The organism is Nocardia sp. NPDC046473 (genome assembly GCF_040645995.1).
Taxonomy (GTDB): domain Bacteria; phylum Actinomycetota; class Actinomycetes; order Mycobacteriales; family Mycobacteriaceae; genus Nocardia.
In genome coordinates, this window is the sequence record NZ_JBEYZJ010000007.1 from 458,339 (window position 1) to 516,009 (window position 57,671).

46 protein-coding genes and 1 tRNA gene (1 of these 47 cut by a window edge) are annotated in these 57,671 nt (G+C 67.7%); 24 read left to right on the top strand and 23 right to left on the bottom strand.

The window, feature by feature from the left end:
* Both ABZ942_RS26885 and ABZ942_RS26890 read right to left on the bottom strand, forming a co-directional pair.
* Positions 1-963, bottom strand: partial view of a phospho-sugar mutase gene (locus tag ABZ942_RS26885; protein WP_357386564.1) — the 5' portion only. Its footprint begins 534 nt before the window's first position; 963 of the gene's 1,497 nt are visible here — the first part of the coding sequence; its start codon is at positions 961-963; its stop codon lies off the left edge, out of view.
* Positions 964-1,743, bottom strand: coding sequence for a purine-nucleoside phosphorylase (locus tag ABZ942_RS26890; RefSeq protein ID WP_357386566.1), 780 nt, complete (start codon positions 1,741-1,743; stop codon positions 964-966).
* Between the two features lie 231 nt (positions 1,744-1,974).
* Here ABZ942_RS26890 and ABZ942_RS26895 point away from each other — a divergent pair, with 231 nt between their 5' ends.
* From ABZ942_RS26895 to ABZ942_RS26905, 3 genes are all read left to right on the top strand, one after another.
* Positions 1,975-2,679 (top strand): enoyl-CoA hydratase-related protein, encoded by a 705-nt coding sequence (locus tag ABZ942_RS26895; RefSeq protein ID WP_357386568.1) that lies wholly within the window; start codon positions 1,975-1,977, stop codon positions 2,677-2,679.
* Positions 2,680-2,892: 213 nt separating this feature from the next.
* Entirely contained in the window at positions 2,893-4,146 is a 1,254-nt protein-coding gene (locus ABZ942_RS26900) for a M20 family metallopeptidase (RefSeq protein WP_357386858.1), read from the top strand.
* On the top strand, positions 4,143-5,402 hold the full coding sequence (locus tag ABZ942_RS26905; protein WP_357386570.1) for a M20 family metallopeptidase: 1,260 nt from the start codon (positions 4,143-4,145) through the stop codon (positions 5,400-5,402). The genes ABZ942_RS26900 and ABZ942_RS26905 overlap by 4 nt, the downstream gene beginning before the upstream one ends.
* Before the next feature lie 70 nt (positions 5,403-5,472).
* On the opposite strand, the gene ABZ942_RS26910 is transcribed toward ABZ942_RS26905, so the two are convergent.
* Positions 5,473-5,946 (bottom strand): gamma-glutamylcyclotransferase, encoded by a 474-nt coding sequence (locus ABZ942_RS26910; protein WP_150404309.1) that lies wholly within the window; start codon positions 5,944-5,946, stop codon positions 5,473-5,475.
* Positions 5,947-6,159: 213 nt separating this feature from the next.
* Here ABZ942_RS26910 and ABZ942_RS26915 point away from each other — a divergent pair, with 213 nt between their 5' ends.
* The 4 genes from ABZ942_RS26915 (at position 6,160) to ABZ942_RS26930 (ending at position 11,332) form a co-directional block, all read left to right on the top strand.
* Complete coding sequence (locus ABZ942_RS26915; RefSeq protein ID WP_357386572.1) at positions 6,160-7,563, top strand: NAD(P)H-quinone dehydrogenase; 1,404 nt, start codon at positions 6,160-6,162, stop codon at positions 7,561-7,563.
* A 321-nt stretch (positions 7,564-7,884) separates the two neighbouring features.
* Complete coding sequence (locus ABZ942_RS26920; RefSeq protein ID WP_357386574.1) at positions 7,885-8,946, top strand: hypothetical protein; 1,062 nt, start codon at positions 7,885-7,887, stop codon at positions 8,944-8,946.
* 78 nt (positions 8,947-9,024) lie between these two features.
* Complete coding sequence (locus ABZ942_RS26925; protein WP_357386576.1) at positions 9,025-10,062, top strand: hypothetical protein; 1,038 nt, start codon at positions 9,025-9,027, stop codon at positions 10,060-10,062.
* A 94-nt stretch (positions 10,063-10,156) separates the two neighbouring features.
* Positions 10,157-11,332: a PLP-dependent aminotransferase family protein gene (locus tag ABZ942_RS26930; RefSeq protein WP_357386578.1), complete on the top strand. Its 1,176-nt coding sequence runs from the start codon at positions 10,157-10,159 to the stop codon at positions 11,330-11,332.
* Between the two features lie 24 nt (positions 11,333-11,356).
* Here ABZ942_RS26930 and glpK read toward each other — a convergent pair whose 3' ends face one another.
* Entirely contained in the window at positions 11,357-12,856 is a 1,500-nt protein-coding gene (gene glpK / locus ABZ942_RS26935; RefSeq protein ID WP_357386580.1) for a glycerol kinase GlpK, read from the bottom strand.
* A 255-nt stretch (positions 12,857-13,111) separates the two neighbouring features.
* Between glpK and glpD the strand changes: the two genes are divergently transcribed.
* Complete coding sequence (gene glpD, locus ABZ942_RS26940; protein ID WP_357386581.1) at positions 13,112-14,878, top strand: glycerol-3-phosphate dehydrogenase; 1,767 nt, start codon at positions 13,112-13,114, stop codon at positions 14,876-14,878.
* Positions 14,879-14,886: 8 nt separating this feature from the next.
* On the opposite strand, the gene ABZ942_RS26945 is transcribed toward glpD, so the two are convergent.
* The 8 genes from ABZ942_RS26945 to ABZ942_RS26980 form a co-directional block, all read right to left on the bottom strand.
* Complete coding sequence (locus ABZ942_RS26945) at positions 14,887-16,173, bottom strand: HAMP domain-containing sensor histidine kinase (RefSeq protein WP_357386583.1); 1,287 nt, start codon at positions 16,171-16,173, stop codon at positions 14,887-14,889.
* Positions 16,174-16,190: 17 nt separating this feature from the next.
* A complete protein-coding gene (locus ABZ942_RS26950; RefSeq protein WP_357386585.1) occupies positions 16,191-16,856 on the bottom strand; it encodes a response regulator transcription factor in 666 nt (221 codons plus the stop codon).
* 108 nt (positions 16,857-16,964) lie between these two features.
* Positions 16,965-17,186 (bottom strand): hypothetical protein, encoded by a 222-nt coding sequence (locus ABZ942_RS26955; RefSeq protein ID WP_357386587.1) that lies wholly within the window; start codon positions 17,184-17,186, stop codon positions 16,965-16,967.
* A 92-nt stretch (positions 17,187-17,278) separates the two neighbouring features.
* Positions 17,279-17,848 carry a TetR family transcriptional regulator gene (locus ABZ942_RS26960; RefSeq protein ID WP_357386860.1) on the bottom strand — a complete coding sequence of 190 codons (570 nt, stop codon included), beginning with the start codon at positions 17,846-17,848 and terminating at the stop codon, positions 17,279-17,281.
* An 86-nt stretch (positions 17,849-17,934) separates the two neighbouring features.
* A complete protein-coding gene (gene hpnE / locus ABZ942_RS26965; protein WP_357386589.1) occupies positions 17,935-19,296 on the bottom strand; it encodes a hydroxysqualene dehydroxylase HpnE in 1,362 nt (453 codons plus the stop codon).
* A 54-nt stretch (positions 19,297-19,350) separates the two neighbouring features.
* Entirely contained in the window at positions 19,351-19,533 is a 183-nt protein-coding gene (locus ABZ942_RS26970; RefSeq protein WP_357386591.1) for a hypothetical protein, read from the bottom strand.
* Positions 19,534-19,835: 302 nt separating this feature from the next.
* Positions 19,836-20,618 (bottom strand): DNA-formamidopyrimidine glycosylase family protein, encoded by a 783-nt coding sequence (locus ABZ942_RS26975; protein ID WP_357386593.1) that lies wholly within the window; start codon positions 20,616-20,618, stop codon positions 19,836-19,838.
* Positions 20,619-20,660: 42 nt separating this feature from the next.
* Positions 20,661-25,211, bottom strand: coding sequence for an ATP-dependent helicase (locus ABZ942_RS26980; protein ID WP_357386595.1), 4,551 nt, complete (start codon positions 25,209-25,211; stop codon positions 20,661-20,663).
* Positions 25,212-25,453: 242 nt separating this feature from the next.
* Between ABZ942_RS26980 and ABZ942_RS26985 the strand changes: the two genes are divergently transcribed.
* Positions 25,454-25,999, top strand: a complete 546-nt coding sequence (locus ABZ942_RS26985; RefSeq protein ID WP_150404323.1) for a histidine phosphatase family protein — start codon at positions 25,454-25,456, stop codon at positions 25,997-25,999.
* Here ABZ942_RS26985 and ABZ942_RS26990 read toward each other — a convergent pair.
* Positions 25,989-26,615, bottom strand: a complete 627-nt coding sequence (locus ABZ942_RS26990; protein WP_357386597.1) for a TetR/AcrR family transcriptional regulator — start codon at positions 26,613-26,615, stop codon at positions 25,989-25,991. The two genes, ABZ942_RS26985 and ABZ942_RS26990, sit on opposite strands and share 11 nt — an antisense overlap.
* A 69-nt stretch (positions 26,616-26,684) precedes the next feature.
* On the opposite strand from ABZ942_RS26990, the gene ABZ942_RS26995 reads away from it, so the two are divergent.
* Together ABZ942_RS26995 and ABZ942_RS27000 are read left to right on the top strand one after the other, a co-directional pair.
* Positions 26,685-27,632: a patatin-like phospholipase family protein gene (locus tag ABZ942_RS26995; RefSeq protein WP_357386599.1), complete on the top strand. Its 948-nt coding sequence runs from the start codon at positions 26,685-26,687 to the stop codon at positions 27,630-27,632.
* On the top strand, positions 27,629-28,465 hold the full coding sequence (locus ABZ942_RS27000) for an SDR family oxidoreductase (protein ID WP_357386600.1): 837 nt from the start codon (positions 27,629-27,631) through the stop codon (positions 28,463-28,465). The genes ABZ942_RS26995 and ABZ942_RS27000 overlap by 4 nt, the downstream gene beginning before the upstream one ends.
* A gap of 52 nt (positions 28,466-28,517) precedes the next feature.
* On the opposite strand, the gene ABZ942_RS27005 is transcribed toward ABZ942_RS27000, so the two are convergent.
* Positions 28,518-29,675: a lipase family protein gene (locus ABZ942_RS27005; protein WP_357386862.1), complete on the bottom strand. Its 1,158-nt coding sequence runs from the start codon at positions 29,673-29,675 to the stop codon at positions 28,518-28,520.
* A gap of 696 nt (positions 29,676-30,371) precedes the next feature.
* Between ABZ942_RS27005 and ABZ942_RS27010 the strand changes: the two genes are divergently transcribed.
* From ABZ942_RS27010 to ABZ942_RS27020, 3 genes are all read left to right on the top strand, one after another.
* Positions 30,372-33,869 (top strand): indolepyruvate ferredoxin oxidoreductase family protein, encoded by a 3,498-nt coding sequence (locus tag ABZ942_RS27010; protein WP_357386602.1) that lies wholly within the window; start codon positions 30,372-30,374, stop codon positions 33,867-33,869.
* A gap of 41 nt (positions 33,870-33,910) precedes the next feature.
* Positions 33,911-34,117, top strand: coding sequence for a hypothetical protein (locus ABZ942_RS27015; protein ID WP_357386604.1), 207 nt, complete (start codon positions 33,911-33,913; stop codon positions 34,115-34,117).
* Positions 34,118-34,220: 103 nt separating this feature from the next.
* Positions 34,221-34,958, top strand: a complete 738-nt coding sequence (locus tag ABZ942_RS27020; protein ID WP_357386606.1) for a helix-turn-helix domain-containing protein — start codon at positions 34,221-34,223, stop codon at positions 34,956-34,958.
* 87 nt (positions 34,959-35,045) lie between these two features.
* On the opposite strand, the gene ABZ942_RS27025 is transcribed toward ABZ942_RS27020, so the two are convergent.
* Entirely contained in the window at positions 35,046-35,735 is a 690-nt protein-coding gene (locus ABZ942_RS27025) for a cupin domain-containing protein (protein ID WP_357386608.1), read from the bottom strand.
* Positions 35,736-35,991: 256 nt separating this feature from the next.
* A tRNA-Met gene (locus ABZ942_RS27030) sits at positions 35,992-36,065 on the bottom strand.
* 291 nt (positions 36,066-36,356) lie between these two features.
* Here ABZ942_RS27030 and ABZ942_RS27035 point away from each other — a divergent pair.
* The 4 genes from ABZ942_RS27035 to ABZ942_RS27050 all read left to right on the top strand — a co-directional run bounded on the left by ABZ942_RS27035 (position 36,357) and on the right by ABZ942_RS27050 (position 42,035).
* Positions 36,357-38,033 (top strand): MDR family MFS transporter, encoded by a 1,677-nt coding sequence (locus ABZ942_RS27035; protein ID WP_357386610.1) that lies wholly within the window; start codon positions 36,357-36,359, stop codon positions 38,031-38,033.
* 527 nt (positions 38,034-38,560) lie between these two features.
* On the top strand, positions 38,561-39,394 hold the full coding sequence (locus ABZ942_RS27040; protein WP_357386612.1) for an acyl-CoA thioesterase domain-containing protein: 834 nt from the start codon (positions 38,561-38,563) through the stop codon (positions 39,392-39,394).
* A complete protein-coding gene (locus ABZ942_RS27045) occupies positions 39,394-40,785 on the top strand; it encodes a hypothetical protein (protein WP_357386614.1) in 1,392 nt (463 codons plus the stop codon). Before ABZ942_RS27040 ends, ABZ942_RS27045 begins: the two co-directional genes overlap by 1 nt.
* Positions 40,782-42,035, top strand: coding sequence for a cytochrome P450 (locus ABZ942_RS27050; RefSeq protein WP_357386616.1), 1,254 nt, complete (start codon positions 40,782-40,784; stop codon positions 42,033-42,035). The genes ABZ942_RS27045 and ABZ942_RS27050 overlap by 4 nt, the downstream gene beginning before the upstream one ends.
* A 47-nt stretch (positions 42,036-42,082) precedes the next feature.
* On the opposite strand, the gene ABZ942_RS27055 is transcribed toward ABZ942_RS27050, so the two are convergent.
* Positions 42,083-43,612: an aldehyde dehydrogenase family protein gene (locus ABZ942_RS27055; RefSeq protein ID WP_357386618.1), complete on the bottom strand. Its 1,530-nt coding sequence runs from the start codon at positions 43,610-43,612 to the stop codon at positions 42,083-42,085.
* Positions 43,613-43,724: 112 nt separating this feature from the next.
* On the opposite strand from ABZ942_RS27055, the gene ABZ942_RS27060 reads away from it, so the two are divergent.
* The 3 genes from ABZ942_RS27060 (at position 43,725) to ABZ942_RS27070 (ending at position 46,968) form a co-directional block, all read left to right on the top strand.
* The gene (locus ABZ942_RS27060; protein WP_150404358.1) at positions 43,725-44,177 is read left to right on the top strand and encodes an Lrp/AsnC family transcriptional regulator; all 453 of its coding nucleotides are present in this window, start codon (positions 43,725-43,727) and stop codon (positions 44,175-44,177) included.
* Between the two features lie 63 nt (positions 44,178-44,240).
* Positions 44,241-45,575 carry an L-lysine 6-transaminase gene (gene lat, locus ABZ942_RS27065; RefSeq protein WP_357386620.1) on the top strand — a complete coding sequence of 445 codons (1,335 nt, stop codon included), beginning with the start codon at positions 44,241-44,243 and terminating at the stop codon, positions 45,573-45,575.
* Positions 45,576-45,702: 127 nt separating this feature from the next.
* Positions 45,703-46,968: a beta-propeller fold lactonase family protein gene (locus tag ABZ942_RS27070; RefSeq protein ID WP_357386621.1), complete on the top strand. Its 1,266-nt coding sequence runs from the start codon at positions 45,703-45,705 to the stop codon at positions 46,966-46,968.
* Positions 46,969-47,321: 353 nt separating this feature from the next.
* Here the strand turns inward: ABZ942_RS27070 and ABZ942_RS27075 are convergent, their stop codons facing one another.
* Complete coding sequence (locus ABZ942_RS27075) at positions 47,322-47,666, bottom strand: hypothetical protein (RefSeq protein ID WP_357386622.1); 345 nt, start codon at positions 47,664-47,666, stop codon at positions 47,322-47,324.
* A gap of 123 nt (positions 47,667-47,789) precedes the next feature.
* Positions 47,790-48,233, bottom strand: a complete 444-nt coding sequence (locus ABZ942_RS27080; protein ID WP_357386623.1) for a DUF1707 domain-containing protein — start codon at positions 48,231-48,233, stop codon at positions 47,790-47,792.
* A 30-nt stretch (positions 48,234-48,263) separates the two neighbouring features.
* On the opposite strand from ABZ942_RS27080, the gene ABZ942_RS27085 reads away from it, so the two are divergent.
* Together ABZ942_RS27085 and ABZ942_RS27090 are read left to right on the top strand one after the other, a co-directional pair.
* Positions 48,264-49,667 (top strand): protein kinase, encoded by a 1,404-nt coding sequence (locus ABZ942_RS27085; RefSeq protein WP_357386624.1) that lies wholly within the window; start codon positions 48,264-48,266, stop codon positions 49,665-49,667.
* Between the two features lie 211 nt (positions 49,668-49,878).
* Complete coding sequence (locus ABZ942_RS27090) at positions 49,879-51,972, top strand: protein kinase (protein ID WP_357386626.1); 2,094 nt, start codon at positions 49,879-49,881, stop codon at positions 51,970-51,972.
* A 120-nt stretch (positions 51,973-52,092) separates the two neighbouring features.
* Here the strand turns inward: ABZ942_RS27090 and ABZ942_RS27095 are convergent, their stop codons facing one another.
* From ABZ942_RS27095 to ABZ942_RS27105, 3 genes are all read right to left on the bottom strand, one after another.
* Positions 52,093-53,031 carry a patatin family protein gene (locus ABZ942_RS27095; RefSeq protein WP_357386627.1) on the bottom strand — a complete coding sequence of 313 codons (939 nt, stop codon included), beginning with the start codon at positions 53,029-53,031 and terminating at the stop codon, positions 52,093-52,095.
* Between the two features lie 136 nt (positions 53,032-53,167).
* Positions 53,168-54,970: an acetyl/propionyl/methylcrotonyl-CoA carboxylase subunit alpha gene (locus ABZ942_RS27100; protein WP_357386628.1), complete on the bottom strand. Its 1,803-nt coding sequence runs from the start codon at positions 54,968-54,970 to the stop codon at positions 53,168-53,170.
* A gap of 159 nt (positions 54,971-55,129) precedes the next feature.
* Positions 55,130-56,095, bottom strand: coding sequence for a sulfurtransferase (locus ABZ942_RS27105; RefSeq protein ID WP_357386629.1), 966 nt, complete (start codon positions 56,093-56,095; stop codon positions 55,130-55,132).
* 166 nt (positions 56,096-56,261) lie between these two features.
* Here ABZ942_RS27105 and ABZ942_RS27110 point away from each other — a divergent pair, with 166 nt between their 5' ends.
* Positions 56,262-57,068, top strand: coding sequence for a transcriptional regulator (locus ABZ942_RS27110; protein WP_357386631.1), 807 nt, complete (start codon positions 56,262-56,264; stop codon positions 57,066-57,068).
* Here ABZ942_RS27110 and ABZ942_RS27115 read toward each other — a convergent pair.
* Positions 56,994-57,629, bottom strand: coding sequence for a Maf family nucleotide pyrophosphatase (locus ABZ942_RS27115; protein WP_357386632.1), 636 nt, complete (start codon positions 57,627-57,629; stop codon positions 56,994-56,996). The two genes, ABZ942_RS27110 and ABZ942_RS27115, sit on opposite strands and share 75 nt — an antisense overlap.
* Between the last annotated feature and the right edge of the window lie 42 nt (positions 57,630-57,671).

Consider the following 57,671-nt stretch of genomic DNA (forward strand, 5'->3'; position numbering starts at 1 on the left):
GCCGGTGAGGGTCTCCGCGTAGCGGGCGCCGCGGGCCGGGGCGAGCTTGGACAGCAGCCGCGACGACACGATCGTGGTCGCGACCAGCGCGTCCTGCGGTGCGGTGCGCAGCACGCAGTCGCCGAGCAGCACGCCGGTCTCGTCACCGCGCAGCATTCGCCAGGTGTTGTCCGGCAACGGGATTCCCACCGCGCAGCGGTCGGCGTCGGGGTCGACGGCGATCGCCAAGTCCGCGCCGATCCGGCCGGCCAGGGCGAGCAGCAGATCGGTGGCGCCCGGCTCCTCCGGGTTCGGGAACGCGACGGTGGGGAAGTCCGGATCGGGCGCGAACTGCTCCTCGACCACGTGCACGTCGGTGAATCCCGCTGCGACAAGCGCCTGCACGACCAGGTCGCCGCCGACGCCGTGCAGCGGCGTGAACGCAATCCGGATCGGCGCACGCGCGCCGTCACCGCCGATCACCGCGGGCAGCGATGACACCCGGTGCAGATACCGCCGCACGATGTCGTCGTCCACCGGTTCGACCGGAGTAAGGGCGACGGGCTCGGTGACCGCGTCGATGCACCGCTCGATCTCGGTATCGGCGGGCGCGAGCAGCTGCGAGCCGCCGTCGAGATAGACCTTGTAGCCGTTGTCGGTGGCCGGATTGTGCGAGGCGGTGATCTGCACGCCCGCGACCGCGCCGAGCTCACGAACCGCGTACGCGACCACCGGAGTCGGCAGCGGCCGCGGCAGCAACGTCACCGGAAAGCCCGCCGCGGCAAAGATTTCCGCCGTCGCGGTGGCGAATTCGGCGGACCCGTGCCGCGCGTCGCGGCCGACGATCACCGCGCCGCCGCCGAGGCAGCGCCCGCGCAGCCATTCGACCAGGCCGGCGGTGGCCCTGGTCACCGTCGTGACGTTCATGCCGTCCGGACCGTCCTGCAGCGGTCCACGCAGACCGGCGGTGCCGAAGCGCAGCATCTACACCCGTTCCAGCACGCCGCGCAGCAGCTTGCCCAATCGCGGTGCGGCGGCGTGGCCCTCGGCGAGCACCTCGGCGTGCGAGAGATGTCCGCCGGTGACGCCCGCGGCCAGGTTGGTGACCAGCGAGATGCCGAGCACCCGGGCGCCGAGCGCGCGGCAGGCAATGGCCTCCAGCACGGTCGACATGCCGACCAGGTCGGCGCCCATGGTGCGCAGCATCCGGATCTCGGCCGGGGTCTCGTACTGCGGCCCGGTCAGGCCCGCGTACACGCCCTCGGTCAGGCTCGGGTCGATTTCCGTTGCCAGGGCCCGCAATTCGGGATCCCAGGCGTCGACGAGGTCGACGAAGGTGGCCCCGGTCAGCGGGGTGCGGCCGGTGAGATTCAGGTGATCGTTGATCAGCACCGGCTCGCCGACGCGCAGCCCTTCGCGGATTCCGCCTGCGGCGTTGGTGAGCAGCACGATCTCGACGCCCGCCGCGATGGCCGCGGTGACCGGGTGCACCACGTCGGCGGGTTGGTAGCCCTCGTACAGGTGCTGGCGGCCCATCAGCAGCAGCGTGGGCGTCGCGCCGACGGTGACCGAGTGGACCATCCCGCCGTGGCCCTGCGCGCTCGGCTTCCCGAACCCGGGCAGCTCCGCCATCGGCACCGACGCGACCGGCGTGCCGATCTCCGCGGCCGCCTCCTGCCAGCCCGAGCCGAGCACCACCGCAACCCGGTGACGCGGCACTCCAGTACGTTCGGCGATCGCCTCGGCGGCCTGTTCGGCAAGCATGTAGATCACTGTATTGGATTGCCGCGCTTGCGGCGCCGAGTGTGCGCGGCCTTCGTGCGCGCGTGGCGGAGCGGTCGACGCGCGTGTCGGTGGGCGGCGAGCCACGCCGGAACGATCCGAGCGTGGTGGTTGCGGGAGGCGCGCATGGTGGTTACGTGCCAGGTAGGCGCCTCGGTACACGAATGCTACCCACGAGTAGGGGAGTCGCCGTGCGCCGGATATTCTGCACCCATGCCGTATCTGGAACGTGATGGTGATGTCTTCGTCGTCTACCTCGGGAACGAGGGACAGACCGACAGCGAGAACCGCTTCCACCCCGACTGGATCGATGAGTTCCACGGTGTACTCGACAAGGTCGAGGACTCCGAGGGCCCGGCCGCACTGGTCACCGTGGCGACCGGCAAGTTCTACAGCAATGGCCTCGACACCGACTGGCTGTTCGGCAACCTGGGCAAGTCGCACGGCTACCTGGACCGCGTGCACTCGCTCTACACCCGGCTGCTGCAGTTCCCGATGCCGACGATCGCCGCGATCAACGGCCACGCCTTCGGGGCCGGCGCCATGCTGGCCACCTCGCACGACTTCCGGGTGATGCGCGCCGATCGCGGCTTCTACTGCCTGCCCGAGGTGCACCTCGGCATGCCGTTCACCGTCGGGATGAACGCCCTGCTCACCGAGCGGCTGTCCAATCAGGTCTGCGTGCAGGCGATGACCACCGGTTACCGCTACCCGGCCGACGAGGCGATCGCCGCGGGCATCGTCGACGGCAAGGCCGACGCGGAGTCGTTGCTGGCGACCGCCGTGGCCAGGGCCGCGGCACTGGCGAGCAATCGTAAGCCGAATCTGCCGGTGATCAAGCGCGCGCTGCACGCCAACGCGCTGGCCGGCCTCGCCGTGCCGACCACGCCGGAGAACCTCGTCTTCGCGACGGGATAACGCCGCGGCTGTCCGGTCGGCACACTCTGCGGCTCCGCCGAACGCAACGCCCTGAACTGCGATGATGCCGGGGAATTCGGCTCAGTGTGACCGGCCGGACAAATATGGGATGCGCTCGGTTTGCGGCCGAGTGCAACACTGTGTGCCATGCCACCACCGCGCAGCGGGCACCAGGAATCGCGCAGCGACTATGACGTCGCGCGCACCGATGCCATGCAGCAGTCGGACACGGCGATCAAGGCCGTCGTCGACCAGCTGATCGATCTTTCGCACTCGATTCACGCCGAGCCGGAGCTCGCGTTCGAGGAGACCAGAAGCGTCGCCAAGATCATCGCGCCGCTGGCCGAGCGCGGCTTCGAGGTCGCCGCCGGCGTCGCCGATCTGCCGACCGCGTTTCGCGCGAGCTTCGGCAGCGGCCCGCTCACCGTGGGCATCTGCGCGGAGTACGACGCGCTGCCCGGGATGGGACATGCCTGCGGGCACAACATCATTGCCGCCTCGGCGGTCGGCGCCGCGCTCGGCCTCGCCGAGGTCGCCGACGCGCTCGGACTCACCGTGCTCGTGCTCGGCACCCCCGCCGAGGAGAGTGGCGGCGGCAAGGTGCTGATGCTGGAGCGCGGCGTCTTCGATGACGTAGCGATGGCGATGATGGTGCATCCCGGTCCGTTCGACATCGTCGGCGCGCGTTCGCTGGCGATGGCCGACCTGTCCATCGTGTTCCACGGCCGCGAGGCGCACGCGAGCGCGGCGCCGGAACTGGGTCGCAACGCGGGCGACGCGGTCACCGTCACCCAGGTAGCTCTCGGCTTGCTGCGGCAGCATCTCCAGCCTGGCCAGCAACTTCACGGTATAGTCGGCGATGGTGGCGTGGCCCCCAACATCGTGCCCGGACGTGCGGAACTGCTGTATTACCTACGTGCAGTCGACTCCGCATCTCTCGACAATCTGATGCGACGAGCGTCGGCGTGTTTCGAGGCGGGTGCCCTTGCGACCGGCTGCACCCAGGAAATCCGGACTGTCGCGCCGACATATACCGAGCTGACACCCGATCCGGCGTTACTGTTTGCCTACCGCGAGCAGATAACCGGTTTGGGACGAGTGCCGATCGCACCCGAGCTCGAGGCACAGCGGCCGCTCGGAAGCACGGACATGGGCAACGTCACCAACGTCATTCCGGGCATCCACCCGGTCATCGGCATTGATGCCGGTGGCGCGGTGACGCACCAGCCCGGCTTCGCCGCGGCGAGCGTCAACGCTTCGGCGGATCGTGCGGTTGTCGATGGTGCGCTCGCACTCGCGCGTACCGCTATCGCCGCTGCCAGCGATGAAGAACAAAGAGACAGGTTGTTGCAACGGCTCGTTCAACGACAGGAGGACATTCAGGTGAGGGAGCGCAGCGAGCGCACCGGGGGCACAGCGCGCCCAGTGCGCACGGCGGAGCCGAGCGACAGCGAGGCGAAGGCGTGAGCACTACCGGCCGTTCGGCGGAACGGGCGACGGGCATGGATGCGGGTGCCTGCGCACTCGCGGAAGACCTGGCGGACATCGTATTGCCGAACACCGTAGGAACAGGTTTGGGATCAGTAGAAGGTTGGCTGGCCGAGCACGCATCGGACCTCGTGCAGTTTCGCCGACACATCCACGCCAACCCGGAACTGTCCCGCACCGAGTTCGCCACCACCGAATTCGTCTCGTCCTGGCTGATCAAGGCCGGTCTGACGCCGCAGCCGCTGCCGGGTGGCACCGGCATGATCTGCGACATCGGGCCGGACGGGCCGCGCATCGGCCTGCGCGCCGACATGGATGCGCTGCCGCTGCAGGAGTTCACCGGTCTCAGCTTCGCCTCTACCGTGCCCGGCGTCTCGCACGCCTGCGGGCACGACGCGCACACCACGATTCTGCTCGGCACCGCGCTCGCGCTGGCTGAGGTGCCCGAGCTGCCGGTCGGCGTGCGACTGGTGTTCCAGCCGGCCGAGGAGGTCATGCCCGGCGGCGCGATCGACGTGGTCGCCACCGGCGCGATGGAGGGCGTGGAGCGGATCTTCGCGCTGCACTGCGATCCGCGACTGGAAGTCGGCCGGGTCGGCATCCGGGTCGGCGCGATCACCTCGGCCGCCGACACGGTCGAGCTGGTGCTGGATTCGCCGGGCGGGCACACTTCGCGCCCGCATCTCACCAGCGATCTGGTCTACGCCATCGGCACCGTGATCACCGGCCTGCCCGGTCTGCTCAGCCGCCGCATCGACCCGCGCACCAGCACGGTAATGGTGTGGGGTGCGGTCAGTGCAGGCAAGGCGCCCAACGCGATTCCGCAGACCGGCATGCTCACCGGCACCGTCCGCACCGGCGATCACGCGACCTGGTCGCTGCTCGAGCCGATGGTGCGTGAGATCGTCGACGGCCTGCTCGCCCCGACCGGCGTGCGATACCAGCTGAACTACCGTCGCGGCGTGCCGCCGGTGGTCAACGACGAACAGTCCACCCGGATGTTCGAGGACGCGATCCGCAAGATCGGTCCGGACGCGCTGGCCGACACCATGCAATCCGGTGGTGGCGAAGACTTCTCGTGGTATCTGGAGGAGGTGCCGGGCGCGATGGCGCGGCTCGGCGTCTGGTCCGGGCACGGCGAGCAGCTGGATCTGCACCAGCCGACCTTCGACATCGACGAGCGGGCGCTCGCGGTGGGGGTGCGGGTGCTGACCAATATCGTGCTGAACGCCTAACCCGCGCTGCCGCATACTGATTCGAAACCACGACGTGGTCGGCCCCCGGGTCGGCCACGTCGTCCGTTGGTCAGCCGAAGTTGCCGGGGCCTACGTTGCGGCTGTTGCGCGTTCGCAGCGAATGCACGTAATCCTCGGGCGCACCGGCCTTTTCGGCCGCGTCCGCGATGACCCCGATATAGCGGGCCGAGGGCAGGCCGCCCTCGTAGGCGTCGAGCACGTACAGCCAGGACAGCGTGGGATCGGCGCCGCTCTCACTGCGGGTGACGCGCAGCCGGATCTTCTTGTGGATGCCGAAGTCCGAACCCTCCCAGCGGTCCAGCCGCTGCTCGTCTTCGGGCGACACGTCGTAGAGCACGACGAAAACTCGGGAGCCCGGCTCCTCGACCACCGTCGCCAGCGGTCCCTCCCAGCCGATGTCGTCACCAGCGAAGGTGAGCCGCCAGCCCTCCAACCAGCCCGTTCCGGACATGGGCGAGTGCGGACAGCGCTCGAGCATCTGGGTTGAGTCCATGTTGGACCCATAGGCGGCGTAGATCGGCACCACAGAAGGGTAGCCAATAACATCCGGGGATCGACTCTATCCCGGCCAGATGCGGCATTCCGGTGGCGCGTTCCGGGCGCGGCGACCGGGTAGAACCCGCATCGCGTAGCGATTCCGTGGGGGGTGGTGGCCGGGCGGCGGGTGGTCCTGCCTCGCCCGATAACGTTGACAGGTACCGGAGATCCCGGTGCGCAACCAGAAGCGGAGGTATCAATGACCCGCATAGCGATCATCGGTGGCGGACCGGCCGGTTACGAGGCGGCGCTGGTGGCAGCCCAGCACGGTGCGTCGGTGACGCTGATCGATAGCGACGGCATCGGCGGGGCTTGTGTCCTCTGGGACTGCGTCCCTTCGAAGACGTTCATCGCCTCTACCGGCGTGCGCACCGACCTGCGCCGCGCCCGCGATCTCGGCATCACCCTCGACCCGAACCAGGCGACGGTGCAACTGTCCGAGGTGAACGGCCGCGTCAAGGCGCTCGCCCTGGCCCAGTCCTCCGACATCAGGTCCAAGCTGCAGACCGTCGGTGTCACAGTGCTGGCCGGCCGCGCGGAGCTGACCGACGCGTCGACCGGGCTGGCCGCGCATCAGATCCTGGCCAAGCTGGCCGACGGCACCGAGGAGACCATCGAGGCCGAAGTTGTGTTGATCGCCACTGGAGCGAGCCCGCGCGTGTTGCCGGGTGCCGAGCCGGACGGCGAGCGGATCCTGAACTGGCGCCAGCTGTATGACTTGGCGGAGCTGCCGGAGACCCTGGTGGTGGTCGGTTCCGGTGTCACAGGCGCCGAATTCGTCTCCGCGTACACCGAAATGGGTGTGCGGGTTCGGCTGGTCTCCAGCCGCGACCGGGTGCTGCCCGGCGAGGACGCCGACGCGGCGCTGGTGCTGGAGGACGCACTCGCCGAACGCGGTGTCGAGCTGGTGAAGCACGCGCGCGCGGACGCGGTGGAGCGCACCGCCGAGGGCGTGGTCGTCAAGCTGTCCGACGGCCGGACCGTCGCCGGATCGCACGCCCTGATGACCGTCGGCTCTACGCCGAACACCGACGGCCTCGGCCTGGAGCGGGTCGGCATCGAACTCGATCGCGGCGGCTATCTGCGGGTCGACCGGGTCTCGCGGACCTCGGTGCCCGGCATCTACGCCGCCGGCGACTGCACCGGCCTGCTGCCGCTGGCCTCGGTGGCCGCGATGCAGGGCCGCATCGCGATGTACCACGCGCTCGGCGAGGGCGTCAGCCCGATCCGGCTGAAGACGGTGGCGTCCGCGGTGTTCACCCGCCCGGAGATCGCCACGGTCGGCGTGAGTCAGACCGCGATCGACAACGGCGAGACTCCGGCGCGCACCGTGATGCTGCCGCTGAACACCAACCCGAGGGCCAAGATGTCGGGCCTGCGTAGAGGTTTCGTGAAGATCTTCTGCCGCCCCGCCACCGGCGTGGTGATCGGTGGTGTGGTGGTGGCGCCGATCGCGTCCGAGCTGATCTTGCCGATCGCCCTTGCGGTGCAGAACAACCTGACCGTCAACGATCTCGCGCAGACCTTCTCGGTGTATCCGTCGCTGACCGGTTCGGTGACCGAGGCGGCTCGTCAGTTGATGCGGCACGACGACCTGGATTGATCACCCCGCCGAGACGCCGCAGCGACCAAGATTGACACGTCAGCTGAGGTGATTCGCCGACCTGGGTTGAATGGTCTTGCGGTTCAGCGCCGTTCGTGCAGCCTGAAGTTTTGATTCACATTGCTCATCAGGTCTACATATGGTTCACTTCCCGCAGAGATGCGATCGGCGGGCGGTCGCGTGGTTCGGTGTTCGGGGGGATGGCTCTTTTCCCAGTCGAAACGTCGAATGACCTTCGCGTCGTTCGACGACCGGGCGTCTCGTCAGAGACAACTGAGTGTGACTGAACTCCAGGTCACACCCGGGAAAGGGAAACGAAAAGTGAAACATCGTAAGCCGAGTCGGGCGCAGCGAGCGATGGCGAGCACCTCGTTGCCACTGGCCGCCGCGGCCGCCGTGGCCTCTCTTTTGGCAGCGCCGGCGGGGGCCGCTCCGAACGATCCGAGCATTCCACCCACCACCGCGCCGCCGAGCCCAGCTCCGGTGCAGCCGGGGACGAACGAGGCGCCGCCGAGTCCGGAGACCACCAAGCCGGATCCGAACAAGCCGGCCAATCCGCAGACGCCGACCCAGCCCGGCGTCACCACGCCGGGTCAGCCGGGCGTCAATACGCCGGACCCGGTCATGCCGAATCCGAACAAGGATCCGAAGCTGGCCCAGCCGACGCAGCCGGGTGTCACCACCCCGCGCGTCGCGCCGCTGCCGGTGCCGGGGCAGTCGGATCAGCCGCAGCCGGCGGTCGTGCCGAATACGCCGCCGGGGGACCAGAAGCCGGCCCAGCCGGGTGCCGCCACCCCGCAGCAGCCGGGTACGCCGACCCCGCAGACCACCCCGAAGACCCCGGGCGACGAGAACGCGCAGGCACAGCAGCCGGAGACGCTGATCCAGCCGCAGCAGCAGCCGCGCTGGCAGTCCCCGCAGCTCCAGGCCGCGCCGCCCGCCCCGGTCGTCGAGATGACCGGTCCGCATCAGGAGATCGGTGCGAACCTCGACGGCGGCGCGCTGCTGCCGGGTTACGTAGCCAACACGCACCACTTCAACAACCAGTCGGGTTACGTCGGCACCATCGGGTACCGCACCCCGGCCGGTGCCGGTGAGGCGGGTGTGTCGGTCGAATACGTCGACGCCAACACCGTCAAGGTCACCACCTACACCGGTGGCGTCGGCCTCGCCGACAACAAGACGATCTCCGTCTTCGACACCACCCAGGCCAACCTGGCCAAGGCGGCCGTCGAGGACTGGATCAAGGAGCAGCCGGGCGGTGCCGCGGCACTCGAAGCGGCCGCGCAGGTTAAACTTCCGCTGCAGCCGGGCGATCTCGCTCCGCAAACGGTCGATGTGGGTGGTGTCACCACCCAGTGGGGTGGTTCACTCCAGTACTGAGACTGACTGGGGCTGATTGACGGGTGGGGCGGTCGTTCGCGACCGCCCCATACGCGTGTCTTGGGGAAAGGATTGGGTGTGACCTCCGAGGGTGATCCGACGGAGAAGGAATCCGACGACCAGTCCGCGTCGGATTTCGGACCCCCGGTGGGCGAATTCGGCCCGCCTGTCTCAGAATTCGGACCTCCCGTCTCGGAATTCGGTCCACCTGTTTCCGAATTCGGTCCGCCGATGGGCGATACCGGCCCGCACTGGCAGGTGACGGAGCAGACGGGCGAGCATCCCGAGCTGGTCTGGCGGCCCGCCGACGCGGGCACGACCCCGCCGCCGCCCCCGCAGTACCGGGCGCCGGACTCGACCTCGTTCCCCGAGCCGCGGCCGACCCCGCCGCCGGTGCCGCCGCGACTGCCGCCCGTCGATCGTGAGCAGGCCACGGATCCGGACAAGGACTCGTGGTGGACCCGCCCGACCGACACCGGCAGCGTGCCGAAGCCGCCACCGCTGACCTCGCCGAGCCTGTCCTGGTCCGACGATCCGATCGCGAAGATGCTGGCGCCGACCACGCCGGCCGCCCCGCCGCCCCCGCCGAAGAAATCCGGCTCGCACACCGGTCGCAATGTGCTCGCAGGCATCCTGGCGGTGCTCATCCTGGTCGGGTTGACGGTGACCGTGATCATGGTGTCCAAGGGCAATGGCGGCGACAACTCGGCCCCGCCCGCCGCGAGCAGCAGTGCGGAGAAGAGCTGCCCGGCCGACAAGACCGGCAAGGTGACCATCGGCAACGGCAATGGCGACACCACCAGCGGGGCCAACGCGATCCTCGGTTTCCAGTACGCCTTCTACGTCGAGCGCAGCGGTGAGAAGGCCCGGCGGTTCGTCGCGCCCGATGCGGAGAACGTCTCGCCGGCCGATGTGATCCAGCACGGCATCGACACCGAGGTTCCGGCGGGCACCAAGCACTGCCTGCGGATCGCCGAGGTGGCCACCGACACGTTCAATGTGGACCTGACGCAGCGCAAGCCGGATGGCACGGAGACCATCTATCACCAGACCATCACCACCGCGGTCCGGGACGGAAAGGTGCTCGTCTACTCGATCAAGCCGCGGGAACTGTAGCCATTCTCAGTATATGGGAATAGTGTTTCATATATTGGTCGGCGGTATGCGAAAGTAGACTTTCGCATACCGTGGCGTCCGTTCGGAGGTTCCCTTGTCGCCGACCATCCCACCGCTCGCGGCCAAGCTCGGCGGTTTGCAGAGCTCGGCGATCCGTGACCTGCTGAAGCTCACCACGCGCGCCGAGATCATCGGCCTGGCCGGTGGGTTGCCCGACGCGGAACTGATGCCGCGCGAGCGGATCGCCGCCGCGGCCGACGCGGCACTGCGCAGCGCGGGCTGCCTGCAATACACCGAGTCGCCCGGCTGGCGGCCGCTGCGTGCGGTGCTCACCGAACGCGAAACGGCTCGGCTCGGCCGGGCGGTGGACATCGATGAGGTCTTCGTGACACATGGCTCGCAGCAGGCGCTTTCGCTGCTTGCCGAGGTGTTGCTCGATCCCGGCGCGCTGGTCGTCGTCGAGGATCCGGCGTATGTCGGTGCGCTGCAGGTCTTTCGGGCCGCCGGTGCGCGGATCGTCGCGGTGCCACTGGATGCCGAGGGCATGCGCACCGATGTGCTGGCGGATCTGCTGGCTCGCGGGGAACGCCCGGCCGTGGTGCACACGGTGAGCAACTTCCACAACCCGGGCGGCGTGACGATGAGCCCGCAACGCCGCGCCCACCTCGCCGAACTCGCTGACGCGCACGGCTTCTGGGTGATCGAGGACGATCCGTACGGTGAACTGTGGTTCGACACCCCCGTGCCCGCGCCGGTGGCGACCTACTCCCGCAACGTGATTCGGCTGTCGAGCGCCTCCAAGATCCTCGCGCCCGCACTGCGCGTCGGCTGGATGGTCGCGCCGGACCCGGTGTGTCGCGCGGTCGAACTGCTGAAACAGGGTGCGGATCTTTGTGGTTCGGCGTTGACCCACCAGATCACCGCCGAACTGCTCGCCGACGAAGCCTGGCTGACCGCACACGTCGACAACGTCCGCACCGTCTACGGCACTCGCGCCAAGTCCCTGGTGCACGCGGTGCGCACCCGGTTCGGCGACCGCGTGCGCTGCACCGACGCGACCGGCGGCATGTTCGTCTGGGCCGACTTCACCGACGGAACCGACACGCAGGCACTGCTACCGCGTGCCCTCGAGGCCGGTGTCGCCTACGTGCCAGGCTCCGCCTTCGCCGTCGACGGCGGCTACCGCAACTCGATGCGCATGTGCTTCACGACTTCGGACGCCGACACCCTGGCCGAGGCCGTGCAGCGGTTGGCCCGCGCCGCCGAATAGTCGATCCGCCACGCGGTGTGGCGGTCAGTCGGCCCAGTTGTAGGTGCGTTCGACGGCCTTGTTCCACGCCTTCAGATGTTCGTCGCGATCCTCGGCGGACATCGTCGGCTCCCAGGTCTTGTCGGCGGCCCAGTTCTCCCGGATGTCGTCGGTGCCCGACCAGTAGTCGACCGCGAGGCCCGCGGCGTAGGCGGCGCCGAGCGCGGTGGTCTCGTTGACGACCGGACGCACCACGGGCACGTCGAGGATGTCGGACTGGAACTGCATGAGCAGGTCGTTGCCGACCATGCCGCCGTCCACCTTCAGGGTGGTCAGTTCCAGATCGAGGTGCTCGGATTCAGCGTCGGCGCGCATCGCGTCGACCACCTCACGGGTCTGAAAAGCGGTGGACTCCAATATCGCTCGCGCCAGATGCGCCTTGTTCACGAACCGGGTGAGCCCGGCGATGACGCCGCGCGCGTCCGGCCGCCAGCGCGGCGCGAACAGCCCGGAGAACGCGGGCACGAAGTAGGCGCCGCCGTTGTCCTCGACGCTGCGGGCCAGCGGCTCGATCTCGTCCGCCGACGAGATGATGCCCAGGTTGTCCCGGAACCATTGCACCAGTGAGCCGGTCACCGCGATGGAGCCTTCCAGCGCGTACACGGCGGGCTCGTCGCCGAGCTGATAGCAGACGGTGGTGAGCAGCCCGTGCTTGCTGACCACGGGTGTGGTGCCGGTGTTGAGCAACATGAAATTGCCGGTGCCGTAAGTGTTCTTGGCCTCGCCGGGGATCAGGCAGGCCTGGCCGAAGGTGGCGGCCTGCTGGTCGCCGAGGATGCCCGCCACCGGGATCCCTTTCAGCGGACCGGAGGTGATCTCCGCGTAAACCTCGGAGGAGCTACGGATCTCGGGCAGCAGCGACTCCGGCACGCCGAACTCCGCGCAGATCTCCGAATCCCATTGCCGGGTATTCAGATCCATCAGCATGGTGCGCGAGGCGTTGGTGACGTCGGTGATGTGCTGACCGGTCAGGTTCCACAGCACCCAGCTGTCCATGGTGCCGAAACACAGCTCGCCCGCCTCGGCCCGCTTGCGCGCACCGTCGACGTTGTCCAGAATCCAGCGCAGCTTCGGCCCGGCGAAGTAGGTGGACAGCGGCAGACCGGTGCGCTCCTGGTAGCGGGTCGGCCCGATATCGCCGCCGAGCTCGGTGGTCAGCCGGTCGGTACGGGTGTCCTGCCAGACGATGGCGTGGTGAATCGGCTTGCCGCTGGCGCGATCCCACACCACCGTGGTCTCGCGCTGGTTGGTGACACCGACCGCCGCGATGTCGTCGCTGCTGAGCTTGTGCTGCCGCAGCACCTCACCGAGCACGAATTCGGTATTCTTCCAGATGGTTTCGGCGTCGTGCTCGACCCAGCCCCGACGTGGAAAGATCTGTTCGTGTTCCCGCTGGGCCACGCCGACGACGCGTCCCTGCCGATCGAAGATGATGCAGCGACTCGAAGTCGTGCCCTGGTCGATGGCGGCCACATAGCGACGCATTCGTGCAGGTTACTAAACAGACGGCGCGCTGTGTCCGATTGCGGCGTTCGCGGGTCCTGTCGCGGATCACATCGCCGTCCGGGTGCCGCTGGATTAGGGTCGGGTAGTGGTTACCGACGGGTAGTGCTGGACGACACGAGCGACGCCGTGATCGAAGAGATCCGAGGCCACTGGCATAGCCTGTAGCAAGAGCAGCTCGATCGAATGCCCGAATAAGACCACTACGTCGTCGACACGCGGCTGGAGGAGTCGAGCATGACCAAGAAACCGGAATCCCAGTTCCTCGGTCCGGAGCAGCGCCGAGCGGCCTGGGAGCGGTTCGGCAAGGACCACTTCGATGTGGTCGTCATCGGCGGCGGCGTTGTCGGCTCGGGTATCGCGCTCGACGCGGCCACCCGCGGGCTGAACGTCGCGCTGGTCGAGGCCCGTGACCTCGCCTCGGGCACGTCGAGCCGGTCGTCGAAGATGTTCCACGGTGGCCTGCGCTATCTGGAGCAGCTGGAGTTCGGCCTGGTCCGCGAGGCGCTGAAGGAGCGCGAGCTCGCGATGTCCGCGCTGGCGCCGCACCTGGTGAAACCGCTGCGCTTCCTCTACCCGCTCACCCACCGCGCGTGGGAGCGTCCGTACGTCGCGGCCGGGCTGATGCTCTACGACACCATGGGTGGCGCCAAATCCGTTCCCGGCCAACGGCATCTGTCCCGGATGGGCGCGCTGCGGCTGGCCCCCGGCCTGAAGCGCAGCGCGCTGATCGGCGGCATCAGCTACTACGACACGGTCGTGGACGACGCCCGGCACACCATGACCGTCGCCCGCACCGCCGCACATTACGGCGCGGTGATCCGCACCTCCACCCAGGTGGTCGGCTTCCTGCGCGAGGCCGACCGGGTGGTCGGCGTGCAGGTGCGCGACAGCGAGGACGGCCGCACCGCCGACATCCGCGCGCACGTGGTGATCAACTCGACCGGCGTGTGGACCGACGAGGTGCAGGCGCTGGCCCACCAGCGCGGCCGCTTCCACGTCCGGGCGTCCAAGGGCGTGCACATCGTGGTGCCGCGCGATCGCATCGTCAGCGACGCCGCGATCATCTTGCGCACGCCGACCTCGGTGCTGTTCGTCATCCCGTGGGGCACCCACTGGATCATCGGCACCACCGACACCGACTGGAACCTCGACCTCGCGCACCCGGCGGCCACCAAGGCCGACATCGACTATCTGCTGGACCGGGTCAACGACGTGCTGGTCACCCCGCTCACCCACGACGACATCGACGGCGTCTACGCGGGCCTGCGGCCGCTGCTGGCGGGGGAGAGCGACGAGACCTCCAAGCTGTCCCGCGAACACGCCGTCGCCCGGGTCGCGCCGGGTCTGGTCAGCATCGCGGGCGGCAAGTACACCACCTATCGAGTGATGGCCTACGACGCCGTCGACGAAGCGGCGCAAGACATTCCGGCCCGCGTCTCGCCGTCGATCACCCAGAAGGTGCCGCTGCTCGGCGCCGACGGCTACTTCGCGCTGGTCAACCAGACGGTGCAGCTGGCCGAGGCGTACAGCGTGCACCCGTACCGGATCAAGCACCTGCTCGACCGATACGGCGCGCTGATCGACGAGGTGATGGCTATGGCGGACGGCAAACCCGAACTGCTGCAACCCATTACCGAGGCGCCGTCGTACCTGCAGGTGGAGGCGGTCTACGCGGCCGCCGCCGAGGGCGCGCTGCACCTGGACGATATCCTGGCCCGCCGCACCCGCATCTCCATCGAGTACCCGGACCGCGGCGCCGACTGCGCCGAGCAGGTGGCTCAGCTCGTCGCGCCGATCCTCGGCTGGGACGACGCCGAAATCGAGCGTGAGGTAAGGACTTACCGCGCCCGTGTCGAGGCGGAGATCCGTTCGCAGACCCAACCCGACGACGACTCCGCCGACGCGCTGCGCATCGCGGCTCCCGAACCGCGTCCCGAGATTCTGGAGCCGGTCCCGGTGGACGGTGTGGTGAACAAGGAAGTGCGCCAGGCGAACCGGTAGTTCCGGACTCAGGAGAGCCCGAGCGTGGGCGGCGGTAGCGCGATGGTCGCGATGGTGCCGCCGCCCGGCGCCGGTTCCATAGTCGCGGCGCCGCCGTGCAATTCGGCGATCCACGCCACCAGTGCCAGCCCGATGCCGCTGCCGCGTCCACCGGTGACGCCGCGCTGGAACGGATTGCTCGACACCTGCGGGTGCAGCCCCGCGCCGTGATCGCGCACGCTGACGCGCCCCTCCGCGACGAACACCTCCACCGGCGCACCGGGATTGATCGCACCGTGCGTGATCGCATTCTCGATCAGATTGCGCACCGCAAGGCTCAGCAGGTTCGGGTCGCCGACGACCACCGTAGGACTGCTCTGCACAACGACATTGGCCTTGAATTCCTCGGCAACCGACTCGGTGAGCTGATCGAGCAGCAACTGCACCCGCTCCATCGTGGTCACCCCCGCCTGCATCCGCGCTCGCGCGAGCAGACCCGCGACGATCCGCTCCATCCGGGTTCCCAGCTCGCCCGCCTCGGCCAGCGCCCGCTCCACCTCGTGCGGATCGCGCCGCCGCGGCGCGGTGACCAACCCCAAAGTGGTGAGCGGCGTACGTAATTCGTGCGCGGCATCGCCGAGGAACCGTTCCTGCTCCTCGACCAGCACCAGCGCCTGGCGCATGCTACGGCCCGAAAGTACGTGTGCCGCGAGGGCGGACAGCACGACCAGGGTGAGCCCGCCGGCGACGAGCGCCCACAGCAGCAGCGCCCGATCGCGATCCACCCGGCCAGGATTCGTACCGGCGATCACGACCGCCTGGGTTTTGGTGTCCTCCCAGAAGATCGGCGTTGCCGCCAGCCGCACCGGCCGGCCGGCGCTGTCGTACCCGTCCTGGAAGACGATTCCCTCCGCACGCACGGCGTCGTCGGCCAACGGTTCCGCGCCGTTGTTCGGCGGCAGCCAGGAACGCAGGTGCCCGTAGATCTCGCGCCAGTGCCCGTTGTCGTCGTTGGTGACGATCATGACCGCGGTCTCGCCGTTGGCCAGGTCATCCTTCTCGACCAGCTCGAGGTTGATCACCTGGTCGTCCGGGTCGAGATCGATGCTGCGCCACAGTCCGGTCACCACCCGGTCCAGGGCGTTGTCGACGGCATGGTGGCGCGAGCGCGCGTCGATGGTCGCCGCGAGGACGCCGAGGATGATCAGGCAGGTCGCGGTGATCACGGTGATGAGCGCGGTCAGCTGCCTGCGGGTGCGGCGCAGCCTGGCGACGGCGGGACGATCGGTCGCAAAGCTGGCCGAGCGGCCGGTCAACGCCGTGGACGTGGCAATCAGGGGGCACTTCCGATCATGAAGCCGGTGCCGCGCACGGTCTCGATGACCTGCGGCGGGCCGAGTTTGCGGCGCAGCTGGGCGATCACAGCGTCGACGACATTCGAAGCGGGCTCGGCCATCTCGTCCCAGCAGCACTCGATGAGTTCGCTGCGCGACACCACGCTGCCCGCGCGGGTGGCGAGCAGTTCGAGCACGGCGAATTCCTTCGGGGTCAGCGAGCGCAGAATGCCGGCTCGCTGGACGCGGCGGCGCGGCAGATCGATGTCGATATCGCCGAGCACGAGGCGGACGGGTGCCGGATGTTCGCGGCGGCGGCTCAGCGCGCGCACCCTGGCGGCGAGTTCGGGCAGCGCGAACGGTTTGACGAGGTAGTCGTCGGCGCCGTGTTCGAAACCGGCGATGCGGTCGGCCAGCCCGTCGCGGGCGGTGAGCATCAGCACCGGCACCCGCTGGCCCGCGGCGCGGTGCGCGGCGACCAGCTGCAGCCCGTCGCCGTCGGGCAGGCCGCGGTCGACGACGAGGACGTCGTAGGCGTTGACGGCGATCTTCAGGTCAGCGTCGGCCAGGCGGTTGGCCAGGTCGACGGCGAAGCCCGCCGAGCGCAGCCCGGCGGCAACTTCGTTGCCGAGACCTTCGTCGTCTTCCACCACCAACACACGCACGAGGTCAGAGAATAGGGCATTTCAGACCGAACCGATCCGTCATCCCGGGCGACCGCCGGGATGACGGATCGGAGCAGGCCGGATGGCGGTCCGGCGCAGCAGATGTGATCAGTTGCTGGAGTAGTACAGATCCCATTCGCCGGTGGGTGTCTGCTGGCACTCCCACCACTTCCAGTCCGGGTGCGCGGGCGCGTTCGAGCCGTCTGCCCGGCAGGCCGCTTCGGTGCCGTAGGTGCCGACATAGATCGTCTCCGCGTTGGCCACCGCCGACCCTCCGGCGACGAGGCCTGCCGAGACTGCGACGGCCGCGAGCAGGGTGCTGATCTTCATGTGTTTCCTCTCTCCCCGGCGCGGGTTCCGCGCCTGGAGACAGAAAACCAAGCCGTCCGTGAGATTTTCGTGATGCCCGGCGACGCCGCAGCTCAGCGGGGTGCTTCCAGTCGCATCGCCCAGCCGACCAGCGAACGGATGTAGCGCAGCACCATCTCGTCCGGATGTTTCGCCGGATCGATCAGATGCAGCCGGGCCAATTCCTCCAGCGCGGCCAGCAGGATTCGCTCGGTCGGGCCGTCCGGGTCGACGGTGACGCCGGCATAGCGGGACAGGTGCCGAGCGCCGATCGCCCGCGCGTAGGCCCGGCCGTGCTCGAGCCGGTCGCACAGGCCGGGCGGCCCGCCGTCCGGCGGGCTGAGGATGATCCGCCAACTGGTCGGCGCGGCATGCAGATAGGCGAGGATGCCGCGACCGACCTGATCGACGTCGACGGTTTCCGACCAGTCGACGCTGCCCACGCCGGCCAGCGCGATCGCCGACTCCCGGTCCAGCAGCGCGGTCATCAGGCCGGACAGGTCGGTGAACTGTTGATAGACCAGAGCGCGTGCGACCTGGGATTCGCGTGCCACCCGGTCGATGCTGACCGCGCCGAAACCGTCGGCGGCCACGATGTCGCGCGCGACGTCCAGTAGCTGCGCCCGCCGGTCCGCCGCCGACATCCGGCGCTTGGGCGTCGGCTGGTCGGTGGTCGCTGGTTGGTCCGGCAAGGGCTGGGCGACGTACTCGGACGCGGCGCGATCCGTGCTCACCGCACCGACGGTAGCGCAAGCAGGAGATCGACCGCCCTGGCCGCGCTCTGTACTGCGCTTTCCATGGTCGCGGACCAGTCGGTGGCGGTCCAGTCGCCCGCGAGCACCAGCGTCGGCACCGAGGTGCGCTGCTCGGGGCGCAACGCGTGCGTGCCGACCACCTGCGAGAACGTCGCCTTCGGCATCCGAACCACGTGTCCCTGAATCACCTTCGCGGCTTTGGCGGCAGGGTAGTAGCGGCGCAGCAGTGCCAGCTGCTCGGCCACGATCTCCTCGTTGGTCTTGTGGATCTGTTCGTAGGCGCCGCTGGTGGTCAGGCAGTACAGCCAGGCCCGGTCGGTGCTGCGGCCGGTCATCCGCTGGCGGTCGAAGACCTCGTCGATCACGCCGGTGCCGCCGATCAGCGCCTCGAATTCGGCCGTGGTGCCCAGTGGGCGATCCAGGTACAGATTGGTGCTGACGATCGGGGTGTATCCCAATTTGTCTGCGGCGGCATAGATTTCGGCGTGCTCGGGCAGGTCGTCGAGCAGGCCGTTGACGTTGGAGTTGGGCACGGCGCACACCACCGCGTCCGCGGCGACGGTGGTGCCGTCGGCCAACGCCACCCCGGTGACCCGGCCGTTGAGGATGTTGATCCGACGGGCCACCGCGCGATGCTGCACCTTGACCCCGTGTCGGGCAAAGACTTTCAGCGCGCCGGTGACATAGAGCGTGTCGAGGTCGGTGGTGGGATAGCCGATGGTGGCGGGGCGCCGGTGTTTGATGCCGAGGCGGATGCCGGTGGCCATGACGTCGGCGAGCACCTTCGCCGACTCCCGCTGCACCGGCTCGGCCGCGACGCCGAGGGCCAGCCAATCCCACAGCGCCTCACGGGCTTTCGCGGGCATGCCGATACGGTTGAACCACTGCTCGGTGGTCAGGTCGGGTAGGTCGGCAGGCTGGTGCAGGCATTGCCAGCCGAGCCGGAGGGTGGCGACGGCGGCGCGGACCCGTTCGAGCGGATTGGCGTCGGGGTGTGCGCCGGTCAGGGTGCGTAGCGCGCCGAGGCCCTTCGTGCTCATGGTGGCGCTGCGGCCGTCGGGCCAGCGCAGCGTGGCCCGCTCCGGGAAGGCGACGTATTGCCGGGTGCCGACGCTGGTGAGATATCGGAAGAGGTGCTCGTAACCGCTGGCGATCACGTGCTGGCCGTTGTCCGGGAGGTCGTCGACCACGTCGACTTTCATGGCGTGCGTGCGGCCACCGAGTCGGCCGCGGCGTTCCAGCAGGGTGACTTTCTTGCCGGCCTCGGCCAGCCAGACCGCGGCAGCGAGGCCGGCCAGTCCGCCGCCGATGACCACGTACTGCCGTGGATCGGTCATGCCGCACTCCTCATCAACTTACATATTGTAAGTTAAATGGGAGGGGTCACTTCGTCAAGGGCGCGGCGACACCGAGGAGATCGCCGGGTGCGGCGCCTGTGGTGTCTGGGCATTCGAATTCGGATGCAGCAACAGGTAACTGAAGAGCACGGTGGCCATGGTGGCCAGTGCGGCGAAGAAGAGGCGGGTGGCGATCGCGAGGAGCATGCGTCTGCCCGATCTCGATACCGTCGTCATGGCCTGCTCCTGTGCTGTGTCGTGACTGCCACGGATGTAGTCGTGCCGAGCGCGCCGATCATTAGCAACTGAGTGGCAAATTACAGTGGTGGACGGGTAATAGCCGGTGGGCACGCCGAGCGGTTGGTGCAGTTGCACAGTTGATTCGGTGCGGCGAACGAATGGGCTTGGTCCACTGGCCGACTTTCTGCCATCAGATTTGTGCGGTCCGAAAACATGCGAAGCGCGACATCAGGTGCACGGCGGCACTGGGCATGGCGGTTCGGGGCGATCGCGAGTGGGCGTGGCTGCGGACTGCGCGCTCAGGTGCCGGGGAGCGGCTGGCAGCGGGGGCAGAAGTAGATGCCGCGTTCGCGGTAGGCGATACGGTCCGAGGCGGGTGCGGAATCGCCGAGCAGTTGGGATGCGATGGGTGTGCCACAGCGCTGGCAGGGGCGGCGAGTCTTGCCATAGACGAGCTCACGCCGGGGTGGTTTCCGCACCGACTCCGTCAGGATCCGGTGCGCCTCGTTCACCAGCGCGAGCAGGTCGGGCACCTGGGCGACCGGAGTGGTCGGGTGGACCCGGCGCAGGAAACAGACCTCGCTTCGATAGATATTGCCGATACCGGCCAGGTTCCGTTGGTCCAGTAGTGCGATGCCGATCGGCTGGTCCGGGTAGCGCTCCAGTCGACGGACCGCCTCGGCCACATCCCAATCCGGACCGAGCAGGTCCGGCCCGAGGTGATCGATGACGGTGTGCTCGTCGGCGACGCGCAGCACTTCCACCTTGCCGAGCGAGAACCCCACGGCCTCGACCTCATCCGTGCGCAGCACCAGCCGGGCCGTGACCCGCGGCTTCGTCCAGCGTTGCCCACAGTGGAAGACCCGCCAGGTGCCCTCCATCTTGAGGTGGGTGTGGATGCTCACCGTCGGGGTCCGAATGAACAGGTGCTTTCCGTAGCTGCCGACGCTCTCCACGACCTGGTCTCGTAGGTCGACGGTCGCGTACCGCGGCACCCGGAAGTCGCTGCCGGTCAACGTCTTACCCGCCAATGCCGCGCGCAGTCGCGCCGCGGTCAGGTAGACGGTGTCACCCTCGGGCATGCCACATCCCGAGGGTGGTGGCGGCGTGCGGGAGGTGCCGGCTCATGGGCGGCTTCGCAGGCGCAGGCCGCGGGGCGTGCTGGAGAAGCCCGCTTCGCTGAGGAAGCTCGCGAAGGTGTTGCCATGCACGGTTTCTCCGTCGACTCGGTCGATGACGAGGGAGTCGACGCGGCGGTGGTGCACCAGGTCGGCCAAGGCTTGGGCGGCGGACTGGCGGGCGTTCGGGTCCTCAGTGAAGGTGAGCAGCGTCTTGCCGCCGCGTTCGAGGTAGAGCACCAGGTCGCCATCGACGAGAACGACCAGTGCGCCGGCCTTGCGCCCGGGGCGATGCCCGCTCTCGCCGTCACCTTTCGGCCAGGTCAACGCGGCGCCATAGGGATTGGCCGGGTCGCACGCCGCCAGCGCGAGTGCCTTGCCGGTCTGCGGCCGCGTCTCGCCGGGGCGGCTGCGCTCGATGTCGAACGACCGCAGCCGGTCCACCACGTCGGTGGTGGAGAACTGAGCGCCACCGAGCGAATCGATGAAATACCCACGGCGGCAACGGCCCCGGTCCTCGAACTCGGTGAGCACCCGATACATCAGCGCGAAACCGCCGGGCACGCCCTCGTTCTGCACCGACCCGCGCGTCAGCACGCCATACCGTTCGAGCAGCATGTCCGCGGTCGCATGTGCCCGAACGGTGTTGTCCGACACCCGCTCCGGCAGCAGCGACCAGCGCCCCGCCACTGCGGGCGGGCCGGACCGGGTCGGCATGCTCGGGCGCGGCAGGTAAGCCCGCCCGCGCGGTGCCCGGCGCGGCGTTCGATGGGCGGTCGTGGTCCGCGCGGTGCCCGACAACATGGCGCGCACCGGCGCGAACGTATCGCCCGAAACCATTCCGGCCCACACTAATTCCCACAGCGCTGCCGCCACCTGGGCGTCGTCGAGCAACCCGGTTATATCGGACAGCTGCCGGAAGAAGTACGCACCGCCGCCGTGTGGCACCGGTATCGGGTTGGGGGTCTCGGCAACCGCCGTGGGGGGCACGAGAGACGCACCCATCGCGGTGATCAGGCGCAGCTGCACCTCGGACAGTTCGATGTCGTCGGGCGGTGCCAGGGTGAACGGGGCCTGGTCGGTCAGGTGTAGCGCGACCCAGCCGTCCTTTGCGGTGATCGAGCCGTGGCCGGACCAGAGGACCTCGCCGGTGGCCATCAGCTCGTCGAGCATCGCGGGGGAGTAATCGCGGACCCGGGCGGGCAGGATGAGCGACTCCCAGGCCGAGGCCGGGATCGGTACGCCCGCAAGTTGTTCCACGACGCTGGCGACACCGTCGACGCCGCGCAGTTCGCCGGTCCCGATGTGTTGCCAGGCCGGGAGGAAGCGGCCGAGGGTGGCCGTCGATACCGGCTCGACCTCGTGCCGGGCGGCGGCCAGCGAGCGGCGGCGCAGTCGGCGCAGCACCTGGGCGTCGCACCATTCCGAGCCCGCCGCACCCGGCGTGAATTCGCCCTCCACGATGCGCTTTTCGGTGATGAGCCGATGCAGCGCGGTGGCGACGACGGCCGGGCCGAGGCCGAAGCGCGCGGCCACCGCCTCGGTGCTGAACGGACCGTGCGTACGGGCGAATCGGCCGACCAGATCGCCGAGCGGGTCGGCGACGGGTTCGATGAAGGCTGCGGGCGTGCCGATCGGCAACGGTACGCCGAGCGCGTCGCGCAGCCGGGAGGCGTCCTCCACGGCGACCCACCAGCTGCGGCCCGCGAACGTAACCTCCAGCGCCCGGCGCGATTTCACCAGCTCGGCACCCCACTTGGTCGGGTCGTCGACGCAGCGTTCGGCGGCCTCGGCGGCGGTGAGCGGCCCGAGTAACCGCAGCAGGTCGGCGAGTCCTTCGGCGTCGCGGGCCTGGCGTTCCGGGGTGAGCCGCTGCAGTTCCCGCTCGGTCTGCGCGAGGACCGAGGCGTCGAGTAGCTCGCGTAGTTCCACCCGGCCGAGCAGTTCGGCGAGCAGACTCGAGTCGAGCGACAGTGCGGCCGCGCGGCGTTCGGCCAGCGGGCTGTCGCCGTCGTACATGAACTGCCCGATGTAGTCGAACAGCAGGGCGTTGGCGAACGGTGACGGCGTGGCCGTCTCCACTTCGACCAGGCGCAGTTGGCGGCGGGCCACGCGGCCGAGCAGGTCGCGCAGCGACGGCAGATCGTAGACGTCGCGCAGACATTCACGCACCGTCTCCAGCAGGATCGGGAAGTCGGGGAACTTACGCGCTACGTCCAGCAGCTGGGCCGAGCGTTGCCGCTGCTGCCAGAGCGGGGCGCGCTTGCCGGGATCGCGGCGCGGCAGCAGCAGTGCCCGCGCGGCGCACTCGCGGAAGCGGGAGGCGAAAAGTGAGGAGCCGCCGACCTGTTCGGTGACGATGTCATCGATCTCGTCGGGTTCGAAGACGAACAGCTCGGCGCCGGGCGGATCGTCGGTGGTGTCGGGCAGGCGCACCACGATGCCGTCGTCGGAGGCGTTCGGCGCGGCGTCGACGCCGAACCGTTCGCGCAGCCTGGCCCCGATCGCCAGCGCCCACGGCGCGTGCACCGGCAGCCCGTACGGCGAGTGCAGCACCAGCCGCCAGTCGCCGAGCTCGTCCCGGAACCGTTCCACCACCAGTGTTTTATCGGTGGGTAGGTGGCCGGTCGCGGTCCGTTGTTCGTCGAGCAAGGTGCCCAGGTTCGCGGTCGCGAACGCATCCAAACCGGCTGCCGAGGTGAGCTTTTCCAGATTCTCCGGGTGCTGGCCAGCCGTCCGCACGAATTCGCCGAGCGCCCCACCGAGTTCGGCGGGACGGCCCAATCCGTCGCCGTGCCAGAAGGGCAGCCGCCCCGGTTGCCCGAACGCGGGCGTCACCAGCACCCGGTCGAAGGTGATCTCCTCGATCCGCCAGCTCGTCGCGCCCAGCGCGAACACATCACCGACCCGCGACTCGTAGACCATCTCCTCATCGAGTTCGCCCACCCGCGAAGCCTTTTCGCCGACCATGTAGACCGCGAAGAGGCCACGGTCGGGGATCGCGCCGCCCGAGGTCACCGCAAGTCGCTGCGCGCCAGGTCTTCCGGTGAGCGTGCCCGCGTCCCGATCCCACACCAATCGCGGTCGCAGCTCGGCGAACTCGTCCGACGGATAGCGTCCGGCCAAGAGGTCCAGCACCGACTCGTAGGCCGAGCGCGGCAGCGCCGCGTAACTTCCGGTGCCCCGGACGATCTCGAACCAAGCGTCGACATCGATCGATTCGAGCGCACACGCCGCCACCGTCTGCTGAGCCAGGATGTCCAGCGGATGCGCCGGAATCTGGATCGCCTCGATCTGTCCGGCGGTCATCCGCTGCGAGGCCACCGCGCAGTGGATGACATCGGTGCGGTGCTTCGGAAAGAGCACGCCGCGCGATATCTCGCCGACCTGATGTCCGGCTCGCCCGATCCGCTGCAACCCGCTCGCCACCGACGGCGGCGCCTCCACCTGCACCACCAGATCGACCGCGCCCATGTCGATGCCGAGTTCGAGACTGCTGGTCGCGACCACGCAACGCAGCCGCCCGCTCTTCAGATCGTCCTCGATGAGCGCGCGCTGCTCCTTGCTGACGGAGCCGTGATGCGCCCGCGCGAGCAGCGGGCCCGCACCGTGGATTACTTCGGTCGACGCACCGAGCTGTGCGGGCGGCTTGTGCTCGGCCGGCACCGGTTCGCCGAGCCGTGCCGCATAGGTTTCGTTGAGCCGCGCGGTGAGCCGCTCGGCCAGCCTGCGCGAATTCGCGAACACGATCGAAGACCGGTGTTCCAGCACCAGATCCACGATGGCCTCGTCCACGTGCGGCCAGATCGAGCCGGGTTGGTCGGACTCGCCGGGTTCGGTCATGTCCGCCACCGGCACCCGGACGGACAGGTCGAAGGTCTTCGGCGCGGGTGGCGAGACGATGGTGATCGGCGCGTTGCCGACCAGGAACCGGCCGACCTCGTCCGGCGGCCGCACCGTGGCAGACAAGCCGATCCGCTGCGCAGGTCGTTCCGTGAGCAGATCCAGCCGGGCAAGCGACAACGCAAGATGTGCGCCACGCTTGGAACCAGCGATCGCATGCACCTCGTCCACGATCACCGTGCCCACGTTCCGCAGCGTCTCCTTGGCCGCCGAGGTGAGCATCAAGAACAGCGACTCGGGCGTGGTGATCAGAATGTCCGGCGGCGTGCGCTGCATCGATCGCCGATCGGCCGCGCTGGTATCCCCGGACCGGACCCCCACCGTGATCGCAGGCGGATCCAGCCCGAGCCGCTTGGCCGTCTGCGTCACACCCACCAGCGGCGCCCGCAGATTGCGCTCCACGTCCACCGCGAGCGCTTTGAGCGGCGACACGTACAGCACCGAAGTCCCGACCTTCTCCGTCGCCTTCGCACGAGTGGCCAACTGATCAATCGCCCACAGGAACGCCGACAACGTCTTCCCCGACCCGGTCGGCGCGATCACCAGCGTGTGCTCGCCCGCCGCGATCGCCTCCCACGCCCCCAGCTGAGCGGCGGTCGGTGCCGGGAAAGCACCGTCGAACCACTCCTGGGTAGCGGTGGAGAACTGAGCCATGCCATCAGTCTGCACCGAGGCACCGACAACTGATCTCGTCAATAAGACCTGACAACTGATTTCGCTGGCACATGGGTAACTCGCCGGGTACGGGCTCACCCGCTCGCCCCCATACCGGCGGCCGCCAACGCTGCCGCAGCGGCACCTGAATCTGGCCTGAATTCCCGGAGAGGCGGAACAGCGGCGGAACAGATTCCCGGAGAGGCGGACCAGCCGTATGCGCATAGCCGTACGCTTCGGCTGTGCAAAAGGTGCTCAGACTCGACCTGGTCAGCCATGGCATGACTGAGGCGATGCGGAAGGCACGTTTTCCAGTCGACGAATCGCTGACCGAGGCAGGCCGCAGGGCCATCTCTGGCTGCACGCCGCTCGCCGCACCCCGGGTGCTCACCGGACCCGAGCGCAGGACGGTCGAGACGGCGGCGCTGCTAGGGCTGCCCGGTGACGAGGACACCCGACTACGCGACCTCGACGCGGGCGCGTGGCGGGGCGGGGCGCTGATGTCGGTGCCCCAGGACGAGCTCTACGCGTGGCTCACCGACCCGATGTTCCGCGGCCACGGCGGCGAATCCGTGGTGGATGTGATCGAGCGAACCAGGTACTGGATGGCCGAGATCGCGTCGGAGGGCAAGTCGACCATCGCCGTCACCCACCCGGCCGTCATCCGCGCGGCCCTGCTGGTGACCCTGGACGCGCCGCCGAAATCGTTCTGGCGGATCGACATTCCACCGGGCAGCGTGACCCGGCTGCACTATCGCGGCGAGTGGACCCTGCACTTCACGGCGTGACCGCGCTTTTCGCGGCGAGTGGTCCCGTGCCGAGGGTGACCAGCAACCGGACGGCGTCGGTGATCAGCCGAGCCGGGATCGACGGGTCGATGGCGCGCTGCATGCCGAGGCCGATGCCCATGCTGAGGATGCCTGTCGCGGCGTCCTCGGCGGGCACCGGCAGTTCGATGCCCATGGTGTCGGCCAGGGTCTGCACCTGCGCGGCCACCGCGCCGCGCACCGCGCCGAGGCTCGACACCAGTGCCGCCTGCAAAGCGGGATCGTCGCGGGAGACGGTCGCGAACTCGAATTCGAGCATGGTCCAGCCGACGTCGCCGACGGTCCGTTCGGCCCACGCCTGAAACCGCTCGAGCTGTTCGTCGAAGCTGTCGCCCGCCGCGAGCAGCTCGGTCACCTCGTCGAACTTGGTCGCGTGGATCAGCTCGATCACCTCGAGGCCGAGTTCCTTCTTGGTGCGGAAATTCGAGTAGACCGCGCCCTTGGAGTAGCCGGCCTCCTCCGCGACCCGCTCCAGGCTGGTGCTCGCGTAGCCGTCGGCCAGGAAGAGGTCGCGTGCCGTGGCGATCAGGTCAGCGCGGGTGCGGGCCTGGCTCTCGGACCGGGTCAGACGTGCCATGTTCGTGATTCTACGTACCGCCAGATTTCGGATACCGCTGGTATTTGAATTCTGCTAGTGTTTGGAACCATGGGTAACAACAACGGGTCGCAGCGACGCGGCCTGGCCATCGGTTGTGGTGGCACGCTCGGTGCCGCGTGGATCGTCGCGGCGCTGGCCGCGGTCCGGGACGCACTGGACTGGGATCCGCGCGAGGCCGATGTGCTGATCGGGACGTCCGCGGGGGCGGAGTACGTGACCATGCTCGGCAGCGGCATCTCGGTGGACGAGTTGGTCGACCTGCAGGACGGCACGTCCACGAATCCGATTCTGTTGGCGCACATGCGATCGGGTCCAGGGCGTTTTCCGCCGGTCCCACGGCCGCGCTTGGGTTCGTTCCGACTTCCGTTGCGCCGCATCGAGTCCAGGCAAGCGCTGCTCACCGCGGGGAGTGGGCTGTTGCCGGTTGGTGGTGGTGACGCGGGTTGGCTGGAGTTGCTGGCCGAGCGGTTGAATCCGGGCCGTTCCTGGGTGACGCATCCGGCGACCTGGCTGGTCAGCATGGATTATGCGACGGGAGAACGAATTCCGTTCGGGTCGCCCGACGCGCCGACGGCGCCGCTCGGTGCGGCCTTGCGCGCGTCGTGGGCGGTGCCCGGCTGGTTCCCGCCGGTACCCATTGGCGGACGCCGCTTCATCGACGGTGGCGCCGGTTCGACCGCCTCGGTGGATCTGCTGATCCCGGCGAGGCTGGACGAACTCGTCGTGCTCGCCCCCATGGCTTCGACCGGGAAGATCCCCGCGACCGGCGCCGGTCATTTCCTGGAACGGCAGCTGCGAAACCGCATGAGCGCCGAGCTCGATGCCGAGATCGCCCAGTTGCGCGCGACCGGAACCAAGGTTCTGCGCCTGGACGCCACCGCCGAGGACCTCGCGGTGATGGGACCCAACTTCATGGACGGCCGCCGCCGCCTCGACACCTTCCAGCACAGTCTGCGCAGCACCCGCCGTGCGCTCGAACAAGGAGCCTTCGCATGAGAATTCTCGGTCACGGATACCCCGGCTTCGACCTGAAGGGCGCGCGCGTCCTGATCACCGGCGCCGGGCGCGGCATCGGCCAGTCCACCGCGGAACTGTTCGCGGCCAAGGGATCCGAGGTGGTGATCGCCGACGTCGACACCGTCGCCGCCGAAACCGCCGCTGCCGCAATCGGAGCCAAGTCCTACGAGCTCGACGTGCGCTCACGCGGCCAGTGGGACAAGGTGATCGCCGACCTCGGCCACGTCGACGTCCTGGTCAACAATGCCGGCGTGATGCCCGCGGGCTCGTTCCTCGACGAGCCGGACGTGGTCGGCCAGGCCACCATGGACATCAACGTCTGGGGCCTCATCCACGGCATGCGCGCCGTCGCGCCCGGCATGATCGAGCGCGGCCACGGCCACATCATCAACGTGGCCTCGCTGGCGGGCAAGATCCCGATTCCCGGTCTGGCCGTCTACAACGCGAGCAAGTTCGCCGCCGTAGGCCTTTCCGCCGCAACGCGTTTGGAGTTCGCCCCGCAGGGCATCAGCGTCAGCTGTGTCATGCCGTCGGCCGTGCGCACCCGCCTGTCCTCCGGTCTCACCCTCGGCCACGGCATGCCCACCGTCGACCCCGAAGACGTCGCCGCCGCCATCCTGCGCACCGTCACCACCCGCAAGGGCGAAGTAGCCGTCCCCAGCTACCTCGGCCCCATCGACGTAGCCTTCGCCGCCACCCCCGAACGCGCGCTGCGCCTGTTCCGCCGCCTGATCGACGGCGACCGCGCCCTGCACCCCGCCGACGAAAAAACCCGCGCCGAATACGAAGACCAGGTCCGCTCGATCAGTTGAGCTACGAGTGAGGCCCCGGAGATGAACTCCGGGGCCCCTTTTCGTGGTCAGGTCAGCAGTTGGTCGGGGCGGGCTCGCCGCGGAAACGTGCTTCCACGTAGTTCCAGGCCTGGACGAAGCCTGCGGCGGCGGTGGTCAGGTGTTCCGCTATTTCGTAGGGGTGGAACTCGACTCGGGCGCCTGCCTTGCAGTAGCGGTCGACCACTTCGGCTACCGGCGGGAAGAACGTCATCTCGTCGAAGCGGCCCTGCCAGATGTAGGTGGGCACGGTGGGCACGCCGTCGAAGTAGCGCAAGCTGTTCTCGCGCAACACCTGATGGGCGACCGGGCTGTCCATCAGGCTCTTGGAGGCGGCCATTTGCTCGGCGTTGCGGAACGCGCCGTGGAACAGCAGGAACCGGCGGCAGGCGTCGTGCGTGAATTCACGGAACCACAGGCCGTTTTCGTTGAGCTGATCCGAAACCGGCAGCCGGTCCGGGTATTCGCGTTCGAGTCCCATCGCGGCGGCGAACGCCAGCCCGAACCCGGGGTGCGGGGCGAAGCCGAGCGCCATCGCCATCTCCTCGAGATCGGCGGGAATGCCGCCGGCCACCGAGGCGGTGATCTTCAGGTCGGGCGCGTAGGTGGGCTGCAGTGCGGCCGCCCATGCGGTGGCCATCCCGCCACCGGAGTAACCGGCAAGTGCGACAGGCGAATTGGTGAGACCCAGTTCGGTCACCTTTTGCACGGCCTTGACGCTGTCCAGGGTCATCATGCCGCTGAGTCGCGCGGCACCGTAGGCGGAGGTGGGTCCGAGGTAGTCGGGCAGCGACACCGCCCAGCCGCGCCCGATCGGCAGCATCGCGCCGACCGCGTCCTGCAGTTCGCCATTGAACAGTGAGCGCGACGGGTTGCACTGGGTGCCGAGGGAATTGATCAGCGCCTGGTAGGAGACGAGCGGCGGGTTCGCGACACCGTTCGGCAGCAGGACGGTGGTCACGCCCATCACCGGATTGTTCTGCGAGTTGGTGGACCGGAACGCGACCTGCCAGCCCGTGGTACCGATATACGGGCCGGTGTCGATCTTGCGGGCGCGCACGACGTCGCCCGGTTGTAGCGCCGCCAGGTCGGCGGGCGGTGCGTAGAACACATCGGGATCGGGTGTGGGATAGAGCGGTTGGGCGTTCGCGGGCAGGCCAAGCAGGCCGACCGAGACGACGCTCAACAACAGGATCGCGATCCTGAACGGAACTCTGTGCACGGTTTTCCTTAGAATCTCGGCCGTTATCGACTTGCCGACCCCGACTACGCCTCGGCAACTCGAACGGACCACCACTGCATGGGAATTCGCAGCGAACGTCATCGTTCGCCACGCGGACGGACAGACAAGACCCCACAGCCGAACCGAAGGTCGGACCGGCACACCACCTTTCGGCTCAACGACTGCGGGCACCCGCGATAGCGGCACCATCCGCAGCGAACGTAGCGTCGCGCCCGCGTCCCCGCGCAACCGGGTCCGTCATATTGGACAATTCACAATGCATTTCATGTGCGTTTGACCAAGATCACTGCTTTGGACACCTCGGTTATGGCACGTCATAGCGAACGGCTCTCGAAATTCGCCTCGGGTGCTTGGCATGAGATCTGGCGGGCGGGGACGGTGCGGCGCTGTCACTCGACGTTTGCCTCGGCCATGTCCCGTTTGCTGGATGAGTCGACGAGGGGTCGCCGACGATGTGTGGTGGCCGGGGTCACATCAAACCTCACATCGTGCATAGTGTGTGCCCATTCACAGGTGGCGAAATTGCGCAAGATGCTCAATTTCTAAAGCCAAGGTTGTTCATTTCGCCCTTCGAGGGCAGGGTAAAGGGCATCAAGTGCTCAACTAAGGCGGCGCCCGATCGGTGCCGGCCGGACGGGTGGATGTATGACCGAGCTCGCCGATCACGACCTGATTCCGGCGCCCTATGACCTCGCCGACCGCTACCGCGTCGGCGCGGGCACCGTTGTCCTGACCGGGGTTCAAGCGATCGCGCGTCAACTGGTGGAACAGCACGTGCGCGACCTGCGCGCCGGACGGCGGGTCGGCACGTTCGTGTCGGGATACCAGGGCAGCCCGCTCGGCGGCGTGGACAAGATGCTGGGCGGGATGCCCAACGTGCTTGCCGAGCACGATATTTCGTTCGTCCCGGGGTTGAACGAAGAGCTGGCCGCCACCTCGGTGTGGGGGAGTCAGGCCGATCTGCCGAAGGGAACCGCCACGCACGATGGCGTCGTCGGCGTGTGGTACGGCAAGGGCCCCGGCCTGGACCGGGCGACGGATGCGTTGCGGCACGCCAACATGTATGGCGCGAACGCCAACGGCGGTGTGCTTCTGCTGGTCGGTGACGATCCGGCCTCGAAGTCCTCGACGGTGCCCGCGGTGAGCGAGCGCTCGCTGGCCGCGATGAACATTCCGGTGCTGTTCCCGCGCAACGCCCGCGAGATCATCACCATGGGCCTGCACGGTGTCGCGCTGTCGCGGGCCTCGGGTTGCCTTGTCGCGCTGAAGATCGTGGCCGACGTTGCCGACGGAGCCTGGTCGGTCGACGGCGACGCGGGCGACATCGACCTCATCGTCCCCGAGATCACCTGGGAGGGACGGCCGTTCAACTACCTGCAGCGGCCGATGGCGGCGCCGACGGACAGCGTGATCGCCGAGGCGGACCTGTACGGCCCGCGCTGGGAGGTGGTCAAGGCCTACAGCACGCTCAACGATCTCGACGTGATCGAGCTGGACCCGCCGCACGCCACCATCGGAATCGCCGCCACCGGAACCACTTTCGATGCCGTCCGGCAGGCACTGATCGATCTGGGCGTAGCTGACGACGCGCTGATCCGCGCGGGCGTCCGGCTGCTGCGCATCGGCATGCCGTTTCCCATTGCGCCCGAGCGGGTTCGGCAGTTCGCCAAGGGCCTGACCCGGCTCGTGGTGGTCGAGGACAAGACCGCCTTCATCGAGACCCAGATCCGGGAGATCTTGTACGGCACGGCCGACGCCCCGGAGATCATCGGCAAACGTGACGCCGCCGGTCGCCCGCTGTTCAGCCAGGACGGCGAACTCACCACCGGTCGGATCACCAAGCCGCTGAGCCGCGCCCTGCACGGCTACCTGGACATGAAACGTCCACTGCCGCAGCCGCTGTCACTGGCGGTATTGCCCGCCAAGCGTGCCGCCTACTTCTGCAGTGGCTGCCCACATAACCGCTCCACCGCGGTGCCGGAGGGTTCGCTGGCCGGTGGCGGCATCGGCTGCCACACCATGGTGACCATGTCGGGCCGGGAAGACAGCCAGGTCACCGGCCTGACCCAGATGGGCGGGGAGGGCGCGCAGTGGATCGGCCAGGCGCCGTTCACCGATGTGCCGCACCTGTTCCAGAACATCGGCGACGGAACGTTTTTCCACTCCGGCCAGCTCGCCGTGCAGGCGTGTATCGCGGCCGGGGTGAACATCACCTACAAGCTGCTCTACAACGACGTCGTCGCGATGACCGGAGCCCAGGACGCCGAGGGCGCGCTCGCGGTGCCGATGCTCACCCACAAGCTCAGCACCGAGGGCGTCGCGCAGATCATCATCTGCGCCGACGAGCCGAAGAAGTACCGCAAGCGCGACCTCGCACCGGGCACCCGGCTGTGGCACCGCGATCGGCTCGACGAGGCCCAGCGCGCCCTGCGCGAGGTACCCGGCGTCACCGTCCTCATCTACGACCAGCACTGTGCCGCCGATGCGCGTCGGCAGCGCAAGCGCGGCACCCTGCCGACCCGCCGGACCCGGGTCGTCATCAACGAGGCGGTCTGTGAGGGCTGCGGCGACTGCGGCGTCAAGAGCAACTGCCTGTCCGTGCAGCCGGTGGACACCGAATTCGGCCGCAAGACCCGCATCGACCAGACCTCCTGCAACACCGACTACACCTGCATGGACGGCGACTGCCCGTCCTTCGTCACGGTGGAGCTGCCGGATCCGGCAAAGGCCAAGAAGCGCAAGGCAATGCAGCGGCCGGCGCCGCCGGTGCTGCCCGATCTCGCGCAGCCCGTGCTGACGACGACGCAGAACGTCTTCCTCGCGGGCATCGGCGGCACGGGCATCGTCACGGTGAACCAGGTGCTGGCCACCGCCGCGCTGCGGGCCGGCTACGAGGTGGCGAGCCTGGATCAGATCGGCCTGAGCCAGAAGGCGGGACCGGTCGTGTCGCACCTGCGGTTCGCCACCGGCGAACTGGAGCCCGCGAACCGGCTGACCCCGGGGTCGGCGGACTGCATCATCGCTTTCGACCTGCTGACCGCCACGGACAACAAGAACCTGGCATACGGCTCGAACGCGAACACGCTGTCCGTCGCGTCCACCAGCAAGACCCCGACCGGGGACATGGTGTACGACAAGACCGTTGAGTACCCGGAGACTCCGGCGCTGCTGTCCAGGCTGGAGCAGGCGTCGCGCGAGGTGCGTTCCTTCGACGCGCTCGCTGCCGCCGAGGTGCTGTTCGGCAACACCGCGGCCGCCAACTTCCTGATGGTCGGCGCCGCGTACCAGCTCGGCGGCCTGCGCCTGCCCGCAGCGTCGATCGAGGAGGCCATCGAGATCAACGGTGTCGCGGTGAACGCCAATATCGCGGCGTTCCGCTGGGGCCGGATCGCGGTCGCGCGGCCGGACGAGTTCGCCGCCGCCACCGGGCGCACGCAGGCCAAGAGTGCCGAAATCAAGGTTCCGGCAGATCTTTTCGACGGTCTGACCGCAACCGGTGAGACCAGGCGGCTGGTGGAACTGCGTGCCGCGGAGCTGATCGGCTTCCAGGGCGTCCGCATCGCTCGCGACTATGTCCTTACCGTGCAACACATTTGGGACGCGCAGTCACGCATCACCGAGCGCACCGAGTTCAGCGAGCAGGCGGCGCGCGGGCTGTACAAGTTCACCGCCTACAAGGACGAGTACGAGGTGGCTCGCCGCCTGGTCGACCCGGCCTTCCTGGACGAGGTCGCGGGTCAGCTGCCCGAAGGGGCCAACCTCACCTACAAGCTGCACCCGCCGGTGCTGCGGGCCATGGGCCGCAAGAAGAAGATCGGCATCGGACCGCGCGGGCACCTCGCGCTCAAGGTGCTGGCCAAAGGAAAGCGGTTGCGCGGCACCAAGTTCGATCCTTTCGGTTATGCCCACGTGCGTCGGGTCGAGCGCGCCCTGCTCGCCCACTACACCGAGATGGTGACGACGCTCGCGGATACGCTCGACGAGGCAGGCTACGACCGCGCGGTGCATGCTGCTGCGCTCGCCGACACCGTGCGTGGCTATGAGGACATCAAGCTCGCGAATGTGGAGTTGTACCGAAACAGCCTGCGCGACCTCGGCATCGAGCCGCCGATGCTCGAATCCAACAGCGCGGCTGGGCAGTAGACCGCGCGCCTGGTCGAGCGTGCGGCCACGCTCCCGGGCACATGGAAAGCGGCCCGCAACTAACGGTTGCGGGCCGCTTTCTTATTGGTAAACAGCCGTCCCAACGGATTCCAGAGCGCGACGCCGCGGCACGGCAACTGCACGCCTTGGTCGACGGACTCAGCCTGCAGGGGCTGGCGGGCCATCTGACGCAGGCCGAGATGACCGCTCAGCTGGACGTGTTCCTGTGCGAGCTCATCACAGGCTGACCGGTCGGCGGTAGCGACTCGCAAAACGGCGGTCGCGCTATGGAACCGATCAGGGTGTTCGCGCGTCCAACCAGGTAGTCGAGGAGAGTAACTGGGGGCAACCATGAATACCGCGCAACGGAGCTGGGGCATCGCAACGATGGCCAAGCCCAACGCATTCGCACATCCGAGTCTGCGCGACTACCTGGATCCGGCGAACGGCCCATGCGGGAGTCTGCTGGCGCCGGCTTTCGAGCTCGAGTTCGCCGACTACGACGAACTCACGGCGCGCGGGGACGTCGACGGTGCGCCGATCGTGCTCCCGGTCAACACCGAGCATCAGGCCGAAAAGCTACGCTCGATCCGAACGGTGCATGCCATGGGCCTGATCGTCGCGGTCACCAACGACCTCACCGGCCACGCGACCTACTTCGCGATCCGTTCCGGCGCCAACTTCGTGGTCAACATCGCCATATCGGTCGAGCGGCAAGCCGAGCTCCTCCGCACCCAACTGCTCGACCACGTGCGCTCGGTTCGGCACGACCGGCCGCCGTCGGTGCGCGGTTCGGTACCCAGCGGCCTGCGGCCGGAGTCGACCCGAAACATCGCATCCCCCAAAGAGATCCGGCGGCCTGCCGCGCGGCGCGGCCAGGTCGCCTTGGACGAGTTCGACACCCACCTGTTGCGAATGCTGCGCACATCGATGACTGTCGCCGAGATCGCGCGACTCAACTACCTTTCAGAGCGCTCGATGTATCGCCGCATCCGAAACCTGTACGACACCTTGGGCGTACACAGCCGCGCCGAGCTGATCAGGTCGGCGCACCGTGCGGAGGCTCCGCTCGCTCTGCTGCGTGGCTGAGCCCCGCGACGCGACCCATCCTGTGCCCGGTGGCTACTTGGGCCCGCACGTCTGACCGCGGCGACCGCGGCCAGACGCGCGGCTCGGTTAGTGGTGGCGGGTGATTACCACGGGTTTGATGTCGGTGGGGATGTTGGCGAAGGCGGAGACGGGGATGCCGAAGGAGGCGGCTAGGACTTCGCGTGGGAGGGAGTTGAGGGTAGCGACGATGCCGATGTCGTCATTGGGTTCCTTGGCGCTGGTGTTGAAGGTGACGAGGACGTCCAAAGGCGTGTCGGCGCTGGCATTTTCGAAATAGTGGAAGTAGCCCTGCGGTGCGAAGACGAGGTCGCCCTGCTCGGCTTCGAAGACGTCGTTGTGGTAGGTGCCGTCTGGATGGGTGCCAAGGATGGTCCACTTCGCTTTGCCGGAGATGATGTAGTTCAGTTCCCATGCGGTGGGATGCCAGTGCGGTTCGCGGATGCCGCCACCTTCGAGATGGACGAAGTAGACCGACCCCTTCTGTCCTTGCAGCACAGGGAAATTGTCCTCGTGCGCGCCCTGAAGGTAGCCGCCGTCGAAGCTCATCCGGTCCGCCGTCTTCAGCTTGAACAGATGCGACTCGTTGTTGAGGTTGCTGTCGACCGTGCCATCATTCGCGAGCCCAGCGGGCGCGCCGGGACTTGCCGCCGCCGCTCCGATCAGACCGCCCCCGAGTGCGGCCGCCCCTACCGCGACGGCACCGGCGCCAAGCAGGGCTCGACGGTCGATCGAGCCATTGTCGTTGTCCTGCTTCACATTCAAGTCATCTGACATGTCGCCATCTCTCCTGATGCAAGGAACATTGGAATTTAGTTAGCACCTCTAAGATTCAAGTTAACCCTGCCGCATAGGGGCAGCTACGTGACAAGGGCCATAGCCGCACGGGATGGCGTTCCTGGCGGAATCTGCTCAGAGTCGTTGGAGGGCAAGGACTCCGAGTTCGCCAGACGACGCCTAGGCCGAAAAATGGCCCAGGCCAGAGAGATTGAATCTCTCTGGCCTGGGCCTGCTGTAGCGGGGACAGGATTTGAACCTGCGACCTCTGGGTTATGAGCCCAGCGAGCTACCGAGCTGCTCCACCCCGCGTCGGGTGTTCCCCAACCCTACACACTGAGTGGCTAGATGCGAAAACGCCTGGTGGGGCGTGTCGTCGGAAGGCTGGGCGACTCCGCAACGGTGCATCCGAGCGTTGACGTCGGATGTGGCCTGAGTCACATTGGCACGTACTCGAGATAGACATCACTCGACGTTTCCCGAATCGTGACCGAGGTTTATCGTTGCTGCTTAGTTCGTGGGCGCGAGGTCGCCGCGGTCCGGGGATGGGATTGGCCGCAGTTCAACAACTGATGCTCGATTTGCTGATTTCAGGAGTTGCTGATGGCGCTGACTCATCGCGGACATCGGACCGAGCCGGTAGCGGTGCAGGCGGGTAGTCCGGCAGGCTTCACCCATCGGCAGGTGCTGGTCATTCTGAGCGGCTTGGTCCTCGGCATGTTCATGGCGGCGCTGGATCAGACGATCACCGCGACCGCCGTCCGGACCATTGCCGATGATCTGTCCGGTTACTCGTTGCAGGCGTGGGTCACCACGGCGTATCTGATCACCGCGACATTGACGACGCCGCTGTACGGCAAATTGTCGGATATGTACGGGCGCAGGCCATTTCTGCTCGCCGCGATCGTGATATTCGTCGGCGGATCGCTGCTGTGCACGGTGGCGCAGTCGATGTATCAGCTCGCGGTGTTCCGTGCCATTCAGGGCGTGGGGGCGGGCGGGCTGATGTCGCTGGCCTCGGCCATCCTCGGTGACATCGTGAGTCCGCGCGAGCGGGCGAAGTACCAGGGGCATTTCCTGGCCACCTGGGCAACGGCCAGTGTGATCGGGCCGGTGCTCGGCGGGCTTTTCGCCAGTCAGCACACGATTTTGGGGATCACCGGGTGGCGCTGGGTGTTCTTGATCAACGTTCCGGTCGGCCTGATCGCGCTGGTGGTGGTGTACCGCGTGGTCCGGATGCCGCGGAGTAAGCCGGCGCGGGTCCCGGTCGACTGGCTCGGCACCGTCGCCTTCGCCACCGGCATCACGCCGTTGTTGATCGTGGCCGAGCAGGGACGTGGCTGGGGATGGACCAGCGTGGGTGCGTTGGCCTGCTACTCGATCGGCGTGATCGGGTTGATCGCATTCGTCGGGATCGAAGCCAAGATGGGCGACGCGGCGCTGATTCCGTTGCGGCTGTTCCGAAATCGGACCTTTGCGCTCGGAGTCGCGATCGCAATGGTGGTGGGTGCGGCGTTGTTCGGCGGGATCATTCTGGTTCCGCAGTATCTGCAGGTTGTTCGGGGTGCCAGTCCGATCGCCGCGGGTCTGCAACTGCTGCCGATGGTCGGCGGGCTGATGGTGGGGTCGATCGTGTCGAACCGGCTCATCTCGCGGACCGGTCGCTACCGAGCGTTCCCGATTATCGGCACCGCCACGGTCGCCGTCGGGCTGTTCCTGTTCCACTATCTGACGCCGGAAACGCCGCTGTGGCGAACCATGATCTTCATGGCGATCACCGGGTTCGGGCTGGGAAATCTGTTGCAGCCCATCACATTGGCCATTCAGAACGCCGCCGCGCCCAAGGACATGGGCGTATCGAGCGCGGCCGCGACCTTCTTCCGTCAGGTCGGCGGCACGCTCGGTGTCGCGGCCTTGCTGTCGACGCTGTTCGGCCTGCTGCCGACCAAGGTGACGGCCGCGCTCGAGGCGGCCTCGACCCGCCCGGCGTATCAGCAGGCGGTGCTGGCGGGTCTGCACAGCAACAATCCGGCCGATGTGGCCTTCGCGCAGGGGCTGGTGCATCACGACCAGGCGGCGGTGCAGAAGGTGCTCGACGACAGCTCGGTGATTCAGCAGTTGAATCCGACGCTCGCCGGGCCGTTGCAGACGGGCTTCGCCGAATCCATGTCGACGGTGTACGTCGCTGCCGCTGCGCTCGCGGTGGTCGCATTTGTCATGGTTTTGTTCTGGAAGGAGATCCCGCTGCGGGAATCCGGCGGGGTCGAGGGATCTGTCTGAGAGAGCGGAATTTCATGTTAGCGCCACGTTAAGTTGCGGCTAATTATTTCGCTTCGTGCAATTCTTTGATCGCGACGACACGACTTTCCGTCTGTTCGCTGCCCGGATGCTGTCGAGCGCTGGATCATGTCATTATCCGCAGTTGATCAGAGGGTTCGGAAGCGGGTCAAATCCGGCAACTGGGAAATAATTCGCTTTCTTCATCGTTCCTGGTGAAGGCCTATTTTGTGACGATTCACAGGGGGAATCGTAATGCTCGAGCGGAATGTGGTGAATTGTCATAAATCGCTCGTGTAAAGATTCCGTAGGTGTCGTGTGATCTGAAGAACAGCACCTTGAACTCTATTAGCTGGAGGTTCACTGTATCTGATACGACGTGTATCGCGATGACGTTGAAGCGTCATCGAGTTGCATCGGAAAAACCTATCCGTCCAGTCAGCGAAAGCGGTATCAGCTCCGCGCTGGCGTTGGGGTAGGAGCCGCGACAGCGTGGTCGCCGATATCGGATACCGCAAAGAAGGTTGACCATGGTTGAACTACTCGACGCAATGGCGGTAGAGCAAATCGACACGAATTTCTTTCGTGGCAAGCTCCAGCACCGCACCGCGCTGGTTCGGACGTTCGGCGGCGAAGTCGCGGCGCGGGCGCTGGCGGCGGGCTCGTCCGGGATGCACGCCGGATTCACCGTCCATTCGATACACGGCTACTTCGTCCGTTCGACGACACCGGAGATTCCGATCGACTACCTGGTCGACACCGTCAAGCTCGGCCGCTCGTTCGCCGTTCGCCGAATACGGGCACTGCAGCACGGCCGAGAAACCTTCCTGATGGTCGCCTCGTTCCACGTCGGCGGCCACGGGGTGCGGCATGCCGACCCGTGTCCGGACGCCCCCGAACCCGAGTCGCTGGCACCCATCGGGATGGGCGACGCGGGCAACGAATGGGACGGCTGGGATATCCGCCGGGTACCGGACGGCGCGATCTGCGCAGCGCGTCAACAGGTTTGGCTCCGCTACACCGGCGAACTGCCGGACTGCGCGGTCACGCACAGCTGCGCTCTCACCTACGCCAGCGACATGACGCTGCTCGGAGCGGCCGTCGCGGCGCACCCCGGTATCGCCATTCAGACTGCCGCACTGGACTATTCGATCTGGTTCATGCGCCCGTTCCGGGTGGACGATTGGCTGCTCTACGACGAGATATCGCCCTCCGCGGCGGGCGGCCGGGCGTTCACCCAGGGCCGGATATTCAGTCGCAGCGGCGATTTGGTGGCGATGGTCGCGCAGGAGCGGATGCTGCGGCTGGCCGAGCCCGCCTTCCTGTCGGACGCCCCGGGCCTGCTGGATCGGGAGGCGTCCTGATGGCCGCCCCGGTGTATGTCGGTCTCACCGACAAGGCGTTCCTGCGGTTGCATCACGGCTTCGGCGCACCGGTCATCAGCCAGACGGTGACGGTGCTGGCCAACCAGCTCACCGAGGACGAGTTGCGTGCGATGTACACCCAACTGCGCTCCGGTCCGTTCATGCGGCGGGTGCGGCGCCCGCGGGTGCCGTTCGCCCGGTCGCGCTGGGTGCTCGCGGACACGGCCTTGCCGCTGTGCTTGGAGCGGGCCGCGATCGACGACGGTGACGCACTGGCCTGGGCGAATGATCAGGCGCAGTATCCACTCGATCCCGAGCGGGGTTACGGATGGCGGCTGTCGGCGGTGCCGACGCGCTCCGGCGGCATGGTCTGTTCCTGCGTCGCGTCGCATGCCATCGCCGACGGTCACGCGGGACTGATGGCGGCCATCGGACTGGTCCAGCCCGAACTGGCGACGACGGCGGGCCTCGACGAGGTCGGCCGGCTGCGCGACGATCTGAAGGACGGCACCAGTCGTGGTGTCGCCGTTGTGCGAGAAGTGGTCTCGGAAGCGCGGCGGGCGTATCGGGATCCCGCCCACCGCAAGGCGATCCGCCAGGCGTTGGCCCGCCGTGCCGCCACGCCGGAGCCCACGCCGCTCGGCTGGCGCGAAGGCTCGATCATCGCCACCTTCGACGCGGGGCAGTGGCAGGATCTCGCGGCAGAGCGCGGCGGTTCGCCCAACACGCTGTATCTGGCGCTGGTCGCCGATCTCCTGCGGCACTGCGGGTCGGTCGGCGAGACGGCTCCGCTGGTGCTGATGACGGCCGTGCGGATCCTGCGGGAGCAGGACCAGATCGACTCGAATTCCTTTGCCCGGGTGCCGATCGTGGTGCAGCGGGAGTGGCTGGATCAGTACGACCTGGCGCCGCTGCGGGCCGCGAGCAAGGCCGGATTCGGCGCGGTGCACGGGGTCGGTGCCGGCGGGATCTCCCGTCCGCGGAACATGCCGCCCGAGCTGATCGACGTGCTGCCCGAAGCGGTGGTGGAACGGCTGGCCGACATCCCGCCGATCACCGTCGGCATGTGTTCCAACATGGGCGTGCTCGACCCGTTCGTGCCGACGGTGATGCGCAACGGCGCGGAGCCGACCATGTTCGTGATGCGCGGCGTGTTCCAGGGCATCGACACCGAGCAGGCCGGTCGGCAGCCGATCGCGCTGGCGACCTGGTTGTCGGAGTTCGACGGGAAGATCCAGTGGGTCCTGGAGAGCATCAAACCCGAAATGGCGCACACCGATGAAGAACTGGGCTTCCTGGCGCGACTGGTCGCCGAGGCCTGGGGATTGAAACCGCTGCACGTCAGCAGTGGCGGCGGCAGTAACAGCAAGACAGCCAGGGAGTTCTCATGACCGAGCCATTGATCAAACTAGGCACCGAATTCGTCTACAACCCGCACCCGGTGTACGACGAACTGCGCAAGCAGGGCCCGATTCACCATGTCCTGCTGCCCAACGGATTGACCTCCTGGCTGGTGGTCGACTATCAGCTCGCGCGGGAGGTGCTCGCCGACGGCCGGATCAAGAAGGGCGCGGCCGCCCTCGCGCCGATCACGACGCGGCTGCGGCCGGGCGATTCGTATACGACGGTGAGCACGGATCTGTGGGAACACATGCTCAGTTCCGACCCGCCGGACCACACCCGCCTGCGCAGGCTGGTGACCAAGGCGTTCACCGCGCGCACCGTGGAGCAGCTGCACCCGCGGATCGACGCGCTCGCGGACAAGCTGCTCGACGAGATGGCGGGCCGGACCGAGGTCGACTTGATCGCCGACTACGCGCTGCCGATCCCGATGACGGTCATCTGCGAACTGTTCGGGGTGCCGGAGGCCGATCGGGCGCGGTTCCGCGAGCTGTCGACCACGATGACGGCGTCGTCCGCGGAGAACGCCGAAGACCAAGAGGCGGCGGCGAATTCGCCGTTCTACGCGACGGCGGCCGAGCGCGGTGCGGCGAGCATCGAGCTGGCCACCTATCTGATCGGCCTGGTCGCCGAGCGATCGAAGGACCTCGGCGAGGATCTGCTGTCCCAGCTGATCATGGCGAACCACGAAGGCGACAAGCTCAGCGACAAGGAACTCATCGCGATGCTGTTCCTGATCCTGGTGGCCGGGCACGAGACAACGGTCAACCTGATCGGCAACGGTCTGTACGCGATGCTGCGCGACCGGGTGCTGTACGAGGAGCTCATCCGGTCGTCGGAGCAGATTCCGGCGGCCATCGAGGAGTTCCTGCGGCACGAAGGGCCCGTCCACCTGGCCACGCTGCGGTATACCTCGGAGCCGGTTACGTTGGCGGGCATCGACATTCCGGCCGAGGAACTGGTCTCGGTGTCGTTGGCCGCCGCGGACCACGACCCGAAGCAGTTCGGGAACCCACACGGCATCGAGATCGGCCAGACCGGCAAGAGCAAGGGTGGGCACCTGGCCTTCGGGCACGGCATCCACTACTGCGTCGGCGCGCCGCTGGCCCGGTTGGAGGCGAAGGTGGCGTTCGAGAAGATCCTGGCCCGCTATCCGAATATGAAGATGGCCGACGAGGTGCAGTGGCGGCCGAGTACCTTCCTGCGCGGTCTGCAGACGCTGCCGACCGTGATCGACTGAACGAGCCGGGCCCAGGTCGAGAACGACCTGGGCCGGCTCGCGTCGGCTCAGCCGAACTTGATGCCCTGTGCCAGTGGCAGTTCGGCGGAGTAGTTGATCGTGTTGGTGGCCCGGCGCATGTACGCCTTCCACGAATCCGAACCGGATTCGCGGCCGCCGCCGGTCTGCTTCTCGCCGCCGAACGCGCCGCCGATCTCGGCGCCGGAGGTGCCGATGTTGACGTTGGCGATGCCACAGTCGGAACCGTCGGCGGCCAGGAAGCGCTCGGCCTCGCGCTGGTCGGCGGTGAACACCGATGACGAAAGCCCTTGCGGCACTTCGTTGTGCAGGGCGATCGCGCTGTCGAAATCGTGATAGGTCATTACGTACAGGATCGGCGCGAAGGTCTCCTCGCGCACCACCGCGGTCTGCGCGGGCATCCGCACGATCGCGGGCCGCACGTAATACGCGTCGTCGCCGAAGCCGTCGACTCGTTCACCGCCGCAGATCAATTCGCCGCCGTCGGCGAGCGCCTTGTCCAGCGCGGCCCGCATGCCCGCGTAGGCCCTGCCGTCGATCAGCGGACCGACCAGCACCCCGTCCTCCAGCGGATTACCTACGCGCAGTTGCTGATACGCGCTCTCGATCCGCTCGATCAGCGGCCCGACCACGTCGGCGTGCACGATCAGCCGCCGCAGCGAGGTGCACCGCTGACCGGCCGTGCCCGCCGCCGAGAACACGATGCCGCGCGCCGCGAGCTCCAAATCCGCTGAGGGCGTGACGATCGCGCCGTTGTTGCCGCCGAGCTCCAGCAGGCAGCGGCCGAACCGCTCGGCCACCCGCGGCGCCACGATCCGGCCCATCCGCACCGAGCCGGTCGCGCTCACCAGCGCCACCCGCTCGTCGTCCACCAGCTGCGAACCGACCTCGGCCGCGCCCTGAATCAGTTGGTGCACTTCGGGATCCGCGCCGACATCGGTCGCGGCCCGGCGCAGCAGAGTGTGGCAGGCCAGTGCGGTGAGCGGCGTCGTCTCCGACGGCTTCCACACCACCGTGTCGCCGCAGACCAGCGCGATGGCGGTGTTCCACGCCCACACGGCCACCGGGAAGTTGAACGCCGAGATGACCCCGACGACACCCAGCGGATGCCAGGTTTCCATCAGCCGGTGCCCCGGCCGCTCGGACGGCATCGTCTGGCCGTACAGCTGCCGCGACAGGCCGATCGCGAACTCGCAGACGTCGATCATCTCCTGCACCTCGCCCGCGGCCTCGGCGCCGATCTTGCCGGCCTCCAGGGTCACCAGCTCGGCGAGCTCACCCTTGTGCGTGGTGAGCAGTTCGGCCAGCCTGCGCACCACCGCAGCGCGGATCGGCGCCGGCACCGTGCGCCAGGCGCCGAAAGCGGTGGCCGCCCGGCCGATCGCGGCATCGACCTCGGCCGACGAGCTCGATGGCAGGCTCATCAGCTGGGTGCCGGTGATGGGGCTGCGGGCGGGCAGGTCGCCCGTTTCGGGGGGTTGGACACCGAGGCCGCGCAGCACCGCTGCCGCGCGCTCCGCGAGTTCCCGGGTGGACTGGTCGCCGAGTACATCCGTCATCTGTTGCTCCGCCGTACCTTTCGGCCGCAATGCGGCATCTGTGTCCCATGTCTTGGGAGGATCGAGGTGAGGTTTCTGCCACGAGGGGGTCCGCCTGGGTTAGTCTCCGCTGATGGCGGATACACCTGCACGACCTGCACTCGACGATATTGATCGCCTGCTGATTCGTGAACTGATGGCCGATGGGCGCGCCACCTTGTCGAACCTGGCCGAGAAGGCGAGCCTGTCGGTGTCCGCCGTGCAATCGCGGGTACGCAGGCTGGAAGCGCGCGGGGTGATCCGCGGCTACACGGCGCACGTCGACCCGGAGGCACTCGGCCAGCTGTTGTCGGCATTCGTCGCGATCACTCCTCTCGACCCGTCGCAGCCCGATGACGCCCCGGCAGTGTTGCAGCACATCCCCGGGATCGAGGCGTGCCACTCGGTAGCAGGCGATGAGAGCTACATGCTGCTGGTCCGGGTGGCCTCGCCACGGCACCTCGAGCAGCTGCTGCAGGAGATCAGAGCGACCGCCAACGTCAGGACCCGAAGCACCATCATCTTGCAGACATTCTATGACAGGTAGCCGTTACGTGTAATTAATCCGCTTTCCTGTACAGAAACCGTAAATTTTCGTATCCTCGATGGCGTGACCATCGAACTGGAACGCACCCGCCCGGCGGTCACCCCCGCCGCCCGGGTGCACGAGATCCTGTCGGCCAGCATCCTTGCTGATGGCTTCGATTTAGTGCTGGACCTACAACAGTCCCGCGGCTGCAAGCTCGTAGACGAACGCGACGGCAGCTCCTACTTGGACATGTTCGGCTTCTTCGCGTCCAACGCGCTGGGGATGAATCACCCCGCGCTGGCCGAAGACGACGTCTTCCGCGAGGAGCTGGTGACCGCCGCCCTCAACAAGCCGAGCAACTCCGACATCTACACCGTGGAAATGGCCCGGTTCGTCGAGACGTTCGTGCGGGTGCTGGGCGATCCCCAGTTGCCGCACCTGTTCTTCATCGACGGCGGCGGGCTCGCGGTCGAGAACGCGCTGAAGATCGCGTTCGACTGGAAGAGCAGGCACAACGAAAGCAACGGCCGCGCACCGGAACTCGGCACCAAGGTGCTGCACCTGACCGGCGCGTTCCACGGTCGTACCGGCTACACGATGTCGCTGACCAACACCGACCCGGTGAAGACCGCCCGGTTCCCCAAGTTCGACTGGCCGCGCATCGACGCGCCGTTCCTGTCCGACGACCACGACATCGACGAGGTCGAGGCCCGCGCGCTGGACCAGGCGCGCCGCGCGTTCGCCGAAGACCCGCACGACATAGCGTGTTTCATCGCCGAGCCGATCCAGGGCGAGGGCGGCGACCGGCACCTGCGGCCGGAATTCCTGCAGGCGATGCAGCAGCTCTGCCACGAGAACCACGCGCTGTTCGTGCTCGACGAGGTGCAGACCGGTGTCGGCATGACCGGGACCACCTGGGCCTACCAGCAGCTCGGGGTGCAGCCGGACATCATCGCGTTCGGCAAGAAGACCCAGGTGTGCGGCGTGATGGCCGGCGGGCGGGTCGACGAGGTGCCCGACAACGTGTTCGTGGTCAACTCTCGGATCAACTCGACCTGGGGCGGCAACCTCACCGATATGGTGCGGGTGCGGCGCATTCTCGAGGTGCTGGAGCAGGATTCGCTGATCGAGCGGTCCCGTGCGCTCGGCGCGCACCTGCTCGATCGGCTGGAGACCCTGGCCGCACAGCATCCGAGCATCACCGAACCGCGTGGGCGTGGACTGATGTGCGCGGTCACCGTGTCGTCGGTGCAGTTGCGCGACGAGGTGCTCACCGCGTTGCGCGAGCGTGAGCACGTGCTGATCCTCGGCACCGGCGAGCGGAGCATCCGGTTCCGGCCGCCGCTGACGGTGTCCGCCGCCGAACTCGATGCCGCGGTCGACGCGCTGGATCGGGTGCTGGCCAGCTTCGCGTAGGTCGCGACTCAGACCACACGCGCGGTCTGCCGGACGGAACATCTTCCGGTAGACCGCGCGTTTGTGCTGCTCAACAGGATGTTTCGGACAATCCGCCACCCTCGGCGTGGACTGCCGGGAAATGCCGATGTCAGACCTTATGCTTCGCACCCATGTCATCTCGTCCGCACCCGGCACCGTGCAGAGCGTGAACCGACCGCGCAGGTATTCGAGCTGCGCACCCCATACCGTCGTCGTCTCGATCGCGGTGGCGATCGCCGTAACCGGTTGCGCCGCCAGCGAAGCGGGGACGGTCGGTACGCCCGCCGCGCCCGCTCCGACGATCGTCGTGGATGGACCGCTGCCGCAGGACTTGCTACCTGGTATGCCGCCGCCGCTGTCGCCGACCGATGTCTACGCGGCGAATCGGGAACTGAGTCCCGCTGTGGCAGACCATCGTCCGTTGGTTTATGTGCCGAACAGCGAGTCGCACTCGGTCTCGGTGATCGATCCGGACACCTTCGAGGTGATCGACAACTTCCCGGCCGGCGGTGCGGAACCACAGCATGTGGTGCCGTCGTATGACATGCAGACGCTGTATGTCACCAACGATCTGCCGATCGGCTCGGGCAGTCTGTTGCCGATCGATCCGCGCACCGGCATACCGGGAGAACCGTTTCCGGTGCGCGACCCCTACAACATGTATTACACGCCGGACGGTCAGTTCGCGGTGGTGGTGGCCGAGGCGGACAAGTCGCTCGACTTCTACGATCCGCAGAGCTGGGAGAAGCTGCACTCGATGGCGGTGCCCGACTGTGCGGGTGTCGACCACATGGACTTCACCGCCGACGGCCGCTTCGCCCTGGTCAGTTGCGAATTCAGCGGCCGGATGCTGGTTTTCGACGTCGCCCAACGCGCGGTCGTCAAGATGATCGACCTGCCCGGCGGGCGTTCCAGCATGCCGCAAGATGTGAAGCTGTCCCCGGACGGGCGCACCTTCTTCATCGCCGACATGGTCGCCGACGGCATCTACACCGTCGACGCACTCACCTTCGAGAACACCGGGTTCGTGCCGACCGGCAAAGGCACGCACGGACTTTACGTGACTCGCGACTCCAGCCAGATGCTCGTCACCAACCGGCACGAAGGCAGTATCTCGGTCTGGGACTTCGCCGCGAACGCGCTGGTACACAAGTGGTTCATCCCCGGCGGCGGCAGCCCGGACATGGGCAATATCTCCGCCGACGGCCGCGTCTTCTGGGTCTCCGGCCGCCACCACGGCGAGGTCTACGCCGTAGATATCGTCAACTGGAACCTGTTGGCTCGCATCCCAGTCGGCAAGGGCGCGCACGGATTGACCGTCTGGCCCCAACCCGGCCGCTACTCCACCGGCCACACCGGCGTCATGCGATAGCGGCTGTTGCCGCGCGTATGTCGATGTGCTGCGCATGAAATCGCGGGCGACTACGTGCGCAGGGTGCCTGGACGTGCGTGGCGTGCCAGGCCGTGCGCGGCGTGCCAGGCCGTGCGGCGGGAGGCATGCTGAGTGGTGCCGCAGTGGGCGACGGGCGTCGGCTGCCTGGCCGCACTCGCCGGCCCTGCCGGGGCTATGCGGTAGATGTTGCTGCTGCTGCTGCGCACTTTTCGTTGTGCTGCGCATGAAATTGCTGGTGATTACGTGCGCGGGGTGCCAGGACGTGCGCGGCGTGCTAGGACGTGCGCGGTGGGTGAGGAGGTGCGCGCGGGCGGGTTGTGGTGTGTGGTGCTTCAGTGGGTGGTTGGGCGGAGGCCTAGCGCGCCTTCGACGAATCGGCGGATAGTGGTCAGGCCTGCTTCGAGGGCGGGCTCGTAGCCTTCGCGAGCCCAGCCGGTGAGTTCGGCGGTGCCGTCGCCGGTGGGGCGCGCGCCTACCTCGGCGACCATCTCCGCCGTCGTCGGTTCGCATACCGCCCAGGAGAAGTGGGATTCCTCTGCCCATCCCGCCGTGCGCAACGCGACATAGCCCGGGTCGGTGATACCGCCCTCGGTCAGTGCGGGGCGGTCATCGATGCGGTCGTCGGCGCGCAGGGCGCGCAGATACCAAGTACCCGCGTTGATCTCGATCGGTTCCATCAGCGGCCGTGCTCGTCGCGGTGCGTCAGTGTGGCCAGCAGCAGCTCCATGCCCCCGAGGTTAGCGGCTGCTGTTCAGCACGATGCGAGCGTCCCGCAGTACCGTCTCGACGCCATGCGGTGATCAATCGATAGCGTCCTGGCCGCGGTTGCTGCGGTTGTCGCGGTCCCGTCGGCGATCTCTATCGCGATCGCGGTCGTCATGGTTGTGCCTGCTGCCGAACAGCAGGGCGCCCATCAGCGGGATGGCCAGGAACCACAGCCAGCTGCCGGTGGTGAAGAACAGGATGACGGCGATGATCGGGATCACCGCCATTATTCGCTCCGGCCACTCGGAGAGGAATCCGGACGCCGATTTGGCAGGCACCGCGGCGGCTTTGACGAGCGGATCCGGCAGATCGGCGAACACCGGCGCGATGTCTCCGCGCGTTAGTGCGGCCGCGACAACTGCGCTGCGCTCATCGAATTCCGCGACGCTGAGCCGCCCGGCTGCGAAATGATCGGACAGTCGCCGCATGGCTGCTTCACGCTCTGCGGTGCCGATACGAATTTCGGGTAGGTCCTCCATGAGGAAAAGGCTAGCGGGAGGTTCAACGCCATGGGTGAGACGTGGTTCGGCCACTTTCGCCTCGATCGATCACTCGGCAGCGGTAGCACCGGGCAGGTATGGCTGGCGTACAACAGCGTCGCCCACCGAATGGTCGCATTGAAGGTTCTGTCCGCCACGGTCGCGACCGTGCCCACGTACCGTCAGCGGTTCACCAGGGAGGCACGGTTGGCGGCCCAGGTGCGCGGACCGCACCTCGCCACGATCCACACATTCGGCGAGCTCGATGGCCGGCTGTATCTCGAGCTGGAGTACATCGATGGTGCTGATCTCGCTACGGTGCTGCGGCTCGACGGCGCGATGCCGCCGGCTCGGGCCGTCCGGATCGTGGTGCAGGTCGCGCAGGCGCTCGATGCGGCGCACCGGGTCGGTCTGGTGCATCGCGACGTCAAACCGTCGAACATCATGCTCGGCGCCCACGACCTCGTGCATCTGATCGACTTCGGTACCGCGTACCGGATCGATCAGCCCGCGATCACGACGAGCAGCAATGTGGTCGGCACGCTGGCCTACATGGCGCCGGAACGTTTCTCCGGTTCGGGCGACGCCCGTTCGGATCAGTACTCGCTGGCCTGCGTACTTTACGAATGTCTCACGGCGAGAAGACCTTTCGGTAATGCCGATGCCGCGCAGTCACTACTCGCACACCTGATGACCGAACCACCACTCGCCGCCATGCTGAACCCGGCGGTGCCCGCCGCGTTGGATGCCGTCATCGCCCGCGGCATGGCCAAGGTTCCGGAGCAACGCTGCCTCAGCGCAGGCGAATTCGCGTCGGCCGCCTACGCCGCGATCACCGGGCTCGACGTGCCGACGGTGGAGACGGCCGCTGCGGTGCTGCCGACGACACCCGTGCGGACCCTGCCGATTCGAGTGACCGAGTCGCCGCCGATGCCGCCAGGTGATCCGGGTCGGCGCCGCTCAGCTCAGGCGAAGCCGAGGGTTGCGGTCGGCGTCTTGGTCGCCCTCCTGGTGGGGGCGGGTATTGCGCTGTGGCCGGAATGGACCGGCGAGCACGGAAAGGGCTCGGCCACGTCGATATCCATGTCGACGACAACGCCTGTCGAACCATCCCGGCCGTCCCCGCAGACGCCGTCGGCGCAGACCACGGCTTCCGTAGCGCTGGCCCCGGAGACTGCGCCCGCCCCCAAGGCCGAGCCGGTCAGTGCCGTTCCGGTCGCTTGGCAGCCGTGCGATCCCGCCGTCGACGGGCGCGGTCTCGCCGGGGACGGCACGTTGTTGCAGTGCGTCGGCACAGTCGGCCGCGTCGCGAACTGGATGCCGGCGACGCCCGTCGCCGAGAAGCCGAAGCCGAACAATCCGAAGCCGGGTCGCGCCGACTCGGGCGGCGAAAACAACGGCAACGGGCACGGCAAGCACGGCAACGACAAGTAACGCATCTTCAATGACCGGCCAGGTATCACGCACGACGGGAGCGGGTGTTGTTGACGACACACTGGCCGGTGGGGCGGGGCGGGGTTAGGCTCCGAAGGAGGTTGGGTTCTTTGGTGTTCACGGTGTGAGCTGGTGTTTTTCAGTCGCGCCGTGGTTGATCGGAGACCGGCGGGCCGGGCCTGGACAAGTCGACGGTGACTGGAGGTTCGCGATGGGGGAGGTGCGATTCGGGGGTTACCGGCTGGAGCGGTTGCTCGGTCGGGGTGGCATGGGCCAGGTCTGGCTGGCGTATGACGATGCGGGCGCGCGCTGGGTGGCGTTGAAGCTGCTGCCGACCGAGCTCGCGGCGGATCCGGGGTATCGCAAGCGATTCGAGCGCGAGGCCGAGGTGGTGGCTCGGCTCCGCGATCCGCATATTCCGCGGATTCATCGGTTCGGCGAGATCGACGGCCGGCTGTTCATCGATATGGAGTTCGTCGAGGGGCATGATCTGGCCGGCAAGGTGGCCGCCGGAAAGTTGGCGCCCGCCGCGGCCGTCGGGATCGTCGGACAGGTGGCCGTTGCGCTGGATACCGCGCATCGTGCCGGGTTGGTGCACCGAGATGTCAAGCCGTCCAACGTCGTTGTGCACGCCAACGGGTTCGCCTATTTGATCGACTTCGGCATCGCGCACGGCATCGGCCAAACCGCGGTCACGACAACCGGATTGGCGATCGGGACGCTGGCTTACATGGCGCCCGAGCGGTTCACCGGTAAGGCGGACGCTCGTTCCGACGTGTACTCGCTGGCCTGCGTCCTCTACGAATGCCTCACCGCCGCTAGGCCTTACGGCGACACCGACCCCGCCCAGCAGATGCACGCGCACTTGATGACCGACCCGCCACGTGCCGCCTTGCACAACGCCGCCGTTCCCGCCGCCCTGGACGCCGTCATCGCCCGTGCCATGGCCAAGAGCCCGGCCGACCGCTACTCCACCGCAGGAGATTTCGCCGTCGCGGCCCACGCCGCGATCGGCCCGCAGCCGTCCGCTTCGCCGGCACGTCCACCTGCACTTACCAAGGTTTTGCCGGAGTCCGGTCCCACGCCCACCCGCGTCGAGACCCGTCGAGCGGAACATGCACAGCCGGTCGGGCCTATGTGGGGCGTGCCGCGATCCAGCCCAATGCCTACCCGCGTGGAGACTGGTCACGGCGAATTCGCGCAGCCAGTCGGGGCCGGGCCGGGCTTGCCGCAATCCGGTCCGACGCCGACTCGGGTGGAAACTCGACTCGAGGCGACGCCTGCGAGTTATCTTCCGCCGCAGTCATATCCAGCTGCGTCGGCCCGCGCCGTTGAGCGGTATCGCGGGTCCGGCGAGCTGCCCGGGTATTCCGTCGCGCCACAGCGGGATGCCGCTGTGTCGGTGGACCATCCGGCGGCTTACCGCGCATTGCGGCCGGGTTCGGTTGCGCCACAGGCCGGTTCAGTTGCGCAACAAGTCGGGGCGGCTGCGCGGGGGTTGCGCGCCCTTGTGCTGCCGCGTTCTACCCCATCGAAGCCGGGAGCAGTAGGTCCGGCTGGGCATCCTCGAGTGGTGCAGCCCCGTCCAAGGGTTCCCCAGCAGCGCTATCCCGTCGGGTACGCGCGGAAGGTGTTCCCAGCTCCGGCGAAACGTGCCAAGTATCAGCGGTATTCGGATGCTCGTCGGCCGATTGTTCCGGTGCGGCGGCCTCGGCGCAAGCGTGGCGGGGTGCTGTCCAAGGTGATCGGAGCGCTGGTCGTCGTTTTCCTGACGCCGTTCATGTTGGCGGCCGGGTGTGTGGCGTTGTTGGCGGGCACTCGGGTGAGTGATTCGGGCGGGACCGGTGCGCCGCGGCCGACCGCGATGGCCGAGGAGAATCCGGCGCCACCGCCGGATCAGCCTGAGGCGCCGGGACTTCCGGTCGCGGGTACTCCGGTGCGGGACGGCAAGTTCGAGTTCGTCGTGCGCAACGTCGATACCGGCGTGCACCGGGTCGGACTCCAGTCGGCGACGGGTTCGTTCGTGGTCGTCACCCTCGATGTGCACAACATCTCCGACGAGTCGAAGTGGTTCCTCCCGGTCGGCCAGCGCCTGTTCGACGCGCAGGGCACCCCGGTCGACCACAACGTCACCGCGACCATGTGGCAGTCCGCCCAGCACGGCTACAACTACTCGTTCGAACTGACCCCCGGCCAATCCGCAACTACCCAACTGGTTTTCGACATGCCCGCCGACACCACCCCCACCCACCTGGAACTACACGACTTCGTCCTGTCCAACGGCGTCGCCGTCCGCCTGGACTGACCCGCACCGCGTCGGCACCGATCAACCGCTGTGTAACCCGCTCACCGACTACACGCGGTGTGGCTTACACAGCGGGGTGTTCACTCCGACAACGGGTGCAGAGCCCGCTTTCCGGCGCCCTCAGGCGACGCGGACCGTGTCCGAGAGCACCGAGTGGACCGCTCGGCGGCCGATCTCCAGCGCCTCGGCGAGCAACGTGGTGTCGCGGGCGGCGCTGTCGATGTCGGGGGAGCCGAGGGGCGGGTGGACCTGCAGGACGGCGTCGCCGAGTTCGGCGAGGGCGCGGTCTTCGATGGCCTGCTGGTGCGGGCGGCGGATCCAGGCGCGGTAGGCGCCGGGGGCAGTCGCGCGCAGGTAGCCGCCGCCGACGACACGGTGCAGCAGGGAGGCGGGCGGTCGCTGCTCGTCGATGCGGCGGGTGCGCAGCACGAGCGCGTGGGTGGCGCCGCCGCGTACTGCGGTGCGGATCGGGACGGTTTCGGTGAGACCGCCGTCGAAGTACTGCGCGTCGCCGAGCGAGACCGGTGGGCCGGCCAGGATGGGCAGGCCCGCGGAGGCCCGCAGCGCGCGCATCAGGGTGGGTTTGTCGACGATGTGCGGGTGCAGGTCCACCGCGCGGCCGGTGCGAATGTCGGTGGCGATGGGGTGAAATGTGGTGGGGTTGGCCAGGATTGCCGGGAAGTTCATCCCCTCGATGCCGTCGTAGACCTGATGCACCAGGTAGCGCAGATCGAAAGCCGGGCGCCCGCGCAACATCCTGGACGGGTCGATGGCGCGGCGCATGATCGCCGGATCGGTCCAGGAGCGCATTCCAGACATCGCCCGCCCGCCGAGCAGCCAGGCACCGTTGATCGCACCCGCCGAGGTGCCGTAGACGGCGTCGAAGACCGTGCCGAAGCCGAGTTCCTCGAGCGCCGACACCATGCCGCTGGAGTACACCCCGCGACTGCCACCACCCTCGACGACGAGCACCAGCCGATTCCCGTCGGCGCGGTTGCCGGCCGTGCGACGGGCGCGGATCATCTCCGCGACGACGGAGACGATCTGCGTACTGGTCACCGGACCACGATACGACAGAGCGGGCGCGGACGTCTTTGTCCTGCGCCCGCTCGAAGCGGTGTTCGCCCTACGTTTACGCGAGCTGCACTACTTGGTCGCATCGAATCCGGCGCGCGGCCGGTGCGGCGATGCGGCGTTACTTGATCTCGGCGAGCACCGTGCCCTGGGTGATCGCGGCACCGGCCTCGACGGCCAGTCCGGTAACCACACCCGCCTTGTGCGCGTTGACCGGGTTCTCCATCTTCATGGCCTCGAGCACCACGATCAGGTCGCCCGCCTCGACGGTCTGGCCCTCTTCCACGGCCACCTTCACCACGGTGCCCTGCATGGGCGCGGTGACCGCGTCACCGGAGGCCGCTCCGGCACCGGCGCCGCCGCGCTTGCGCGGCTTGGGCTTCTTGCGGACCACGGCGGCGCCATTGCCCGCGGCGACGGGGCCACCGCCACCGAGGCTGAACTGCCCGGGCAGCGACACCTCGACGCGACGACCGCCGACCTCGACGACCACCTTCTGCCGGGGCAGGTCTTCGTCCTCGTCGGCCTGCGCGCCGCCGGTGAACGGCTCGACGGTGTTGTTCCACTCGTTTTCGATCCACTTGGTGTAAACGTCGAAGGTGGTGCCGTCACCGATGAACGCGGGATCTTCGACGATCGCCCGGTGGAACGGGATGACCGTGGCGAGCCCGTCGACGTGGTATTCGGCCAGCGCGCGCCGTGCTCGTTGGAGGGCCTGGGTGCGGTTCTCGCCGGTGACGATCAGCTTGGCCAGCATCGAGTCGAACTGACCGCCGATCACACTGCCCTCGACCACACCGGAGTCGACGCGCACGCCGGGGCCGCTGGGCTCCCGGTAGACGGTGACCGGGCCGGGCGCGGGCAGGAAGCCGCGGCCGGCGTCCTCACCGTTGATGCGGAATTCGAACGAGTGACCGCGCGGGGTCGGGTCTTGCTTGATCGTCAGCTCTTCGCCGTTGGCGATGCGGAACTGCTGGCGCACCAGGTCGATGCCCGCGGTCTCCTCGGTGACCGGGTGCTCGACCTGCAGGCGGGTGTTCACCTCGAGGAACGAGACCGTCTCGCCCTGCACCAGGTACTCGACCGTGCCCGCACCGTAGTAGCCGGCTTCCCTGCAGATCGCCTTGGCCGAGGCGTGGATCTTCGCGCGCACGTCGTCGGACAGGAACGGCGCGGGCGCCTCCTCGACCAGCTTCTGGAACCGGCGCTGCAGCGAGCAGTCGCGGGTACCGGCGACCACCACGTTGCCGTGCTGGTCGGCGATGACCTGCGCCTCGACGTGACGGGCCTTGTCGAGGTACTGCTCGACGAAGCACTCGCCGCGACCGAACGCGGCGACCGCCTCGCGGGTGGCCGACTCGAACAGCTCGGGGATCTCCTCGATCGTGTGCGCGACCTTCATGCCGCGGCCACCGCCACCGAAGGCGGCCTTGATCGCGACCGGCACGCCGTACTCCTTGGCGAAGGCGACGACCTCGTCGGCGTTCTTCACCGGGTCCTTGGTGCCCGCGGCCATCGGGGCCTTGGCGCGCTCGGCGATGTGGCGCGCGGTGACCTTGTCGCCGAGGTCGCGAATGGACTGCGGCGACGGGCCGATCCAGATCAGCCCGGCGTCGAGCACGGCCTGGGCGAAGTCGGCGTTCTCGGAAAGGAATCCGTAGCCGGGGTGGATGGCGTCGGCGCCCGAGCGCGACGCGGCATCGAGGATCTTGTCGAACACGAGGTAGGACTCGGCCGAGGTCTGGCCGCCGAGCGCGAACGCCTCGTCGGCGAGCTTCACGAATGGGGCTTCGGCATCGGGCTCGGCGTAGACCGCGACGCTGCCGATGCCCGCGTCCTTGGCCGCCCGAATCACGCGCACGGCGATCTCGCCTCGATTAGCTACGAGTACCTTGGTGATCCGTGCGCTGGCATGGCTGGGCACTGAGCCTCCTGTGTGAAATCTTGGTCGCCCCGTGGTCGACGAAACTACGTCTGGGCGAGTGTAGGCAGTCTGCCAACAGACGCCGAACTCGGCCAGTCCTACTGGACAGTAGGCGGCGGATCGCGAACCGGCTACCCCTTGCAGAAAGGCGTGCGTGCGCTACTTGCCGCGGGCCCGGCGTGCGGTACCGGCCGGCGCCGCACCGGGTTCAGTCCCCTTGGCGATCGGCATGCGCACCGAATTGCCCCATTCGGTCCACGAACCGTCGTAATTGCGCACGGTCTCGAACCCGAGCAGATAGGTCAGCACGAACCAGGTGTGGCTGGAGCGTTCGCCGACCCGGCTGTAGACCACCAGATCGTCCTCGGCGGCCAGCGCGCCGTAGATCGCGTCCAGCTCGGTGCGCGAGCGGAATCGGCCGTCGTTGTTGAACGCCTCGGTCCACGGAATGTTCGCGGCGGTGGGGATGTGCCCGCCGCGCAACGCCGCGTCCTCCGGATTGATCGGCTTGATTGTCAGCATCGCGTAGCGATTCGATGGGGGCTGGTGGTCGGGTGATGGGTGGGCCGGCGCGCCGGAGTACTCCTCGGGCGAACGCACGTCGATCAGCGGCTTGCCGAGGTGGGCCAGCACGTCCTCGCGGAACGCGCGGGCGCTGCTGTCGTCGCGTTCGACCGCCGGATAATCGCTGGGGGTGAGGTGCGGGGTGTCGAAGGTGGTGTCGCGTTCCTCGGAAATCCACGCGCCGCGACCGCCGTCCAGCAATCGCACATCTTTGTGTCCGAACAAAGTGAAAACCCACAATGTGTGCGCCGCCTGCGCGTTGCCCTGGTCACCGTAGATCACCACGGTATCGTCTCGCTCGATTCCCTTGGCGCGCATCAACTCGGTGAATCGGGCTCCGTCGATGTAGTCACGAGCGACCGGATCGTTCAGATCGCCCCGCCAATCGATCTTGGTAGCGCCGGGAACATGTCCTATGTCATACAGCAATATGTCCTCGTTGGACTCGACGATCTTGAGTCCTGACGTGCCGATGTTTGCCGACAGCCACTCCGTGGTTACTAGTCGGTGAGGATGTGCGTAAGAACCAAATGCGGGATGAGGGTCCGGAGCAGCGGGCACGATGTGGGTCCTTCACGCGTGGTAGACGGTGGTTTCAGCGGTTCGGGTCTCACAGCGATGGTATGTGTGAGGCGTTAGTGACTCTCGTTTCAGATCACAAATCGGCTGAATGAGCGAATAAATCGCACCTGCATCCGATAAAGTCTCCCGGGAGGAGGGGTGAGCTATGTCCGATTCTTGGCCGCGGCGGCGACTGCTCGCGATCCTACGTGGCGCCAGCGAGCCTCTCGACGCCCAGGAACTGGCCAGAATCACCGGACAACACGTCACCACGGTTCGGTTTCATCTGGACGTGCTCACCAGGGAATCCCTGGTGCGGCAATTCCAGCAACCGCCGCGGGGTCGCGGTCGTCCGCGCATCGGATACAGCGCGGTGCAGCGATCGGTCGGTTATCAGGAACTCGCGCAGGTGCTCGCCGATCAGCTCGGGCCGGATCCGCGCAGGCGCTCCGAGGCGGCCATCGCGGCCGGGCGGTCCTGGGGCGCGAAACTCGACGCCGGTGACCATCGGGTCGAGTCGCTGGAGGACGCCAAAGAGGTCGCCATGACGGTGCTTTCGGAGCTGGGCTTCGCGCCGGAACGCGATCCGAACGAGACCACTGAGCAGGCGTTGATCCGGCTCACCGCCTGCCCGCTGCGCGAACTCGCGCGCACGCACTCCGAAGTGGTGTGCGGTGTGCACCTAGGCCTGATCAAAGAGGTCCTCGACCGCAGCGGCGCGCGCGGCGAGGTGAATGTGCGCCTGCATCCGTTCGTCGAGCCGGAACTGTGTGTGGTCCGGCTGGAGATGATGGCGCGGCGCGAGCAGGAAATGCGCCGCGAGCCGGACGGTCGCGAGGTCGTCACGGTGCCGGTGGCCGGCGATGCGGCGGGCTCGGAGCCGCTGATCGCGCCGCCGTCAGGCGGCCGGGTGGCCCCACAGCTGCGTAACGGCGACCCCAACGTCGCCAAGCAGTCGGCGCAGCAGTGGTAGACCGATGCCGATCACGCTCGACGGATCGCCGTCGATGCGGTCGACGAACCAGCCGCCCAGTCCGTCGAGGGTGAACGCGCCCGCCACCTGGAGCGGCTCGCCGGTGGCGATGTAGGCGTCCAGCTCGTCGGGTTCCGGCTTGGCGAAATGCACTGTGGTGGAACTACAGTCGATGGCCTCGGCGGTGATGCGGCCGTCCTGCACGCGCAGCACGCAGTGTCCGGTCACCAGATCGGCGCTGCGCCCGGCCATTTCGCCCCAGCGGGCCCTGGCCACCTCGGCAGTGTGCGGCTTGCCCTGCAGCTCGCCGTCCACCAGCAGCATCGAATCACAGCCGACGACAACACAATCGGCGCCGAGTTCGGGAATCGTAGCGGCGACCGCCGCGGCTTTGGCCTTCGCCAGCTCGACGACGACCACCTCGGGCGAGGTGCCGTCGGGCAGCGCGGCCTGGATCGCGTCCTCGTCCACATCGGACACCCGGACGATCGGATCGATGCCCGCCGAGCGGAGTACTTCCCGGCGGGCCGGGGACGCGGAGGCGAGAACGAACCTCGTCACGACCGCGCCTCGCTGGCGCTCGGCTCCGTCGCGCCGAGGGCG

Excerpts from the sequence above, each read along its gene's own strand:
- ABZ942_RS27040 (WP_357386612.1), top strand. The coding sequence starts at position 38,561 with ATGGTTGAACTACTCGACGCAATGGCGGTAGAGCAAATCGACACGAAT.
- ABZ942_RS27035 (WP_357386610.1), top strand. The coding sequence starts at position 36,357 with ATGGCGCTGACTCATCGCGGACATCGGACCGAGCCGGTAGCGGTGCAG.
- glpD (WP_357386581.1), top strand. The coding sequence starts at position 13,112 with ATGACCAAGAAACCGGAATCCCAGTTCCTCGGTCCGGAGCAGCGCCGA.
- ABZ942_RS27050 (WP_357386616.1), top strand. The coding sequence starts at position 40,782 with ATGACCGAGCCATTGATCAAACTAGGCACCGAATTCGTCTACAACCCG.
- ABZ942_RS26895 (WP_357386568.1), top strand. The coding sequence starts at position 1,975 with ATGCCGTATCTGGAACGTGATGGTGATGTCTTCGTCGTCTACCTCGGG.
- ABZ942_RS27110 (WP_357386631.1), top strand. The coding sequence starts at position 56,262 with ATGTCCGATTCTTGGCCGCGGCGGCGACTGCTCGCGATCCTACGTGGC.
- ABZ942_RS27015 (WP_357386604.1), top strand. The coding sequence starts at position 33,911 with ATGGAAAGCGGCCCGCAACTAACGGTTGCGGGCCGCTTTCTTATTGGT.
- ABZ942_RS26970 (WP_357386591.1), bottom strand. The coding sequence starts at position 19,533 with ATGACGACGGTATCGAGATCGGGCAGACGCATGCTCCTCGCGATCGCC.
- glpK (WP_357386580.1), bottom strand. The coding sequence starts at position 12,856 with ATGCGTCGCTATGTGGCCGCCATCGACCAGGGCACGACTTCGAGTCGC.
- ABZ942_RS27070 (WP_357386621.1), top strand. The coding sequence starts at position 45,703 with ATGTCAGACCTTATGCTTCGCACCCATGTCATCTCGTCCGCACCCGGC.
- ABZ942_RS27060 (WP_150404358.1), top strand. The coding sequence starts at position 43,725 with ATGGCGGATACACCTGCACGACCTGCACTCGACGATATTGATCGCCTG.
- ABZ942_RS26960 (WP_357386860.1), bottom strand. The coding sequence starts at position 17,848 with ATGTCGGCGGCGGACCGGCGGGCGCAGCTACTGGACGTCGCGCGCGAC.
- ABZ942_RS27090 (WP_357386626.1), top strand. The coding sequence starts at position 49,879 with ATGGGGGAGGTGCGATTCGGGGGTTACCGGCTGGAGCGGTTGCTCGGT.
- ABZ942_RS27010 (WP_357386602.1), top strand. The coding sequence starts at position 30,372 with ATGACCGAGCTCGCCGATCACGACCTGATTCCGGCGCCCTATGACCTC.
- ABZ942_RS27045 (WP_357386614.1), top strand. The coding sequence starts at position 39,394 with ATGGCCGCCCCGGTGTATGTCGGTCTCACCGACAAGGCGTTCCTGCGG.
- ABZ942_RS26955 (WP_357386587.1), bottom strand. The coding sequence starts at position 17,186 with ATGAAGATCAGCACCCTGCTCGCGGCCGTCGCAGTCTCGGCAGGCCTC.
- hpnE (WP_357386589.1), bottom strand. The coding sequence starts at position 19,296 with ATGACCGATCCACGGCAGTACGTGGTCATCGGCGGCGGACTGGCCGGC.
- ABZ942_RS27075 (WP_357386622.1), bottom strand. The coding sequence starts at position 47,666 with ATGGAACCGATCGAGATCAACGCGGGTACTTGGTATCTGCGCGCCCTG.
- ABZ942_RS26995 (WP_357386599.1), top strand. The coding sequence starts at position 26,685 with ATGGGTAACAACAACGGGTCGCAGCGACGCGGCCTGGCCATCGGTTGT.
- ABZ942_RS26990 (WP_357386597.1), bottom strand. The coding sequence starts at position 26,615 with ATGGCACGTCTGACCCGGTCCGAGAGCCAGGCCCGCACCCGCGCTGAC.
- ABZ942_RS27020 (WP_357386606.1), top strand. The coding sequence starts at position 34,221 with ATGAATACCGCGCAACGGAGCTGGGGCATCGCAACGATGGCCAAGCCC.
- ABZ942_RS26980 (WP_357386595.1), bottom strand. The coding sequence starts at position 25,211 with ATGGCTCAGTTCTCCACCGCTACCCAGGAGTGGTTCGACGGTGCTTTC.
- ABZ942_RS26915 (WP_357386572.1), top strand. The coding sequence starts at position 6,160 with ATGACCCGCATAGCGATCATCGGTGGCGGACCGGCCGGTTACGAGGCG.
- ABZ942_RS27085 (WP_357386624.1), top strand. The coding sequence starts at position 48,264 with ATGGGTGAGACGTGGTTCGGCCACTTTCGCCTCGATCGATCACTCGGC.
- ABZ942_RS26890 (WP_357386566.1), bottom strand. The coding sequence starts at position 1,743 with ATGCTTGCCGAACAGGCCGCCGAGGCGATCGCCGAACGTACTGGAGTG.
- ABZ942_RS27080 (WP_357386623.1), bottom strand. The coding sequence starts at position 48,233 with ATGGAGGACCTACCCGAAATTCGTATCGGCACCGCAGAGCGTGAAGCA.
- ABZ942_RS26900 (WP_357386858.1), top strand. The coding sequence starts at position 2,893 with ATGCAGCAGTCGGACACGGCGATCAAGGCCGTCGTCGACCAGCTGATC.
- ABZ942_RS27055 (WP_357386618.1), bottom strand. The coding sequence starts at position 43,612 with ATGACGGATGTACTCGGCGACCAGTCCACCCGGGAACTCGCGGAGCGC.
- ABZ942_RS27000 (WP_357386600.1), top strand. The coding sequence starts at position 27,629 with ATGAGAATTCTCGGTCACGGATACCCCGGCTTCGACCTGAAGGGCGCG.
- ABZ942_RS26975 (WP_357386593.1), bottom strand. The coding sequence starts at position 20,618 with ATGCCCGAGGGTGACACCGTCTACCTGACCGCGGCGCGACTGCGCGCG.